The following is a 50547-nucleotide window of genomic DNA, read 5'->3' on the forward strand; positions in this document are numbered from 1 at the left end:
TGGCGACCCGAAGAACATACTCATGATTAATTCTTTTTTTTGCCTTGGCCCCGTCCAGATCGACCATATGAATCCATTCCGCTCCCTCTTCGACAAACTGCTGCGCCATCGCGAACGGAGAATCGCCATAGACGGTTTCCTCATTATAATCGCCCTGCTTCAGTCGAACGCACTTCCCGTCACGCATATCAATTGCTGGATAAATGACAAACTTACTCACTTTTTCTGCCTCCTTGTGCGACTAGCTCACCAAAATTGCGAAGAATGCTCATCCCGACATGGCTGCTTTTTTCCGGATGAAATTGAGTGCCGAGGACGTTGTCCCGTCCGACGACCGCCGGAACGGTTCCGTCATACTCACTCGTCGCAATGAGCACATCGCGGCTTCCTTCCTTGACGACATATGAATGGACAAAATAGACATGGCCTTCTTCGACATTTCTGAGCAGCGGATGGCCCGGCTGCTGAAACGTCAGCTTGTTCCACCCCATATGCGGCACTTTGTAGCTTGCGCCATCAGCCGTCTGCCCGCTGAAGCGCTCCACACGTCCCGGCAGCAGCTTTAGCCCTTCCGTCAGTCCGTGTTCATCACTTTCTTCAAATAAAAGCTGCATGCCAAGACAAATACCAAGCAGCGGCTTGCCAGCCTCGGCCCATTCCCGTAAAAAGGAGCTAAGTCCCATTTGATTCAATGTCGCCATCGCATCAGGAAAAGCCCCGACTCCAGGCAGCAGCAACCCGTCCGTTTTTTGTAAAACATCACTATCATCCGTTAAGACATACGGCAGTTCAAGCCGTTCGAGCGCTTTGCTGACACTATGCAAATTTCCCATTCCGTAATCGACGATGCCAATCATGTTTTATAACAATCCCTTCGTTGACGGGACGCCTTTCACCCGTTCGTCTATACTTGTTGCTTCATCGAGAGCGCGTGCCAATGCTTTGAATACCGCTTCAATCATATGATGCGTATTAAAGCCATAATGCACGATGACATGAAGGTTCATCCGCGCCTCAAGCGCCAGCTTCCACATAAATTCATGGACGAGCTCCGTATCAAATGTCCCTACCTTCTCTTTTGGAAATTCAGCGCGAAACTCCAAATGAGGACGATTGCTTAAATCAACGACAACCTGGGCTAACGTTTCATCCATTGGCACAAAGGCGTTGCCATAACGGCGAATCCCTTTTTTATCGCCGAGCGCTTCCTTGATCGCCTGTCCGAGGACGATGCCGATATCTTCTGTTGTATGATGGTCATCGACATCCGTGTCCCCATTCGCTTCCACCATTAGGTTGTAATGACCATGCTTTGTGAACAAGTCGAGCATATGTGTTAAAAACGGAACCCCCGTCTCAAGCTCAGATTTTCCTTCTCCGTCAATTGTAAAATCGAGCTTGATTTGCGTTTCACCTGTATTGCGTTCAATTTGTGCGCGTCGCTCTGTCATTTGTTTCCCTCCAACCTGATATCAATTGCTCTGGCGTGAGCTTCGAGTCCTTCCAAGCGGGCGAGGGCGGAAATTTTCGAACCGTTCGCCTCCAAGGCTTCTTTACTGTAGGCAATAATACTTGATTTTTTAATGAAATCATCAACATTTAACGGACTGGAAAAGCGCGCCGTGCCGTTCGTCGGCAGGACGTGATTCGGTCCGGCGAAATAGTCTCCGACCGGTTCCGAACTATACGAGCCGACAAATATCGCTCCGGCATGACGGATTTTACCGACAAGGTTCATCGGCTCCTTCGTCAACAGCTCCAAATGCTCAGGCGCAAGCTCATTGACGACATGAATGGCTTCGGCGATGTCCCGCGCTACATAAATGACGCCGTAATCGCGAATCGAGGCGGCAGCAATGTCTTTCCGTGGCAAAAGCGCCAGCTGTTTTTCGACTTCTACTGAAACTTGTTCCGCCAGCTCGTTTGAGGTCGTCACGAGCACGGCCGAAGCTCGTTCATCATGCTCGGCCTGTGAGAGCAGATCGGCGGCAATATACCCCGGGTCGCCTGTCTCATCCGCCAGTACGACAATTTCGCTCGGGCCGGCGATCATATCGATATCGACCTTGCCGAATACCGCCCGCTTTGCCAAGGCGACGTAAATATTGCCTGGTCCGGTAATTTTATCAACCGGTGTGATGCTTTCCGTTCCGTAGGCAAGCGCAGCGACCGCCTGGGCGCCGCCAACCTTGTAAATTTCCTCCACGCCCAATTCACTTGCGGTTACAAGCACACCGGCCGGCAAGCTTCCATCAGCCTGCGGCGGCGATACCATGACGATCCGTTTCACCCCTGCAACCTGGGCTGGGATGACATTCATCATAATCGAAGACGGATACGCCGCTTTCCCACCCGGCACATAGACGCCAACTGAATCCAGTGCCGTTATTTGCTGGCCGAGAATCGTGCCATCCTCTTTCGTCGTCAGCCATGATTGCCGCAGCTGCCGCTGATGAAAGTCGCGAATGTTGGTCATCGCTTCACGAAGTGCTCCGATCAGTTCCTCATCCATTTGCGCATAAGCCGCTTCCATTTCCGCTTCTGTCACGCGCAGCTGGTCAAGCTCCGCTCCGTCCAGCGTTTTTGTCAGCGTATAAAGCGCGTGATCTCCCTGCTCGATCACTTGCGTAATAATGTTATCGACAGCATCACGCTGCATTTCTGTTCCTGTATCCAAATCGCGTCTGAGGCTGACCGATGCCTCGACCTTGACCATTCTCATTCCTCTTCCTCCTCAATTAAGCGGGATAGGCGCTCGACCATTTGATCAATCCGTTCATCCTCCATCCGGTAGCTGACCGGATTCACAATTAAACGCGAGGTGATCGGGACAATCGTTTCCAGTTCGACGAGACCGTTCTCTCTTAATGTTTGCCCTGTCGAAACAATATCGACAATCCGGTCAGCAAGACCAATTAACGGGGCCAGCTCAATTGAGCCGTTAAGCTTAATAATCTCCACCTGCTCACCCTGCTCCTTGAAGTACTGCGTCGCTAAATTCGGATATTTGGACGCAACCTTTGGATTGATATCCGACTTTTCATAGCCTGGAAGCCCGGCAACAGCTAAATAGCAGGCGCTGATTCCAAGATCAAGCACTTCGTAGACGTCGCGCTCTTCCTCGATCATGACGTCTTTCCCGGCAACACCGACATCGGCGACGCCGTGCTCGACATAAGTCGGGACGTCCATTGGCTTCGCCAGAATGAAGCGGAGCTTTTCTTCCGGTACATCGACGATCAGCTTGCGCGAATCATCGAACTCGGCCGGGAGATTGTAGCCCGCTTTCCGCAGCAAGTCCACCGCTTCTTCAAAAATCCGCCCTTTCGGCATTGCTACCGTTAACCATTCTGACATGTCACGCCTCTCCTCTCTTTGCCTTTCCAATATAATAGAGCACATCAGCAAACTGCTCAGACATCCGGTCGACATCGACGACGCCGGCTATATCCTGCAGAATGACCGCTTCGCCCATCTCCCGTAATCGCGCCGCCTCCTGAAAAGCCTCGGCCCGTCTTTCCTTGCTGAACATAATACATGTTTGCTTTGGCTTTGGCGCAGTTTTTCCGATTGCTTCGACCAGCAAGTCCAGTCTCAGACCAAATCCGGTCGCCTGCCCCGGCCGCTTAAACTTGCCAAGCAGCTCATCATATCGTCCGCCACTGCAAAGCGGGACACCGAGCTTGCTGCCATAGCCTTCAAAAACCGCTCCCGTATAATAGCTCATATGCAGGACGAGGTTTAAATCAAGCTTGACGAAATCCTCAATGCCGTAGCTTTCCAGAACATTCCACAATTCCTCCAGCTCGGCCAATGCCGACATTCCCTGCTCGGTCGAAATTAACTCTTTCGCTGAGTCAAGTGTATCTTTGCCGCCGCGCAGCTTCAGCAAACCGAGAAGCCGACGCTGGTCAATCGACGATAATGGCAGGTTTTTCACATGCTCACGAAAGCCGACATAATTTTTTTCATACAGAAATCTGCGTAACGTATCGGCCCGTTCAGCATTGCCGACAATATCAAGCAAAAGAGCGTTCACATAGCCAATATGCCCGATCGCTACCTTAAAATGTGACAAGCCGGCCCGCTTTAACGAAGCGATCATTAGCGCAATGACTTCTCCGTCAGCGCTGACTGTGCCATCGCCGATCAGCTCTACTCCAAGCTGTTCAAATTCGGCAGGCTTCCCGCCCTCATGCTGCTGGGCACGGTAAACATTTGATTGATAGGCGAGGCGCAATGGGTAGGCGGCCTGCTTTAAGCTTGAGGCGACCAGTCTGGCAATCGGCGCAGTCATATCCGGCCGAAGGACCAGCGTATTGCCCTGCTGATCAAGCAGTTTAAAAAGCTGCTGATCCAAAATCGCCGAAGCGACACCAACGGTCTCATAATATTCCAACGTCGGCGTCTCAATCAGTTGATAGCCCCATGCTTCCATTTCTGCTTCCAGCTGCGTCCGTATTTGCTTTTTCGTCTCATACATTTCAGGTAACGTATCCCGCATTCCTAGCGGCTTTTCAAACATAAACGGCTTTGACATTACTGAACCCCCATTTCACTTTCTTTACGTCTATCATTATATTTTACTTTAGTTCGCTAATATGCTACCAAGATAAAGCATATTCATAGTGTACTCTTCTCCTCGTAGCCCGTCAACAAAAAATCTCCCCCAATTTTATCACATTTCAGTCAATTTCCCCTCTTTTCCTCGAAAGAAGAAACGACTATCTCGGCAAATGAAAAAAAGGAGTGCGTCAAAAGGATTTGTTTCCTTTTGGCACACCCCGCTAAGGCAGTGAAGTCTGGATTATTAGGCCTTTTTTTCGAGCATTGTCATCACTGTTTCGAGCAATACATTGACGCCCTTTTCACAATCTTCCCATGTTGTCAGCTCCTCCTCACAATGGCTTTTCCCATTCTTACTGCGAACAAAAACCATCGCTGACGGGATGTAGCTGGCGAGAAATTGCGCGTCGTGACCGGCTCCGCTCACCATTCGCTTGTACGGATAGTCGAGCGACTTGACTGATTGCTCAAGCTGATTGCATATTTCCTCATCAAACCAGACGGTATCCCGGCTCCATAGCTTCGTTACGCTGACTTCGCAGCCTTCATGATCTTCCATTGTCGCAATTCCCTGTACGATCTCCTCGACCCGGCGAATCTCCTCTGCATCCTTATGCCTTGCTTCCAGCGTAAATACAACCTTATTCGGGATGACCGTATGAATATTCGGCCAAACATTCATCCTCCCCATCGTATAGACGAGCTCCGGATCAAGTTGATTTAATTGCTGCCGCGCCTTTGTAATGAAATGATTTGCTGCAAAAAGAGCATCCTTTCTCATCCCCATCGGCGTCGTCCCGGCATGATCTGATTCTCCGCTCACTTCAATTTCATAGCAGACCATCCCTAAGACACATTCCACCACCCCGACCGGCAGTCCCTCGCTTTCAAGTACAGGCCCCTGTTCAATATGAAGCTCGAGAAAAGCCGCCGCTTCCCTGAGCCGGTTTCTTTCATCACCGGCATAGCCGATTTCATCGAGCGCTTCTCTAAAGGTAACGCCGTCCGTGTCCCGCTTTTCCATCATCGCCGCTTTATCAAATTTACCGGAAAGAACCCCGGATGCCATCATCGACGGTTCAAAGCGCGCCCCCTCTTCATTGGTCATATTGACAATTGTAATTGGAACTTGCGGCTTCACCTGATGGTCAACTAACGTCCGAACGATTTCCAAACCGGCTAACACACCAAGCACGCCGTCAAAGCGACCACCCTTTTTCACCGAATCAAGATGGGAACCGATCACAATCGGCGGTTTATCCTCGACTCCGGCAAGCGTCGCATAAATGTTTCCCATGTCATCAACTTTGACCTCCATGCCCAGCTCCTTACAGCATGAAACAAAATGATCGCGCGCCAGTCGATCCTCTTCAGATAACGCCAACCGGGTCACTCCATTTCCTTCCGTCCTCCCAAAATCGGCAAACTGCTCTAACGACTTTCGTAACCGCTCTCCGTTGATGACCAGCTTTTGCTTCCTCATTTCCTTTCACTCCTCGGTATCTTTTTTAGCAGAATGATATTATTAAATCATTAACTTGTATATTAATATCATTATTACATAAAATATTTAATTTGACTATTAATAATTTACTATTCTGAATTATTATTGGTTTCTTAGACCGGGCTTTAACCTAAAAGCAAAGCCCATACCGAAGAGATCTGCCTCTTCGGTATGGGCTGGCGTGACTTGCAGACTATTATTGCTGGGGCAGCTTGACAGCGAGAACATCGACACTTTCAATCGTTGGCGGCTGTGTGAAGAAATCGGGGGCGTTTCTCATCAATTCTTCGGCAACAAGTCCCGATAAATGCCTTTGTCGTCCCGCATCATCGGGAAAGGCGTTAAAGATCCCGTATGTCGTCGGTCCGAGGCGCAAGGCGAACCATGCCACCGTTTCTTCTTCGCTTTGAATAATCGGCAGACTTCCACGCAGAAACGTTTCAATCTCGCCCTCCTTTTCAGGCTTGGCTTCCAACCGTACATACAATCCGACATTCACCATACTTCCGTCCTCCTTTTCGTATCACATGCAGCATGCTACCTTCTCTTACGCTTATACCCCGCTCGTTTGATCTGCTAAACCTTTTTACTTTGTTCGCGCAACCATTCCGCCGCGTCAGCTTCCGAAAGAACCTCGATACCGTGCCGCCGCAATAAGGCGGTCGTCACCCCGCTGCCAGCGATACGCCGATCGCGGAATTGTCCGTCATAAATCAGCGCGCTGCCGCAGGAAGGACTGCTTTCTTTCAGAATCACCGCTTTCGCCCGCAGCTCTTTCACGACACGGAATGTCCTTTGTGCGCCTGCAATGTATTGGGCCGTCACATCCCGGCCTGATTTCTCAACTACCTTCGCCCGCCCGTCAAGAACATCATTCCCGTCTCCGCCGACAATTTCCGCCGGATCGCGTGGAGTGTCAAAGCCTCCAAGAAGCTCCGGACAAAGGGCCAGCGCCTTCTTTTCACTGACTAATCTTCTAATCTCTTCATGTAAGCTGTCCGTCCCATTATAACGAACCGGCTGCCCCGCCAAACATGAACTCACAACAATCATCCAACCCCACCTCCCATTAAACAAACGTTTACTTAAAAGAAAAACACGCTCTTCGTTTTTCTATTTTGAAGCAATGTGCGGATCCGCCACGATCTTTTAAAGTCCGGTGTGAGTGGCGAGAAAAGCCATTGCCAATAGGTCAACCGCTAGCTTTGTCTCAAGCTCTGCCTAGCACAAAACCACTGCCCTTTCCAAAAACCGCAACAGAAAAAGGCTGCCCCTTAGGCATACTTTGCCTGTGGTGCAACCTTTATGCGCTTATGATGCGCTGTCAGCACGCTCACTGAGCCACTGCTCGTATTCTTCTTTCGTTTGCGAGCTTTCGAGCCGTGATTCTTCTTCCCCATTTTCAAAGTGAATCACGGTCGGCGTCACGTTAATGCCAAAGTCCGCCCACGCCTCTTCAAATTCAAGCACGTTAAGCAGTTCAAGATTTACGCCTATTTCTTCCGCTGTCGGAACAAGCACAGGGCTCGTCTGTTGACAAGCCGGACAAGTCGGCGAATAGAAATAAATCGTTTTGTCTTCCCCATTCTCAAGGCTGGCCTGCAGCTCGTCCGGCAAAATGATATTTTGATACAGCGGGTCATCGAGCTGCTTTATCGTACTCGGGTCAAGGCGTTCTTTTCCAAATGGATTTCCTTCTGACGCCTGCTGCGATTTCATTGAAGTGACGATAGCCAAAGCGGCGAATAAAACGACAACAATTCCGCCGTAAACCAAAAGCTTCTTCATTTACTTTCCTCTCCTCTTCACTAACATAACCATACAAATCGTGATTCCCACAAAAGCGGTTAAGGCAAGAAATGGAATCGTAATAAAACCGGCATAATTAATATACTCCATTGCACACGGGACAAGGCCGCAGGAATCGGTCTGGCCCAACGCATCAACCTTTTGCAGCAAATAATGATAAATCGAGAAGCCCATGCCAATCACGGCCAACGGCAGCACATAAAAAGCAGCAGCGGTCTCTTTTCTAATCAGCGCAACCCCGAGAATAATCGGGATGGGGTACATAAAAATCCGCTGAGTCCAGCACAATTCACATGGTATATAGCCAACAATCTCAGAAAAATACAAACTGCCAAGCGTGGCAATCAAAGACAAAAGCCAAGCGATCATCAGCAGCTGCTCATTTTGTTTACTCATCTCTCTTCCCCACTTTATCTCCAGCGTCCACGTTCATTTTACACAGCCCCACTTACAAAAGTAAAGTTATATGATTACCATTCTTCCTCCGGCTGACTTGTCACGCTGCGAATCACTCTCATCGGGTTGCCGCCAACAAAAGTGCCTGGAGCCACATCTTTATGAACGAGCGTTCCCGCCGAGACGATTGCGCCGCTGCCGATGGTCACGCCGGGCAGGATCGTTGTATTTGCCCCGATCATCACCTCATCACCGATCACCACATCACCGAGGCGATACTCTTTAATGAGATACTCATGGGCCAAAATCGTCGTATTGTAGCCGATAATCGTGTTGCGCCCGATTGAAATCTTCTCGGGAAACATAATATCCATCATCACCATTAACGCGACCGCTGTTTCCTCACCGACTTTCATCTTCAAAAATGTTCGATAGAGCCAGTTTTTCAGACGAGGCCAGGGCGTATAACGAGCCAGCTGGATAATGATGAAATTTTTCATGACTTTCCAAAAAGGAACCGTTTTGTAAATATGCCAGAGTGAATTCGCCGTTTCAACAGGAAAACGCTCTGTTTTTCTGCTCATGATTCGTCCGCTCCAATGATCGCCAGCAGATCGCGCATATTCGATAAAATATAGTCAGGCTGATAAGAGCGAATGTTTTCCTCTCCTTTAATCGACCAGCCGACGATCGCCGTTGGAATGCCGAGGTTCTTACCGGCCTGCACGTCATAGTGGCTGTCACCGATCATCATCGCCGTTTCCTTGCTTGCGCCAAGGGCGGCTAACGCTTTTTCCAAAGGCTCGGGATCCGGCTTCGCTTTTGTCACATCATCGAGACCGATGACGACGTCAAAAAATTGGTCAAGCCCTGTCAGCTTCAGTCCCATCAAAGCAGTCTTTCTAATTTTCGTCGTCACGATCGCCAGCTTATAGCCTTGCTCGTGAAGGCGTTCGACCGTTTCATACACGCCTTCGTATTCCTCGACCAGTTCATCATGCTTTTCATGATTGAAGGCGCGGTACGTCGCAATCATCTCATCAACCCGCTCGGCATCAACTTTGCGGAAGCTGTCAATTAAAGGGGGACCGATAAAGTCAATCGCATGCTCGCGTGTATATTCGCCTGGCTTATATTTGTCAAGCGTATGAAGAAATGAAGCGATAATCAGTTCATTTGTATTAATTAACGTGCCGTCTAAATCAAAGAGTAGTGTCTCAATATTCATAGCTCGTTTCCTTTCTCTCCAGCTTTTGTTTTTTCTCAACCCGGTCCCAAATGACGGAAATCGCCAGCGTCAGCAAAATCGCGGTAACGATGCGGATAATCAAGAGCGGCCATACTGGAATACCGAGCGGAATGAAGATTAATGTATCTTCAACGACGGCATGACAGGCGACAAGAAAGATGACGATCAAATACATATCTTTTTTGGAAATCCCGTCTTCTTTAGCGGCTTGAATGATCACGCCGGCTCCGAATGCCAAGCCGATCGTCAGGCCGGAGACTAATGTTGTTGACGTATTTTCCTGCACGCGCAGCAGCTTCGTTAACGGCCTCATCGCTTTCGCCATCACTTTAATCCAGTTTCGCTCCTTCATCACCTGAATCACAACCATTAACGGGATGACGATTAGCGCAAGCTGAAAAATCCCGAGCGCCGCGCTTGTGACGCCGTCCCAGCCAATCGCCAGCCAGCTGTTGAGCTCCGGCTGCTGAGCAGCGGATACAAAGCCGTATTGGGCCATTTCCTGGCCGCCCTGCCAGAAAAGATTGATGACAAACGCAGCGACGATTGCCAGCCCGATGCGCACGGCAAGGATGACCGACATCCGCACCCCGACTTTGGCGGCTACTGCCGACTCTACGAGCAAATTATGCGAGAATGAAAGCATCACAGCAAGAATGAAGACTTCCTTGACGGTTAAGTCCATCGTCAAAATCGCGCCGATTCCAGCGTATAAATTCAAAATATTCCCCAGGACAAGCGGAATCGCCGCCTCGCCCGGCAAGCCGATCCAGCCCATTACCGGCGCCAGTAGTCGCGCGATCCAATCAAGAACCGGCGTATGGCCTAAAATCGTCACGATCAGCGTAATCGGGAATATAATCTTGCCTAATGTCCAAGTCGTTTCCAACCCGACGCGCAAGCCTCTCTTTACTACACCCATTTGTCTCTCCTCCACTCTTTTCTCTCCAGTTATTTCTTTTTCTTTTTTGAGCGTCCTTTCCGCTGCTGCTTAGGTGGAAGAGCCGGATCGTGATAGCGCGGAGTGTCCGCCTGTTTCCGGCGATAAATCCAAAGAATGACCGCACCGACGATCAGGACGACCGAAATAACCTGAGCGGTTCTGAGCACGCCGCCAATCAGCAAATAGTCTAACCGGATTCCTTCGATCACAAAGCGGCCGACTGAATACCAGATGACGTACGTGAAAAAGATTTCCCCTTGAAGCAGGTTGAGACGCCGTAAATATAAAAGCAGGACAACGCCCGCCAGACTCCACAATGATTCATAAAGAAAGGTTGGATGATAATAAGTACCATCAATATACATTTGATTAATAATAAACTCCGGCAACAGCAGGCCTTCAAGAAATTCTCTCGTGACGGGGCCGCCGTACACCTCCTGGTTCATAAAGTTTCCCCAGCGGCCAATGGCCTGCCCGAGCAGAATGCTAGGTGCCGCAACATCAGCGAGCTGCCAAAAGGAGAGGTTGTGTTTTTTTGTGAAGAAATAAGCTGTCAGCACCCCGCCGATCAGCGCTCCGTGAATCGCAATTCCGCCTTCCCATATATAGAAAACGCGAATCGGATCGTCGGCAAACTGCTCCCAGCGGAAGATGACATAATAAATCCGGGCCGAAATAATCGAAATCGGAATCGCATAAAGAAGCAGATCGGCGAATGTTTCCTTCGGCATTCCCCGCTTAACGGATTCCCTCGCTGCCAGTAAATAGCCAAGCAGGACGCCGACACCGATAATCACCCCGTACCAGTAAATCCGAATCGGACCTAATTCAAGAAAAATCCTACTTAATGGTTCAATTGTTTCCTCCATCTTGCCACCTCATTTTATTTAAATTCATCATGATCGCCGGCCTCAATAACGCCCGTTAACCGTTCGGAAAACTCCTGTGCCGCATCAAAGCCAAGCCGCTTCAAACGGAAATTCATCGCCGCGACTTCAATAATAACGGCTAAGTTTCGTCCAGGACGGACAGGCACCGTCAGCTTCGTCACTTCAGTATCGATAATCCTCATTTTTTCTTCTTCAAGCCCCAAGCGGTCATAGGCTTTGTTCTGATCCCACAGCTCGAGATGAATACAGAGGGTGATCCGCTTATAAGGCCGTACCGCCCCTGCGCCGAACAACGTCATGACATTAATAATACCGAGTCCTCTAATTTCAAGCAAATGCTTGATCAAATCCGGAGAACGCCCGACCAATGTCCCTTCATTCTCCTGGCGAATCTCGACTGAATCATCAGCGACGAGACGATGCCCCCTTCTGACTAAATCAAGGGCGGTTTCGCTTTTTCCGACGCCGCTATTTCCAGTAATCAGGACGCCGATTCCATAAATATCGACTAACACACCGTGAACCGCCGTCATCGGCGCCAGCTTACTTTCAAGATAGGTTGTAATAATACTACTTAATCGCGTTGTCGGCATGCTGGAACGCAAAATCGGCACACCAAACTCCTCGGCTGCCTGGAGCAGCTCTTTCGGCGCTTCCAAATCACGGGAAATGACAATCCCCGGTGTGTCATATGTACAGAGCTTTTCCATCCGGTTCTCTTTTTCTTGATCGCTCAACTGCTTAAAGAAGCCAAGCTCCGTCCGTCCAAGCAATTGAAGACGTCTTGCCGGATAGTAGGTGAAGTACCCGGCCATCTCAATTCCCGGCCGTGAAATATCGCTCGTCGTAATCGGGCGATAAATCCCTTCTTCACCAGCTAAAAGCTCGAATTGAAAATCCTCCAGTAAATTATTTGCGGTTACCTTATCCACTGCTAGTTCCCTCGCTTTCACGTAAGCTTCCTAACCGTTTTCCTATCTTATACATCCTATATATTAGCACAAAACCTGACAGAAATCCGAAAAGTCCATTGGTCTAAAAAGCAAAGAGCCTGGACCAAAAGGTTCGTTGTCCCTTTTGGCCCAGGCCTTCAACTTGGCATGTAAGCTGAAACGGAAAGCAGGAATAGGTGAGCTGCCACGTTGTCGTCCCTATCCTTTTTGGATCGGCTTCACGACGAATGACTGGATTAACGCGATCAGAACAGCCGCTATAATAGCCGTCCCCAAGCCGCTAATCGAAAAGGCATCGCCCATCAAAGCAGCGGTTAACAACAAGGTGAATGCGCTGATTACGAATAAAAACAAACCGAGTGTCAAAATCGTAATCGGCAGCGTAAGCACAATGAGGATCGGCTTGACAATCGCATTAACAATTGACAAGAGAAAACTGGCGATAATCGCTGCTGTAAAACCGGAAAGCTCAAAGCCGTCGAACAGATAGGAGATCCCAATTAAAATAACAGCATTGAGTAACAGACCGGCTAACCACCTCACGCCTGATTCACGTCCTCGTCATTCGGGATGATCGCGGCGGCAATCACATAGCCGATCACCATTGGAAAACCAACCGTCACAATTAATAAAAACACAGCGATCAGCCGGATAATCGTCGCGTCAATCGAGAAATATTCCGCCAATCCCCCGCAGACACCGGCAATTTTCCGGTCGTACTGCGATCGATAAAGTCGCTTTTTCACTTTCCTCACCTCATTCGTATAAATCCTTCACATGAATGGATCCTGTATTTGTCAGCGCATTGATTTTGACACGCGGAGAAGAGTCCTGATTGCCGATAAAGCTTAATGTTTTCTGGGCAAACTCTTTTTTCTCCTCCAGCACTTCATAGTCTGCAAGCCCAACGGCGAAGCTGCCAACATTCGTTTTTAGCTTTCCTTCGACCCGAAGCTTCTTCGGCACGAACAAATGAACGCTGCCGGTCGTCGCCTTCAAATCCGCGTAGCCTGATTCAGTCAGCCCTGCCATTTCATACGTGATCGAGCCGTTGACGGTTTCCGCGTCGAGATCTTGAATCGTACCGGCTAAGGTGATGCCTCCGTTAATTGTTTTTACATCAATGACATCAATCGTCGTATCCTTATATTCAATTGCCCCATTAACCGTTTCGGCGATCACCTTTTTCGCCTGGACCTGTTCAAAGGAAATCGCGCCATTCATCGCATTGACATCCAATGTGTCAGCGTCGATTCCCTTTCCATTTATTTGACCGTTAAACGTATACAGCTTAATATGGTCGAAGGTTGTCCGCGGCACATAGACAGTCGCCTGCACCTTCATCGATTTTGTTTTCGTATGGAACATCAGCTTATTTTCATTCACCCGGAACGTTGACTGCTGTAAGAAAAAGCGTCGTGCCTCTTCGCTGTCCTTCACCCGGTAAACCTTTGCCTGGCACTCAATCCGCACATCGGGTTCATCCCATGGCTGGAAAGACAATGAACCGTTCTCCAGCGAAATATCGAGCGCTGTCGGCGAGCTTTCGCGATGCTGAAAAATGTGGTCAATCTCAATCGCCGGCCCAAAGTTGAAGTCCAGATCAACATCCTTAATCTTCTGAATCGTGCTTTCGATAAAGGAAGTGAACATATTGGCGGCAGAAGTCGTCGTCTGACGGGCCCGCTTCCGGTAGCTCTCTCCTTCATCCCAGTTCACTTTCGTCGAGACACCCGTCTCCTGCTGCTCCTTCTCTCCCTTATCAATGGCTTCCAACAGCTTGAGACCTTCTTCTGCTGTAATCTTTCCATCCTCAATCATTTTCAAAATCATTTTACGTTCTTCCATGATTCGACTCACTCCTTAATTGGTGAAATCAGACAGCTATCAGTAACATCCCACTCTACCATTGTTATACGGACGAAAAAGGCAACAGGTTTCAACAACCGGGCAAAACTTTACATAGTTTCTTCATTGTTCGACATACCCGTCTGGCAGCCATCAAAAACAACTTCTTACAAGTCACTCTAGTTTATACTACTGTTGACTCTGTAATTCCTTTTCTTTTATCCGCTCTTCCATTCTTGCGCGGTCACGCTCAAGAATCGGCTTCAAATAGCGCCCTGTATAAGAACCCTCGACCTCAGCCACCTGTTCCGGTGTCCCCTCAGCGACAATTTGCCCTCCTTTATCGCCGCCTTCCGGTCCGAGGTCGATGATATGATCAACCGTTTTAATCACATCCAGATTGTGCTCAATCACAAGCACCGTATCGCCGTTATCCACGAGACGCTGCAACACCTTCAACAGCCGGTCAATATCATCGACGTGCAGTCCCGTCGTCGGCTCATCGAGAATATAAATCGTCCGTCCCGTTGCCCGCTTATGAAGCTGGGAAGCGAGTTTAACCCGCTGGGCTTCCCCGCCGGAGAGCGTCGTCGCCGGCTGACCAAGGCGGACGTAGCCAAGTCCGACATCGACGAGCGTCTGGATTTTTCGCTTGATCTTCGGAATGTTGGCGAAAAACTCGACGGCCTCCTCGACGGTCATTTCCAGGACATCGGCAATCGTTTTTCCTTTATACTTGATTTCCAATGTTTCGCGATTATAGCGTTTGCCGCCGCATACTTCACAAGGAACATAGACATCCGGTAAAAAGTGCATTTCGATTTTAATAATCCCGTCGCCGCGGCACGCTTCACAGCGGCCACCTTTCACATTGAAACTGAAGCGGCCTTTTTTGTAGCCGCGTACCTTCGCTTCGTTCGTCATCGCGAACACATCGCGAATATCGTCAAATACGCTTGTATACGTCGCCGGATTGGAGCGCGGCGTCCGCCCGATCGGCGACTGGTCAATATCAATCACCTTGTCGATTTCCTCAAGGCCGACAATCTCCTTGTGCTCACCAGGCTTATCCTTCGCACGGTGCAGCTTTTGCGCCAACGATTTATAGACAATCTCATTAATTAACGTGCTCTTGCCCGAGCCGGAAACACCGGTAACGGCGATAAACTGACCAAGGGGAAAAGAGACCGTTACATTTTGCAAATTGTTTGCACTTGCTTTTTTCACCGTGAAGCTCCGGCCATTCGACGGTCGGCGTGAAGCTGGAACGGGAATGAATTTCTTCCCCGACAAATATTGTCCCGTTAATGACTGATCATTTTCCTGAATTTCAGCCGGCGTTCCTGCAGCTGTAATGTAACCGCCGTGAATCCCGGCTCCCGGCCCAATGTCAATAATATAATCGGCGGCCATCATCGTATCTTCATCATGCTCGACGACGATCAGCGTATTGCCGAGGTCACGCATATGCTCAAGCGTTTTAATCAGGCGGTCATTATCACGCTGGTGCAAGCCGATGGACGGCTCATCAAGAATATAAAGCACGCCCATTAAAGAGGAACCGATTTGCGTCGCGAGGCGGATCCGTTGCGCTTCGCCGCCTGATAATGTTCCCGCCGCCCGTCCGAGAGACAAATAATCAAGACCGACATTCACGAGAAAGCCAAGCCGGTCATTAATTTCCTTTAAAATAAGACGGGCAATTGCCGTTTCTTTTTCAGTCAGCTCGAGGCTCTCGAAGAAGCGCATCGCATCCTTTACAGAGAGCGAAGAGACTTGACCGATATGCTTCCCGCCGATAAACACTGCCAAAGCTTCGCGCTTTAAACGATACCCTTTACAAGTCGGACAGTGTTTCTGCGTCATATAGGCTTCCATCTGCTCGCGAATATAATCAGAGCTTGTTTCGTGATAGCGCCGGGCAATATTTGGAATCACGCCTTCAAAAACGATCATATTCTCACGCACTTGTCCAAATTCATTTTCATAGCGGAAATAAATCTTCTCCTTGCCGCTGCCGTATAAAATTTTTTCAAATTGCGCCTCGGGAATCTGCTCAACCGGAGTATCAAGGTCAATCCCGTAGTGCTCGGCAACCGCCGCAAGCAGCTGTGGATAATATTGCGAGCTTGTCGGCTCCCACGCGGCAATCGCATGCTCACGCAACGTCTTAGTCCGATCCGGTACAACAAGCTCTGGATCAACTTCCAGCTTCACACCAAGTCCGTCACATGAAGGACAAGCGCCAAACGGGCTGTTAAATGAAAACATCCGCGGTTGAAGCTCCGGTATCGAAAACCCGCATTCCGGGCAGGCGTGATGCTGACTAAATAACAGTTCTTCGTCATCAATCACATCAACGAGCACCCGGCCATCAGCCAAAGCGAGGGCGGCCTCCAATGAGTCGGCAAGCCGGGTTTCGATTCCTTCTTTAATCACGATCCGGTCAATGACAACTTCAATGCTGTGTTTTTTATTTTTTTCCAATTCAATATCTTCGGCAATCTCACGCATTTCTCCGTCAACCCGGACCCGGACATAGCCCTGCTTCTTCATTTCCTCCAACACTTTGACATGGGTTCCCTTCCGGCCGGACACGAGCGGAGCGAGAATTTGCATCTTCGTCCGTTCAGGGTATTCAATCAGACGATCAACCATTTGCTGAATCGTTTGCGAAGAAATCTCAATCCCGTGCTTCGGACAAACCGGACGCCCAATCCGCGCATACAGCAGACGCAAATAATCAAAAATCTCCGTCACTGTGCCAACAGTTGAACGCGGGTTACGGCTTGTTGTTTTCTGGTCAATCGAAATGGCCGGAGACAAGCCTTCAATCGCATCGACATCCGGCTTATCCATCTGGCCCAAAAACTGGCGCGCGTACGCCGAGAGCGACTCGACATACCGTCTCTGCCCTTCGGCGTAAATCGTATCAAAAGCCAAAGAGGACTTTCCTGAGCCCGACAGTCCTGTCAATACGACAAGTTTATCCCGCGGAATGGTCACATCAATGTTTTTTAAATTATGAGAGCGTGCTCCTTTTACGACGATCTTTTCTAATGCCAAGGTCCTCACCCTTCCGCTTTCAATTCAAGAACAAGGTCACGAAGCTCAGCCGCCCGTTCAAAATTAAGATTACGCGCTGCTTCTTTCATTTCCTGTTCCATTCGTTCGATCATTGCTTTTCTGTCTTTTTTGCTTAATGAGGCTGCAGCTGGTGCGCCATAGCTTTTTGCTTCTGCATCCTCCGCGACCATTGTCGCCTGAATCACATCCGGGATGCTCTTCTGAATCGTTTTCGGCGTAATGCCGTGCTTGCGATTATGCTCTTCCTGAATGGTCCGGCGTCTCGCCGTCTCATCGATGGCAATCCGCATCGAATTCGTGATTTTATCGGCATACATGATGACATGACCGTTTTCATTTCGCGCCGCCCGTCCAATCGTTTGAATGAGGGAACGCTCGGCCCGGAGAAAGCCTTCCTTGTCCGCGTCAAGAATCGCGACGAGTGATACTTCAGGAATATCAAGCCCTTCCCGCAACAGGTTAATTCCGACCAGCACGTCAAACGAGCCGAGCCGGAGCTGACGAATAATTTCAATCCGCTCAAGCGTCTTCACTTCCGAGTGAAGATAGCGAACCCGGATGCCGATTTCTTTCAAATAATCGGTTAAGTCTTCCGACATTTTCTTTGTTAACGTTGTCACAAGCACCCGTTCATTACGCGCCGTGCGCAAGTGAATTTCCTCAATCAAATCATCTATTTGTCCTTCGATCGGTCTGACATCAATCGTCGGATCAAGCAATCCTGTCGGCCGGATGATCTGCTCGACCATTTTCGGTGTATGCTCCAGCTCGTAAGGACCCGGAGTCGCCGAGACATAAACAGCCTGATGGACTTTCGCTTCAAACTCTTCAAACCGGAGCGGACGATTATCCAGGGCGGAAGGCAGGCGGAAGCCGTGATCGACTAAAACCTGTTTCCTCGCCCTGTCTCCGTTAAACATCCCGCGCACCTGTGGCAAGGTGACATGAGACTCGTCGGCGATAAGGAGAAAGTCGTCAGGAAAGAAATCGAGCAACGTGTACGGCGTTGCACCGGCTTCACGCAATGTAAGATGGCGGGAGTAATTCTCAATCCCTGAGCAAAAACCCATTTCACTCATCATCTCAAGATCATAGCGCGTACGCTGTTCAAGCCGCTGTGCCTCCAGTAGCTTCCCTTGGTCCTTCAGCTCCTTCAGTCTTTCCTCCAGCTCGACTTCGATATTGGCGATTGCTTTTTTCAGCTTTTCTTCCCGCGTAACGAAGTGGGAAGCCGGGAAAATCGCGACATGATTACGCTCTCCCTTAATCTCGCCCGTCAGAGCATCGACTTCGGTCATCCGGTCAATTTCATCACCAAAAAACTCGACCCGGATGCACTGTTCATCGCGAGAGGCGGGAAAGATCTCAACAACATCGCCGCGAACGCGGAAAGTTCCGCGGACGAAGTTGATGTCATTTCGATCATATTGGATATCGACGAGATTACGCAAAAGCTCATTGCGGTCCATCTCCATTCCGACGCGGAGAGAGACGACGAGATCACGATATTCTTCCGGCGACCCTAACCCGTAAATGCACGAGACACTGGCGATAATAATCACATCTCTCCGCTCAAATAAGGCGCTTGTCGCCGAGTGACGCAGCTTATCAATTTCATCATTGATGCTGGCATCCTTTTCTATAAACGTATCAGAGCTTGGCACATAGGCCTCCGGCTGATAGTAATCGTAATAACTGACAAAGTATTCAACTGCATTATTCGGGAAGAATTCTTTAAACTCACTGTAAAGCTGCCCGGCAAGTGTTTTATTATGAGCCATCACAAGCGTTGGTTTATTCACTGCCTGGATCACATTCGACATCGTAAACGTCTTCCCTGTCCCCGTCGCACCGAGTAAAGTTTGATGCCTTTCGCCTCTTTGCAGCCCTTCAACGATTTCCGCAATCGCCCGGGGCTGATCACCCTGCGGCTCATACGGGGACACAAGTTCAAACGATCGCTCCAACGATATAACCTCCTCCGAATCTCTATCTTCTCAGCATAGCACTGTTGCCGAATCTTTAAACAATATCGTTATTTTCCTTTCCTTTTCCTCTTAAAAGAAAACAGATTCCTCTATGAGAACAAACATAATTATACCATAGCCACTTTAAAAAAACACAAACAAAGCGAACGAATGTGCTTATTTTTTTGTCAGGATTTTCAAATAGAAGCTGCTGAAAAAGTGAAAATCATACTTTTTCTGCAGCTTCATTATGAGTGGGTGGCGGGTGAAGCCATGAAGCGAGGAGTCTTTACGCCATCCGCGTAACATTCTTACCTATTAAAATAGCCTAAAACAAAAGGGAACTAACACCCTTTTGTTTTAGGCTTGCTTCTACATTCCTTGTATTCGTTTCAACCTTTTTTTCGCTACGGCAAAGCCCCCGGCAAATGACAGCAGTGTCAGAATCATGATTGGCCACGGCTGGGCATGGCTGTCAAGGACGACAAAGAGCACCATAAAAGTCACGATACAAGCTCCCAGCAAACTAAACGTTATCCGGGTCACCACAACCATTAAGAGAAACGGGGCGAAAAGTGCCAGTCCTACATCGATCATTCGTTTGTCCTACCCCTTTACCTCTTACTCAGTTCGTTTACACGATCCGCTTTCTATCGTACCATACTTCGCCTTCTTTTACCTCTCACTAAGACTTTCATTCGGCAGGATTAACACTTCCACCCTGCGGTTTCTCTCTCTGCCCTCCGGCGTATCATTCGAGGCAACCGGCTGGTATTCACTATAGCCGGTGGCGCTTAACAGGCTTGGATCAAGCTCTTCATTCTCAAGCAGGATTTTCGTGAAATTCAACGCTCTATCAGCACTTAAATCCCAATTGGACCGGTACTCTGCATTTTGAATCGGCACGTTATCCGTATGACCGGCGACGACAATGCGGCGCGGTGGATCTGAAATAAGCAAATCTGAAATTTGCTCGACCACATTGAGCGCATCCTCACGAATTTCCGCGCTGCCGGAATGAAACAGAGCCTGATCAAGAATCGTCAACAGCAGACCGTCCGCCGACAAGCTCGTTTGCAGCTCCGAGCTGAGGTCGTTTTCTTCTATGTACAGATCAATTTGTCGCTTCAGCTCTTCCAGTTCCCGCCGTTCCGTTGACACAGCCCGACCTTCTTCTCCGGAAACCCCCTGCCTTACTTCTTCCATCCCGGAGTTAACAGGTGACGGGACAGGCTGCTCCAGCAAGCCTCTTCCTCCTTGAAAGGTTTCATTGAACGTAATCATCATCTGTTCATACCTTTCCGCATCAACCGAACTGACAGCAAATAAGACGATGAAAAGAGCGAGAAGCAATGTCAGCATGTCCGCATACGGAATCAGCCACGTCTCATCAATATGCTCTTCATGATGCTTTTTTCGCCTTTTAGCCATTTACACTCTCCCCCTGGTTGACTGCTTCTCCCCGTTTTGCTTTTTCATCCAATGACAAGTACACGAGCAGCTTGTCTTCCAAAGCACGTGGCGAAATCCCGGCCTGAATAGAGAGAACACCTTCAATCATCAAACTTTTCTGCGTTAACTCCAGCTTCGATTTACGCTTTAATTTATTCGCAAATGGATGCCAAAGCACATAGCCCGTAAAAATACCGAACAGCGTAGCGACAAATGCCGCCGAAATCGCGTAGCCGAGCGCCTCAATATCATTCAAATCACCGAGAGCAGCAATTAAGCCCATCACGGCGCCGAGAACACCGAGAGTCGGCGCATACGTCCCTGCCTGAGTGAAAATCGCCGCCCCCGAGGCATGACGCTCTTCCATCACTTCAAGCTCGACCTCCATCGTATCGCGAATGAAATCCGGGTCCAACCCATCAACCACCATCTTCATTCCCTGCTTTAAAAACGGTTCCTCAATTTGCTCAATTTCATTTTCCAGGGCGAGCAGCCCTTCTTTTCGCGCCATTGCGCTAAGACTCACAAATAGCGTAATCAGTTCAGACGTGTTTGGAATCTGCTGTCTTTGAAAAATCACTTTAAATAGCTTTGGAATCCGCTTTACATCCTCAGACGGAAAACCGATTAAAATCGCCGCCGCCGTCCCAACTAAAATAATCGTTATAGCAGCTGGGTTAATCAGGACCATCAAGCTGGTCCCTTTAAAGACCATACTAATTATCACAGCTGCTACACCAACTATTACGCCTAAAATAGACATCTTATCCATTCGTCACTTCACCCATTCCTTTTTCCTTGCGATTTATTGACCCTACTCCCCCTCACCGAAGTCAAATGTCACCTCCGCGTTCAGGTATCTCCCCATCAGTTGTACCAGTGACTTCTCTCCTATCAGAAAAGTTTCACTTTTTCTATTAACATACCATCATTTTCAAAGAAAAACAAAAGGTTCCGAGGTTTTTCAACATAATTCTTTGCCACAATAGTGCTTAAGTCTCTAAATTTATCCAAATTTCGACTCGTTGAGGGGAGGACTTTGTCAAAAAAAGAAAAAAAGCAGCTCTTCCTTTCTGTTTGATTTCCACAGAAAAAGAAGGGCTGCTTCGGTGAGGCCACTGAAAATCGTCCGTTTTCATAACTCGAAGAACGCGCCTTAAATAATAGAATCCTGAAGCTGGATGTCGTCTTTTACGAGCAGGACACCGAGCTGGTGGTGTCCGCCATCATAGATCGCGCCTTGGGCAAAGCGAAGCTCTCCTTCGTGGGTAAGAATCTCCAGCTTACAAAAAGCCGAGTTTTGCTGGAGAGCCTCATAAAAGTTCTCATCGGTTGAAACCGGCTGTCCGTTTACTTTTACAATGATTTCTCCAATTTCAAGATTCATTTTCTCAGCCGGGCTGCCAGGAAGAACGCCAAGAACGACACAGCCTTTTTCTTTCGCCGAGAAGAAATCAGGCTGTTTTTCGTCCTTTTCCTTTGCCAGAAGCCAGATCAGCTCACGCCCGGCGATGACCGCAGCACCAAGCACAACCGCCACATACGGGCTGTAGTAGCTCGCCGCTGCAAGACCGCCTAAAATGAGACCGAAAAAGAATAGCCGGTTGCCGTGCTGCCTAATTGGAATATGCGGCAATGTCGCCTTTATCCGCTGTTGAAAGCCGAATAAAAGTGGAAGAAGAACAGGTTGCCAGCCTCCATCGCCGATTTGCAGCACAGGCCAATAAGAAAAGGAAGGGAGAAGTCCATCAGGGATAAAAAAGAGAACCGGTACGACCCAAAGCCGCTTTGCCTCATGGAAACCGACCCATTTCCCCCGCTTGCTTCTTCGTAGCTTCGGCGAAGAAAAGCGCGCTCCATTCGTCCGAATCAGAATCCCTTCTGCTATAACAAATAAGGACGCTAAGCCGGCTAGAGCGAAAAGAGGAATGAGCGTAATTCGTTCATAAACGCCGGCAAGCATCGAACTTTCGCCGAGCCACGGTTCCATCCCGTAGAAAAGAAGGCACAGGCCGAGCACGAAAGCCGGGCTGATCCAGCGCAGTTGGCAAGTCAATGCGGTGAGTACGTATAGAGCCGCCACCAAAAGCAGCCATTCGATCGTCACGACAACGCCGACTAAGCCGGTAATGAGGGAAAGCGCGCCTCCCATAAGCAAAGCTGGAAGTAATGGGATTGTCCAATCCGCACGTTTCGAATAGACGCGCGTATGAAAAGATTCGCGTTCCCGCTTCACCCTGCCAGCAGATATGAAAGCAATGATGATAAAACCAAGATATAAAAGTGGGTTAGCTAGAAACGAAAGGATGAGCCAACCCAAGCTGCTCATTATGTCCATCATAGTCGGTTCTCCTTCAGCCTTCTGAATCGTAAATAAGAAACCAGCTGTATCGTTTTTCACACCAAAAAAGTTGCTCCATCTTTTAAAAGCCTAGAGAGGAGTAAGGTTCTCCTCTCTAGGCGAGTAGTGAACCAGCCATTGTCAATTCTTCGAAGGCTTTTATTATATCTCCTTCTTATTTCGACAAAGACTGTCTGTCTTCCTTTAATAGCCGATAAGTCATTTGCACGATTATCGTGAAGTGCCAGCCTGCTCCAGCACTAATTCAATTGCTGTTTGGAGCTGGCGATCATTTTCACGCTCCCGTACATTTTCTAAAATCTGCTGCTGCAGCAAATCGGCTGTTTCTTTCGTTAAATCACCCGTCGCTTCCAGCTCATGCGTCTGTTGAAAAGCGAGGACTGCCTGCTTTGTCTGCCCATCAAAATAGCCGTCCGTTCGCCCAGTTTCAAAGCCTAGCCCTTTCAGCATGATCTGGGCGCTCTTGATTTGCTCATTCATCATATCCGCAGTCAACGGTTCTTCCAGCGTCAAAGGAGTTGTATAAAAATAGTCCGGCTGTCGCACTTCAACAGTAGGCTTAACCCCTTCGCCGTTAATATCATTTCCATCACTTGTCAGCCATCTGAATAAAGAAAGCTTCAGCTCACTGCCATCTCCTAAACGGATCGTCTGCTGAACCGTTCCTTTTCCAAAGGTTGTTTCTCCGACAACGTCATAACCGCCCCCTTCAATTAAGGCCGCCGCCAGAATTTCTGATGCCGAGGCAGAAGCGCCATCCGTAATCCCGACAATCGGATATGGCTTCGGTTCCTTGAGAGAAGACACATAGCGAACTTTCTCCCCATTACGGTTTTCAATTTGCACAATCGGCTGTTCATTCGGAATGACCAAGTCACCAATTTCTTCGACCGCATCCAAGTAACCGCCTGGATTCCCGCGTACATCAATCAGCAGTCCATCGATTCCTTCCGCTTCAAGACTGCTTAAACTTTCCTTAAAGCGTTCCGCTGTATCCTCGGAAAAAGAAGTGATTTCAAGCAGACCGACTTTCTTTCCGTTCTGTTCAATGATTTCCGAGCGGACTGTTTCAATAGGAATTTCATCACGTTCAACCGGCACCTCGATCAGTTCACTTGAACCGGCCCGTTCAATCGTCAGCCGAACCGTCGTCCCCTGCTCACCGCGGATTTTTAATACAGCCTCATACAAGGAAAGACCTTCAATTGACTCACCGTCAATTTCAATAATCTTGTCATTTGGCTGCAATCCGGCCCGTTCAGCCGGAGATTCCCGGAATGGCGCGACAATCGTCACCTTTCCGTCTGTCATGCTCACTTCGGCGCCAATTCCTTCAAAATGAGAACCGAGTGACTCAACAAATTGATTGGCTGTCTCCTGATCCATATAGACAGAGTAAGGATCTTCAAGCGTCCGCAGCATCCCTTCAATTGCACCCTCGATTAATTGCTGATCACTTACTTCCTCGACATACTGTTCCTGAATAATTGTCAGCGCCTTTTCAAATTTCTCAAGCAGTTCTTTGTCTGTTAGCTCAACAGAACTAGCTGCTTCCTCACTGCCACCGGTTGGCGAGACCGCATTTGACATTCCACCTTGATCAGACAGAAAGAAAAAGAGATACGCCCCCAGGGCCACTAAAGCAACACATACAATCAACGACTGTTTTCTTTTCACCTTCACCAACTCCCATTCCGTTTCAAAAACCGCTTCTCCTCAGCTCTTGAAAACAAAAAGCACCACACCACTAAACGTGTAATGCCTATTTTCCACACCAACGTTACATCCTGCCTGCTGTCTATCATTACCTTATGTCCAGCTTGTACCAGTTATGTTTTTTCAACATCATCATTTTAACAAAGATAGAGGATAAGTTCAAAGAACTGCCAATCATTTCTAAAGAAATGGGGCAGCCTGTCGACAAAGTCTCGTAAAAGCGAGACGGTCGACAGGCTTTTTGGGTATAAGTATTTGTCACGATCCGGAGCTTCAAATCTGCTCCCGGGATGGGGTTCACTTCAATAGCCCGAGGAGGCTCACCAGCTTCCCACGGAAAGCGAAGTCTGTTTCAGGAGCGACGGATTCCCCTCTTTTCATTTGTTCGGATAGTCATATAGAAAATACGTTTGACCTAGCCTCGTTTTGTCACAGCCTTTAAGCAATGAGCGGAACCGCCACGATCTTTTAAAGGCCGTTGTGAGTGGGTTTCTCACAACGGCCTTGTGGCGTGTGAAGCCATTGCCAGTAGGTCCAAAGCTAGTTTTGTCTCAAGCTCAACTACCGATATGAAGAAGCAATCCTTGTCGCTAAAAAAGAGAGGTGCCCAAGGTTTTTTCCTTTGAACACCTCTCCCCTTCTTATTTTTCTTGGCTTAATTCGGAATATAGTTTAACGGATTGACCGCGTTGGACTTCGCTCCATTCCAGCCGCCTTCATGAACTTCAAAGTGTAAATGAGCGCCGAACGAGCGTCCCGTATTCCCCATAATTCCAATCGTTTGCCCTTTTGAGACACTTTGTCCGCTCGACACATTCAAGCGCTCCATATGGGCGTACAATGTCGTAATCAGCTGTCCCTCGACGTAATGTGCGATGATCACAGTATTTCCATAGCCATTCATATAGCTTGCACTTACGACTGTTCCATCCTGAACGGCAACAATCGGCACATCTCCGGTACGACCGTTCTTACCGATGTCAATTCCGTAGTGCATCCGTCCTCCAAAAGAACTACGTGGGCCAAATGTTGATGTGATGCTTCCCGTTGCCGGCCGCATAAAACCGGAGTTCGTCACCGCCGGCGTACTGTGCATTTGACCACCACCGCCTCCACTTCGAGACGCAGCAGCTGCGGCCGCTGCGGCCTGACGCTGGCGTTCCTCATACTCAGCGAGTTCTTTTTTCAACGCCGCCTCTTGGGCGCGGAGAATTTCATCGGCATTCTCCAATTCACCAAGATCGTCATGCAGCTCATCTTCGCGCTGCTGCAGACGGTTCATCAGATCATCCTTTTGCTGACGCTGCGACTCAAGCTCGGCCATCATCTGCTCAAGCTCGGCTAAATGCCCTTCAAGTGTTTGCAGCTCCTGCTCCACTTGCAGCTTCGCCTCTTCAAGCCGGTTCTGATCCTCAATATGAGCTTCAATAATGTTACGATCCTGCTGCGCGATGACAGACAGAGCATTCACCCGGTCGAGAAAATCACCAAAGCTCTTTGCTCCAAGAATGACTTCCAGGTAGTTAATCGAGCCACCGCTCTGATACATCGCGCGCGCTCTGTCTTTCAGCAGAACGTCTCTTTCGGCAATTCGTTCCTCCAGCTCAGCAATCTCCGCACGAAGGGCCTCAATATGGGCGCGTACTTCTTCGATCTCGCTTCGTTTGTCACGAATGTTTTGACTCGTTGTCGCCACTTCATGATCAATCTTTCGGATTTCGTCATTCAGTTGCTGCATTTCAGTCTCAAGCTTTTGGATTTCCGCTTCTGTCTTCTTCGCCTCTTCCTGTTTCTCCTGACGCTCACGCTGAACATCGGAAATCTTACCTTCGATTTCCGAGTTAGCCAACGCCTTGTGATCAAATAAGCCCGCGCCTAAAGAACCAGTAACCAGCAACAATGCAACTGCAACTAAACCCAACCTTTGCTTCATTCAGCCGTTCCTCCTCATTTCCTGTAAAACTTTTCTTCTTAATCACCGAGCCTCTATACTTTCAAAAACTTCCGCACAGATACGATACTTCCCCAAACACCGATAAAAGCTCCGATTCCGATAAGCAACGCTGCGATCTGCCATATGTATGGGAACACAGGTAACAGGGAGAAGAACATGAGTTCAAAACGCTCCCCAAAGTTTGACAGGACGTATGAATAGCCGAAGCCAATCAACAAAATCGGAATCAAAGATCCAACGACTCCTAAAAGCATTCCTTCTATAAAAAATGGCCAGCGGATGAACCCATTGGTTGCCCCGACAAGTTTCATAATCTGAATTTCTCGTTTTCTAGCCACAATTGTCAGTTTAATAGTATTGGCAATTAAAAACATTGCCGTAAACATCATCGCCAACACGAGCACAAGACCAACTGTGCGAAATAAATCGGTGAAGGCAAACAAGCGCTCCACGACCTCTTTCCCGAAGTCAATCCGTTCCACATAAGGCATCTGTTCAAGCAGCCCCGCAACCTGTTCTGTCAACTGCGGACTGCTGGCCTCGACAATGAACACATCATTCAGCGGATTTTCCGAACGAATCGATTCAAAGACCTGGCCCCGTTCATCGAGACTGTCAATCAACTGATTGAGTCCTTCATCTTTTCCTAAAAACGTCACCTCGGCCACATCCGGTGTTGTTTCAATTTGAGCTCGAAGCTCATCCTGCTGTTCCGGTGTTGCCGTCAGCTCAATATAAACCCGTATCTCAACATCGTCCTCAATAACAGAAGCAAAATGATTGACGTTCATAATCAGAAGCAAAAACGCCCCGACAACAAACAGCATGACGGCGACCGCACTTATCGAAGCGAACGTCATCCAACCATTTCGTCCTAAGTTCTTACTGCCTTCCCGAACATGGCGTCCGAGAGTTCTAAGCTTCATAGCCGTAGGTCCCCCTTATTTCATCCCTAACCACGCGCCCGCCTTCGATTGCGACAACTCGTTTCTTGATCGTGTTGACAATGTCCTTATTATGAGTTGCCATAATAACCGTCGTGCCGCGATGGTTAATATCGTCTAAGATGTCCATAATTCCCCAAGCTGTATCTGGATCAAGATTTCCCGTCGGCTCGTCCGCGATCAGAACATCAGGCTGATTGACAATCGCTCTGGCAATCGCCACCCGCTGCTGCTCTCCACCTGATAGTTCACTTGGCAAAAACCGCGCCTTGTTTTTCAACTGCACGATATCAAGCACATCCATCACCTTGCGTTTGATCATATCCGGCGCTTCCTCAATCACTTCAAGCGCAAACGCCACATTTTCATACACGCTCAAGCTCGTCAGCAGTTTGAAATCCTGAAACACCACCCCTATTTTCCGGCGCAGTAACGGGATATGCTTTTCTTTAATCGTTGACAAGCTCGTTTTATCGATAATAATTTCGCCCTTCGTCGCTTTCTCTTCACGGTACATCAGACGGATAAATGTCGATTTTCCGGCGCCGCTCGGTCCTACGACATAGACAAACTCACCTTTTTTAATTTTTATATTAATCCCATTAATCGCCTTTACATTATTGGAATAGGTCTTCCATACATCCTTCATTTCAATCATACTGTTCACTTCCCCGCTTACCGTCATTTCACAAGTCACTGCTTGTCCATTACGAATGCTGTAGAAAAAGCACTGCTTTCCCCTTATCCTGTCGGTTCGCCTATCCATTATACCATTTATTAAAAATTATGGAGAACCAATTTTATTACAATTATATTTCAGTCGAAAAAAGCCCTGAAAAAGATTCGCTTTCTCTTTTTCAGGGCTTTTGCTTTATTGAGTTTTAATCCATTGAGCGATGTTATTCGCATCTTCTTCCGGGAGATTTTGCGCTGGCATTGTGCCTTGTCCATTTAAAATGACATGTTCAATTTCTTCCGCTGAGAGTTCCGTTCCAGCCAAAGCAGGACCGACTCCCCCTTCCAGGTTCCCTCCGTGACAGCCGATACAGCTTGCTTCATATGTCGTGCGAGCTGCTTCAGCATCAAAATCACCTGCCGCTTCTTCTCCTTCGCCGGCCGCATCCTCAGCCGGGGCTTCATCAACTGGAGCTTCATCAGCCGGGGCTGGCTCTTCTCCTCCGCCTCCACAAGCTGTCAAAGCAAAAACAGCACCTAGCACAAGTAGAAATTTCTTCATCTCTTTCCCTCCATTGATTCGTTTTGCAGGAGTTTCCTCCAAGCACATTATAGCCGATTTCTTTTTTGTTAGGCGTGCTTAAACCCTTCTCCAAGCACCTCCGTGGCGTTCGTAACGATGACAAACGCTTGCGGGTCAACAGCTTGAACGATATGTTTCAATTTTGTGACCTCACTCTGATGGACAACACACATTAAGACGGGTCTCTCTTCTTCCGTATAACCGCCATAGCCGCTTAGCTTTGTTACTCCACGATCAACATCCCGCAGGATGCTTTTTCGCAGTTCTTCCTGATGATTGGAGATGATTAAAGCTACCTTTGCATATCCTACCCCCATTTGCACTAAATCAATCGTCTTTCCCGTCACAAATAAAGCAATTAACGCATATAGCGCCAGCTCCAGACCGAAAACGATCGCCGATGTCAAGACGATCAGGCCATCTAAAATAAAGACGCACGCCCCAAGGGAAACGCCGGTGAATTTTTGAATAATTTGCGCGGCGAGATCCGTGCCGCCTGTGCTAGCGCTCGCCCGAAAGACGATTCCCAGTCCGAGGCCCACTCCCATTCCGCCAAATAACGCACCGAGCAGCGCATCCTCAAAGCCGACTGACCATTCCCGCGTTAAAAACACAACAAATGGGAGAAACAATGTGCCGACCAATGTTTTGATTCCATATTTGAATCCGCCAAGCAGCAACACCCCGAGAATGAAGAGAGGAATGTTGAAAGCCCATTGGGTAAACGCCGGCTCAATCCCGAATGTCGCATTGACAATCGTACTAATGCCGCTGACCCCGCCCGAGGCGATTTTGTTCGGCAGTAAAAATAAATTAAACGCGATCGCGACAATCGCCGACCCTGTCAGGATGTATGTATAATCGACCAATAATTGCAGCCTGTGATTGAGAGGCCCTCTCCGTTTACGGGACGTTATCATCCGCTTCACTCCTTTTTACTATCATATCCAAACCATTGGGTAGTATAGCATCAGCTCTCACGGAAGTAAACGCGACTCCATTAGCGCGGTGACGAACTAAGAAGGCTGGCACGACTATTGTGCAAAAATGTAAAGAAAAAGATGAAATGATATCATAATCAATGAAGGCTTATAGGAAAACGATACAGCTGGAAAAGACGTAAAAAAAGGAGGATCAAGAATGAAATCATGGGAGGAGATGGCTCAACATATTACTTCGATCCCGCAGGAACGAAAGCTGGAGATTGAAGTAGCGGCCTATTTCGCTGAATCGATTGTCGCGCGGCGCAAACAATTGAAGCTAACGCAAGCGGAATTAGGAGCTAAAGTAAATATGAGTCAATCGCAAATCGCCCAGGTGGAGAATTCTACTACCGTTCCAAGACTAGATACTTTAATCGCTATTGCCAATGCACTCGGTTTACAAGTAACACTGGTCGAAAAAGAACAAGCTGCTACGACAGTTACGTTCTAAAAATTCACTCGTGGAAAAGATTTTTTATCTGAACCACTTTAAACTTTGCTTTTCCCGCATCTTACGAAAGGTCTATGTATTCTTTGTGAGTGCGTGGATTGAAATCTTTCCTAATACCTTCAATCAGAGCCGGCGGTTGTTGTTCCCACTCTTTGTGAGAGGCAGGGATCGAAATGTGAAGGATACTTGGCGACACTTTCTAAAACAGAATAAAAAAGGGACGACAGCATTTCCGTCGTCCCTTTTTATGTTGAATACCTGCGACTCGTTTACGTTTGAGGTGCTGCCCCACCCCATCTACTCCTGCTCCACCCCGCCGATGGCCTGGCGCAAATAGGCGTCGATGAAGCCGTCAAGATCGCCGTCCATCACGCTTGTCGTATTGCCGACTTCGTAATTGGTGCGATGATCCTTGACCATGCTGTATGGATGAAAGACATAGGAGCGGATTTGGCTTCCCCAGCCGATTTCTTTTTGTTCGCCACGGATTTCGGCAAGTTCCTGCTGCTGCTCTTCGATTTTGAGCTGGTACAGCTTCGCTTTCATCATTTTCATCGCTTGTTCCCTGTTTTTAATTTGGGAGCGTTCGCTTTGGCAAGTGACGACTGTGTTTGTCGGCAAGTGGGTGATCCGCACAGCCGAATCAGTCGTATTGATATGCTGACCGCCGGCCCCACTGGCGCGGTACGTGTCGATTTTCAAATCTTCCGGTGAGAGGTCGATGTCGACACTATCATCCAGCTCAGGCATCACTTCGCACGAAACGAACGACGTATGCCGGCGCCCCGACGAATCAAACGGCGAAATCCGCACTAACCGATGGACGCCTTTTTCCGCTTTTAAATAACCGTACGCATTGTGGCCTTTAATCAGCAGCGTGACGCTCTTCACCCCGGCCTCATCGCCCGGCAAATAATCCATCGTCTCCACCTTGAACCCTTTTCGCTCTGCCCAGCGCGTGTACATCCGCAAAAGCATCGAAGCCCAGTCCTGTGACTCAGTTCCCCCGGCACCGGGATGGAGCTCAAGAATCGCATTGTTCTTATCATACGGCTCACTTAGCAAGAGCTGAAGCTCAAACTGGTTCAGTGCTTCACTTAAGCTGGTGACCCCCTGCTCCAGATCCTGTTTCAAATCTTCATCGGCTTCTTCCTTCACCAGCTCATATGAGACCTCTAAATCCTCGTATTCCGATTCTAAAGCCAAAAAGCCATTGACCTGCTCCTTTAACGCATTGGAATCGTTAATGATCGCCTGAGCCGCCTCCTGATCATTCCAAAAATCAGGATCAGTCATCTTCTCTTCTAATTCGGCAATGCGTTCCTGCTTCTCATCGAGGTCAAAGAGACCCCCTAAAATTTGATAATCGCTTTGCCATTGCTGTCAGCGTTTGCTTAATCTCTACTAATTCCATCCTGCACCTCTACCTCGTTATTTTATATGGCTGCTTATGCGCCGCAGCAGTTTTTGTACTTTTTGCCGCTGCCGCATGGACACGGATCATTCCGCCCGACGGTGACCCCTTTTCTGATCGGCTGGCGCTTCTTCGGCTGCTGCTCTGTGCTTTGATGAACAGCCTGCCCTTCAGCGACCTTTTGGCGCTCAAGATTTTGCTGTACCTGGGCTTTCATCACATACATCGATACTTCTTCCTCAATCGACGCAATCATCTGCTCGAACATTTCAAATCCTTCAAAACGATACTCACGCAACGGATCGTTCTGACCATATGCACGAAGATGAATTCCTTGGCGGAGCTGATCCATTTGGTCAATATGGTTCATCCACTTCCGGTCAACCGTCCGCAGCATAATGACCTTCTCGAATTCACGCATGTATTCCGGCGTAAATTCCTCTTCCTTCTGATTATAATTGGCGAGCACCTTCTCGGTAATCAGCTCGATCATCTCTTCAGGATCGAGACCGCGCAGCTCCTGCTCTGTCAAATCATTTTCGTTCAAAAGCTGGGCCTTCATATAATTGACGATCGCACCAAGATCCCAGTCCTCCGGCACTTCACTTTCCGGCGTATGGAGGCGCACGGTGCGCTCAATGACAGACTTGATCATCGATTCGACAATTTCACGAAGATTATCCGATTCAAGGACCTCAACGCGCTGCTTGTAAATGATTTCGCGCTGTTCACGCATGACATCATCATATTGCAAAATTTGCTTCCGCGCGTCAAAGTTATTGCCTTCCACGCGTTTTTGCGCTGTTTCAACCGCACGGGAAACGAGCTTGCTTTCAATCGGCTGGTCATCTTCCATCCCGAGCTTTTCCATCATCGCTCTCATGTTATCAGAGCCGAAGCGACGCATCAGCTCATCTTCCATCGATAAATAAAACTGGGAAGAACCCGGATCACCTTGACGGCCGGCACGACCGCGGAGCTGATTGTCGATCCGCCGGCTTTCATGCCGTTCCGTTCCGAGCACATGGAGACCGCCAAGCTCGATTACCCCTTCACCCAGCTTAATATCGGTACCACGGCCGGCCATGTTCGTCGCAATCGTGACGGCGCCTTTTTGCCCAGCATTCTCAATGATCTCGGCCTCCCTCTGATGGTTTTTCGCATTGAGGACGTGGTGCGGAATCCGCCTTTTCTTTAACAGACTTGAGACAAGTTCAGATGTCTCGACACTTACCGTACCGACAAGAACAGGTTGTCCTTTTTTATGTTTTTCTTCAATTTCATTAACGACTGCTTTAAACTTCGCTTCCATCGTTTTAAAAATTAAATCAGGACGATCATCACGGGCAATCGGTTTGTTCGTCGGAATCGCCATGACGTCCATTCCATAAATGTTGCGGAATTCCTCTTCCTCCGTTTTCGCCGTACCCGTCATCCCGGCAAGCTTCTGATACATCCTGAAATAGTTCTGGAATGTAATGGAGGCAAGCGTCATGCTCTCACGCTGAATCGGCAGGCCTTCCTTCGCTTCAATCGCCTGATGCAGCCCGTCGCTGTAACGCCGCCCCTTCATTAAACGTCCAGTGAAAGAGTCAACGATCACGACCTCGCCGTCCTCGACGACATAATCGGTATCACGCGCCATCACGACGTGCGCCTTTAATGACTGAGTCAGATGGTGGTTTAGCTGTACATGCTGTTGATCATATAAATTATCAATGCCAAAAGCACGCTCGGCTTTATTAACCCCTTCCTCAGTCAGCTGCACACTTTTCGTCTTTTCATCGAGCGTATAGTCCTCTTCCTTTTTTAACGTCCGGATAAAAGAATTTGCCTGCTGGTAAAGCTGGGTCGAACGCTCAACCGAGCCGGAGATAATTAACGGTGTCCGCGCTTCATCAATTAAAATCGAGTCAACCTCATCAATTAACGCAAAATGGAGCGGACGCTGAACCATTTGTTCTTTGTAGAGCACCATGTTATCACGCAAGTAATCAAACCCAAGCTCATTATTTGTACTATAGGTGACATCAGCACGGTACGCTTCCTGCTTCTCTTCCTTCGACAGTCCGGATTCATTTAGTCCGACCGTTAACCCGAGGAAACGATAAAGCTCACCCATAATTTCGCAGTCACGGCGAGCCAAATAATCATTCACAGTCACGACATGAACGCCTTTTTCCGTTAAGGCATTCAAATAAACAGGCATCGTACCGACAAGGGTTTTCCCTTCCCCGGTTTTCATTTCGGCAATATTTCCCTGGTGAAGGGCAATCGCCCCAAGAAGTTGCACCGGATACGGTGTCATATGCAAGACGCGTGTCGCCGCTTCGCGTACGACCGCAAACGCTTCTACTAATAAGTCATCAAGTGATTCTCCTTGCTGATGACGTTGCTTGAATTCTTCTGTTTTCTGGCGAAGACCATCATCTGACAGCTTTTTCATCTCAGGCGCCAACGCTTCAATTTGTTCAACGATTTTTTCGTTCTTTTTTAATTGACGTTGACTTGGATCGCCGATTACTTTCTTTAATAGACCTAACATCGAATTCGTCCTCTCTTCTTTCAGCCCACCCGACAAGCGGGCATGAAGCATTTTCACACTACGATAATTTTAGCAGGTAAAATCGGAGCTTACAAGGACTTCCCCTTCTCGCGTCCGGCGATGGAAGGCCGTTCTTCCCGCACCAATAAGTTCCTTTGTCCGTCAAGTTTTTCTGAAATAAGTATTCGCCCAGATCGTCCCCGCTGCATACACTGGGCATGAGGAGGGATGACATGGCGATTTTAAACTGGGGCGTTGATTCAGCGGCCCGTGTGACAGAGGATTTCTATCAATGTGTAGTCCAGGAATTCGGTCAGCCCGATTTCTGGGGACGATACTTATCAGATATTGCAGGAATGAGCGATGGGTTAACGGTGGATGAAGCTCATTTCATCCGCGATAAAGGAATGAAGCTTTTGCCGATTTACAACAATTTTTCAGCAGCAGTCGGCGAACGGGCCGGTTCTGTCGCGGCGCGTAACGCGATTTTCAAGGCGCGCAGCTTAGGCTTGGCGGAAGGCAGCTTTATCTTTGCCAATGTGGAAAAATTTTTTGACGTTGATGCCGCATGGCTCGCCGCCTGGGTCGAGACCTTCTATGAAAGCCCGTTCCGTCCCGGCTTTTATGCCGACCCGGATGAAGGACCTTTTAATGAAGCTTTTTGTCAGGCGGTGGAAGCAACCCCGCTCGTCGGCGAGCAGGCTGTCATCTGGAGCGCCGAGCCTGGGCCCGGCGTCACGACGAAGCGGCGCTTTCCACCTTATGCGCCAAGCGGGCCTGATTGTGAAGCAAATGTCTGGGCCTGGCAATACGGCCGCGACGCAAGCTCCTGCCCGATTGACACGGTTCTCATGCAGCAGCAGCTCTATGAAACATTGGGCTAAGAAAAGCCTCGCGAAGCCGACGCTTTTCCTTGAGGCAACCTAAAAAAGAGATGTTTCAAAAGGGATCCTCATCCAGCTTTTGAAACATCTCGTGATTTTCTTATGCTTCCGGCTCAATCAAACCGTACTTTCCATCTTTTCGGCGGTATACGATATTTGTATTGCCATTGACGGCATCTGAGAAGACGAAAAAGTTATGTCCGAGCATATCCATTTGCAAAATCGCTTCTTCCGCGTCCATCGGCTTTAAATTAAACCGCTTCGTACGCACGACCTCTAATTCATCTGAAACCGGTTCTTCCTCTTCAAGCGGCTCAAGATCATTTTTAAACATATACTTCAAGCTGCCTTCTTGACGAAACTTCCGGTTCACTTTCGTCTTATGCTTACGAATCTGACGTTCTAACTTTTCCACCACATTGTCTATCGCCGCATACATGTCTGTATGAACTTCCTCTGCCCGTAATAGCAACTGAGGCATCGGGATCGTAATTTCCATTATATGTTGATTGTTTAACACTTGCATTCTTACGTTGACATCCGCTACAGGCGTTGTATCAAAATAACGCTCTAATTTGCCGATTTTTTTCTCAACATAGTCTCGTAAAGCTGGAGTTACTTCAATGTTTTCACCACGAATATTGTATTTCATTAAGAACTCCTCCTTTTCTATGTACTTATTTCTATATACCCCATTATAAACCCTTCTTAAACATATTATGTAGCTCAGATTAAATTTGTTGATTTTCCGTAAAGATATCCGCTTTCGTTATCCTTCAAATGAAAAACCCGCTTCTTCCTATTTAAGAAAGAAGCGGGTTTGAATAGTTATAGCTATGATTCATTTTCCTACCCAGGAATGTGAATTAAAGCTTAACAACGTTCGCAGCTTGAGGTCCGCGAGCACCTTCAACAATTTCAAATTCAACATCTTGACCTTCGTCTAAAGACTTGAATCCTTCAGCATTGATAGCAGAGAAGTGAACGAATACGTCGTCCCCATCTTCGCGCTCGATAAAACCGAAACCTTTTTCTGCGTTAAACCATTTTACTTTTCCTTGCATGCTTTCACATTCCCTTCGTAACTAAAATACTGTGGATAATTTCCACACTTTTACTATAGCAGTGCTTATAATCAATGTCAAACGCTTATCCTGTCGAACTTTCAGGAGAAATTGAAATATTTTGACGAATGGATTAAAAAAATTGAAAACGCTTCACTTTCCGCCTTGAATATCCTACTTTCTTATCAAAAATGATTATTTTTTGGAATAATCTAAATTTTTCCTTGTTTTCTGACATTTTTCCCATTAGAATGGTAATAAAGGTTTACATATATAGACAAATTTGCAATATGCAATAGAGTTTAGGATGGCCCCTTCCACTAGTCCATGCTCATAATACTTACCCTTTCCTCACCCATATTAGCATGGCTGGTTTTATAATGTGTGAAGCCCCTCGTTCCCCATGAGGGCTTTTTTCCCCGCCTTCACGCATAATAAGAAAAAGGCACACTCTCTTTGGCGCCAGAAAGCAGGAGGGGTGCCTTTTTGGATTTCGTAGCTTTTGCCTACTATAATCATTCGTAAAAGTTTGGTAAAGTAAGAGAGATGATGGAATAAGAAGGGAGGCCACTGGAATGATAGCTTGGAAAAGAGTATGTATCGGGGTTTCTGCTGTTCTGCTCTTGACAGCGTGCGGCGAACCGGCCGATACTGATTCCGATGCCCCGGCGAATCCCGAGCAGGAGATACATGAAGAGGAAGAGGAAACCGCTCTTTCTGTTGAAGAGGTTCTGCTTCGGTCGGTTGATGTGATGACGGCAGTTAAGAGCATCAGCTCCGAATTGCAAATGCAGCAGACGATGCAATTCCCCGACGGAGAAACCTTTACTTCTGACTCAGAAATGGTCATGGACTTCATTCAGAAACCGTTAGCCACTTACCAGAAGATGATTGTGGACGTGCCTGAAATGGGGGAAATTGAAACCGAAATGTATCTCGTGGACAATGAAATTTACTTCCGTGATGCGATGGAAAATGCCTGGTTTACATATCCCGACGAATTAGCGCAAAACGTATCAGAGCTGCAAACAAGAAAAATCGAGCCAACCGAGCAGCTTGAACTGTTACTGAAATACGCCGATCATCTCACCATAGAAGAGGAAGCGAAGCATTACCGCATCCATGTCGAAGGAGCGGCCTCGGCTTTACCGAGCTTCGCCGAGGAATTAAACGGCCTGGTCAATGAAGAATTTGCCAATACGCTTGATTCAATGGCTAACCTGGCTACAATTGAAGCGCTTGATTACACGCTTCTTATTGATAAAGAAACGTTCTACCAGACACAAATGGACATGTCAATGGACTTCTCCCTTACATTGGAAGGAGAAGCTCTCCCCATGCAAACAACAACTTCGGCCAGCTTCAGCCGCTTCAATGAAATAGAAAGCATCGACATTCCAGCCGAAGTGCTCGATGCCGCCGAAGAATTCAACCTCGAATACACAGAATTTGAGGAAGTGGGATAGAGCTTAAGCAAAACGGTTGTTTTTTCCTTTTTTGCTTAAGCTCAAAGCAGTGTGCGAGTTCAGCGCATGGTTTTAAACTCCGATACCGAGTTCGGGATGGGATTTGCGCAGAACGGAGCCACTGCCTTGTTTTTTTATGCTTCAAAACAGGCTTCTTTCAGCCAGCCGCGTAACGCGCCTGTTTCGAACAGAATCCCCAGGCCAACACCGGGCCTGGGGATTTGATTTTTACTCTCTTACAGCCGCTTCTCTCGCCGCCAATCAGGATGAGAAAAACCGTTTCATCCTGATTTTCAAACCTGGCGGCGGCTCCGCTCCTGTTTCGAACAGAATCCCCAGGCCAACACCGGGCCTGGGGATTCTGTTCTTACACTCCACGTTTATCGAAGAAAATCCCGTCTGAGCCGGGGCCTTCGTATGGGTTTTCGTATTTTCGGTTGGTTGCTTTTTTCGTTTGTAGCTCGGTTAGATTCATGCGAATCTCCTGTTTTAGCTGCTCCAGCCGATTCATTAAACGTTTATTTAATTTAATCAGTTCGGCGCCAAGCTTCTGCTCTGCTTCATTTAAGCTCGACCGGTCGACCTGCGCGATCAGCTTCTCTCGTTCGTCCAGCCTTTGATCAAGCTCGGCTAAAAAGGCTTCGCGCTCCTCATCTTTTTTCGGAAAAGGGTCGTTCACAAAGGAAAAAAGTGCCTCTGTCTGGAGATATAACGTCTTGATGACAGACATTAGGCTTGACCACCCGCACCGTGACGCTGCTGACGGTCAGCCGCAATAACCTGCTTCCACGTATCGCGAAACTCGATTACAAGCTCCTCCGCTTCTTCCAACATGACAACATCGTTTTTAATATTGGCTTCGACCATACGATTGAGAATGAAATCATACATTCTCATCATATTCTGACCTAGTTCGGAGTCTGTCTTTAACGTTACCATCAACTCACGGATAATGTTCTGGGCCTTTGTCATCGCTTCATTGCGCTTCTCAATCTCTTGCGCTTCCATTGCCTGTTTCGCCTGCTTGATAAACTTTAAGCAGCCGTTATAAAGCATTAATGTCAGCTCGCCAGGAGATGCAGTCTTCATTGCGTTTTGTTTGTAAGCAGCTTGCATATGTGTTGCAGCCATCATGTCACCCTTCCTTTTGGCTCATACTCTAAGACTATTATACTATAAATAATTGCCGATAACAGTCTATTGATGCAAATAATTCCTTATTATTGTCCCTGATTTCCATATAGCTGGGCAAAGAGCGATTCTGCCTGCTGGTTCGCTCGTTGAACCGCTGCTTCCATGGCGTTAAATTGCCGCCAGTAACGCTCTTCCACCTGCTGCAGGCGACGTTCAAAATTTGAAATCCGGTCATTAATATCATTCAAATTACGTCCAAGCGTAAACTGATGGTTCTGTACTAACCCGCGGAAACCACCGGCACGCTCGGCCAACGAGGAAATCGCCCCATCGAGCGTGTCACGTACACGTCTGGCAATCCCTTTTTCTTCAAAGCTGTCTCCGTCCGCCGCAAACAGCTGGAAAACCCCTTCTGCGTCGCTTTCAATCGCAGCACGAAGCTTGTCTTCATCAATTTCCAGCTTTCCTCTGGCCATATAATCATTGGTCGTCGTAATCCCGATCGCCGACAAATGGTTAAATTGGGTAGCCAGCTCCCCCGAAACCGAGCTGTACATATCGACACGCATTTGATCAAACGGCGTGCGCAATGCCTGATCATTACGAAGCAAACCGCTGCGGGCACGCTCTTCCCACTGTTCGATTTCCTTCTCGGACAGCGCTTCTTTTTCTTCATCCGTCAATGGCTTATAATCACGATAGCGCTCCTCCGTCATCTTGCCATTTACAAAATCAATCAGCTCATTGTATTCATCGATAAAGCCTTTGATCGTATCAAACACTTTATCCGTATCGGTTGAAACGCCAAGCGTAATTTCTTCATCAGGCGCTGTATCTTTTAACGTAATCGTCATTCCGGAAACAGTAAACGTGTTGGAGCGTCGTTCCGTTTCTAAGCCATTGAGTTCAAATACTGCATTTTGCGCGCCGCTCTCCTGTGTACCATCCAGCTTTAGAGCACTAGCAAAAAAACCAGTAAAAGTCATCTCATCTCCGTTTTCGTTAAACACCCCCGTCTCCGTCCGGGTCATGTTTACTTTATCAGAATGCTCGTCGTAAAACCCATTTACTCCGACTTGAGAACGACTAAGTTCGGTAAAGACGGTATTTAATGACTGATTTGCTGTAAAGACAAATTTATCGCGTACTTCTTCACCTTTTTCATTATAGGCAGAAATCCCTGCAGTAGCATAGCTTTGCGCATAGGTGACTGAAACATCCGTCTGCTCTTCATTAAACCTGATCTGCCCTGTATCAAGGTTGACAAACACCTTACCTTCTTGTCCATCGCCCCATTCTTCAGGGTCAGTAATAATATCTGCACCAGAATATGTTGTAGAACCAGCTGTAATGGAAAGAGAAGCTGCATCAAGCCCGCCCTTTTGAACCTGAAAAGTCGCTCTTCCTGTTTCCAGAGTGAATTCCTCAGTTTCATTATCTGTCATATAAACTGTTTGCACGGTCGTTCCAGCAGCTAAAGGCTCCTCAAACCGTAAAGTTCCACTCTCTGCATCAAGCAGCACAGAATTCTCATTTAGGTCCTCTCCATTAAGCACAACATCATAGACCTTTCCATTGACTTTAACAACCATATCCTCTGGGTTTACAATATTTTCTTTCCCTAGGTCAACCGTATCAGAGGCTGTGGACTGACGAACATTCTCACGATGGACAATCCCTGACTGCCACTCAAACTTTGCTTCTCCTTCTGCCGCTTCACCTGCAAACGTTTGTGAGCCTAATGTGGCTGTCGGGTTAACCTTAGACTCACCTCCAGAAATTTTATCTGTACTGTTATAAGACGCTGCTTTTGCCAGTTGTTGGATGTTACTAATTCGCAACGAAACATTTCCCGGATTCGCTGCGGCGGTCGCGGTTACTTTGCTTTCGTTTGAGCTGGTGACGATTTTCGCCAGCATGTTCGATTGACGGATAACCGAGTCAAACGTGTTGTTTCGGAATGTATCGAGCTTTCGGTTGATTTCACGGTAGTCCTCCATTTTCCATTGGATCGTCTGGCGGTCCTGCATCATTTTGTTAACCGGCATCCGTTCCGCTCTCATTAGATCCTTTACGATCTGTTCAATATCCATTCCTGTTGCCATACCTGAAATTCTCACTGTTTCGCTCTCCTTTCCATACTTCTTTCTTTATTAAACTCGTTCATCAACAATTAGGCCGGCCTGTTTCAGCATGGAGGCGACCATATCAAGGAACTTCTCCGGCGGGATTTCTTTCACGATTTCATCAGTCTCCCTATTCACCACCTGGACATAAGTCCGGTTCAAATCTTCATGTATGTTAAATTTCAATGCTGTCATATTCGTTTCCAGAAGCTGATTCATGCTGTCCGCCTGCTTTTGAAGCCGATCTTTTGTGACCTCTTCCTTAAACTGTTCTTTCGCAAATGCAATTCCTTTTTCAATGATCGTGGAAGGTGATTCCTTTGAAGCTGAATCACTTTTACTTGACTGAAAGACATTCGACAACCCTTGAGATGAAGCACTTTTCACGTCCATACGTGGCACCTCCGCAGATTCTGTTATCTTTTATATCGGCGGGTGTACCACATTCGTTTAGCAGTGATTCACCATTTCTCCATAAAAAAGACCTCCAAAGGTTGACATCCCCCTTTGAAGGTCGCTTTGCTATAATTTCAGATCAATTGAACCACCAAGATGCGGCTGGGCGGCATGCTGGATCGCAGCGGCATCGGCCGAACCCATCAGCTTCTGCAACGCCTCTCCCTGCTGCTCCGCATTACCGAGCGCCTTCTTCATCACCGCCATGCTGGCCTGCTGCTGTACTTGTCCTTGACTCATCGCCATAGACAGTAAAGCAATATCCATTGTAACACCTCCTTTTGTTCAATAATCAGGACGCTGAAAAGAACCAAATTCCAGCATCTGTTTCAGGCGCCGCACGCTCAACCCGGTTTCCCGTGCAATGTCCATAACAGAAAGTGTCGGCTGCTTCTTCAGCAGCTCCTTCACCTGATTAATCTCCAGGCGAAACTGCTTGTAACAGGCATGACAAAAAGGAAGCGTCCACTCCTCCTTGACATGTCCACACTCAGGACAAAAGCGCTCCTCCATCCAGGCGCCCCTCCTATTCATTCTATCTATTTTAAGAAACTAAAAACGGAGAGAACAATTGCTCCAGCCCACTCTTCACTTGCTTCACTTTCGGCAGGGCGGTGAACTGAATCACCTCTTTTACCCGTCCGTATTCCTGCTCTTCGTAGCCGGTCAGGATCATTTCCAAGCTTTGGCGCAGCTTGATCAGCTCACCTTTTTCCGCGTCGCTCTTTAATTCAGTAAATACAGGGAAAAGCGACCGCTCCAGCACAGCATAAGCCGTCATGACATCTTCAAATAAAGGGAGGGACTGCTCAACACGCCCTTCATGCAATTGTGTCGCAATATGAGCCAACCCTTCCTCCATTGTTTCCATGACAGCCAGTGCCTGCTTCATTACATCGATATAGCGCTCCATCCGATCACCCATTTCATCAAAGTTCCTCTTCCATTATATCGGCAATCGATCCCCTTTTGTTTAATGAGCGGCTATTAATGCACATAATCAGGAGAAAGCTGTTTCTGCAACGCTTTCACTTCCTGCTGGCATTCCGTAATTTCCCGGTTAAGCAGATTTGCCTCTTCCTCCGATAAATCGGCTTCCAACGCATATTCTGCGATTTTTTTCATCGCGCGCAGTTTCATCTCTATTTCTTCCAATAACCAGGTTTGGCGCTTACTCCATTCCAACTGTTCTTTCAAAAAACTTAGTTGTTCTTCATTTCGTTTATTCATACTCGCCTCCCTTGTAATAAACTCCCCTTATTACTATATACCCGTTTAGAAACGGTCTCTATCAATGCGTAAAATGAGAAAAAGGTCGTCTAAAGGGAAATGGGAGCCCTTTTTCAGACGACCTCTTTCTTCATTGAACATTCCTTTACGTCTACTGAAGCAAGCGCAACACCATTTGCGCCTGCTGATTGGCCTGGGCCATCATCGCCAGCGAGACTTGGGCAAGAAGCGACCGCTTCGTATATTCCATCATCTCTTTGGCAATGTCAACATCGCGAATGCGTGATTCAGCGGCCTGCAGATTCTCCGCCGTATTCGTCAAATTGGAAATCGTATGCTCAAGCCGATTTTGATAGGCGCCGATTCGGGAACGCTCTGATGAAACTTGACGCAAGGCGCTCTCCAGCCTCCCGATCACCGCTTCCGCTTTTTCATGCGTCGACACGTCCAGGGCATCTTCTTCATCCAGCCCGAGAGCACCCGCCCGCATATCGTTAAACTCGATCTGCATGCTTTGACCGCTATTGGCGCCAATTTGCAAAGAAAGTGAGACCTTCTCGCCATCACCAGAGCCATCAAGCAGCTTTCTCGTATTGAACTCCGTCGAGTTCCCAATCGAATCAATCGCCTCACGCAGCTGTTGAAGCTCTTTTGCAATCGCCTCGCGCTCACTGTCTGTGTTCGTGTCATTTGCCGCCTGCACAGCCAGCTCCCGCATCCGTTGCAAAATCGCCTGTGTCTCGGCAAGCGCCCCCTCCGCTGTTTGCAAAACGGAAATTCCGTCGCGCGCATTCCGGGCCGCCTGCTCCAAGCCACGGATTTGCGCGCGCATTTTTTCTGAAATGGCCAGACCCGCCGGATCATCGGCCACCCGATTGATCCGCTGACCTGAAGAAAGGCGCTCCATTGAACGCTGCAGCAAAAAGCTGTTTTGCTGATAATGACGATAGGCGGTTAACGCCATTCCATTGTGGCGAATAATCATCGTTCGGATTCTCCTTTCAACAGGCCTGACACCTCTTTTTTGTATGTATCGGCTTTTTCCCGTTCGCTTTTTACAAAAAGGAGAATTTTAGATTAAAAAAATAGGCTATCGTAAAAGGGTCTCGTTCCCTTTAAGATAGCCTAACTAAAAAATGTCCGTTCACTCCTTTATTTTTTTCACTCCTCTCCTCTATACAGCTTATGTCTTTCGTTTAATCCCTCTTGCAGCACTTCATTTCTTTCCGACAGGCCGGTCGACACGGCTTCGTTTCTGATTTGCAGCGACGTGCTTGTCATGTAATTTCGCAAAGCAAGAGCGCGGCTGTTCGCGGCATTGCGCAGCTGCAGCATATTCATATCAAGCTCATCCTCTAATTGCCGAGAGAGCGTAACCATTCTTTCTTGTTCTGTTCTCGTCAGTTCGGTCATCTCCATCTGCAGTTCCCTCGACTCTCCGACTATCTCTTGCTGCCTCACTCTACTTTCGGAGAGATTTTCATTTTGCCACTCGCGCCATTCGCTAATCAGCTCATTTCGACGTTGGCGGAGAATTTCTTTTAATTGATTTGCTGAATCCGCTGAAAAATATTCACCACCACCCGCCTCGGCTATCTCCATTAGCGCTTCCTGCTCTTCATTCGCCACATCAAAACCGATAATGTTCACAACTGCGTTTATCTCACTTTCATGCAACTCTCTCGCCGCCTGAACCGGATCACCTTCACATGTTTCTTCTCCGTCACTGACAATATAAATAATACTTTCAATTTGTTCCCCGCCCGCGGCCAACAAATCTTCTTTCGCCGCTTCAATCGAAGCGGCGATCGGGGTAAATCCGGTTGGCGCAAACTGATCGAGCGCCTCTAAAAATGCGTCTTCTTCAAACGGACTGAATGGATACATCAGCTCCGTACCCGCGCAAGACTCCGCATACCCTTCCGCTGTATTATCTCCTTTATGGCCGTATACACGCAGGGAAACATGCGTGTTGTCCGGCATCTGCGCCAGAAAATCTTCCACCGCTTCCTTCGCCAATTCCATTTTCACAGCGCCATCGACCGTTCCCGTCATACTTCTGCTCGAATCAAACAGCACCTGAACATTCGCTTGCGGTATACGCGCTTCCCCCTCTTCAACATCCAGCTCCATTTCACCAGGGCGGTCTGTCACGTCCAGCCTCGTAATTTCAACTTGATCAAAATAATCCTGATACTGTCGATAATCCTCCGCCACTAAATCGAGGAGAACATAAAAAAGCTCTTCCCCCTCAATCCCTTCTTCTACCGCAGCCTTCAAAGCGTCCAGCACGATTTCCTCGTCATACTGGTCGCCATGATACATACCCGGCTCAGCCCGCATGAGCATGTCTGGCTCAGAATGCTGGAAACGTTCAACATTCGCCGCAACCGGCACAGGCTCCAACTCCCTTTCCTCTTCAGCCGTTGCTTTGACCAATTCCCCTTCCGTATCCGCTTCGCCTTCCACCTCATCATTTGCCGAACAGCCAAGTAAAAGTGCCAAACTAAAAAGCGGCAGCAACCACCCTTTCCACCTCAGTATCCTCTCCATCTCCTCATCCTCCCGTTCCCATCCTTTACAACCAAATCCTAATTTACCACCACCTCCACAACTATTCAAACTATTATTACATTTCTGCCTACTGTCCGAGAAAATTGAATAATGAGCACTAGGGATAATGTTCCACTCACCCTGTCGAACTAGGAAAATAGACCAGACCTCCCGATCTTTTTTCACCCTTGAGCACGAGAAAAAAGACCCTGGCATCGCCAGAGTCTTTTGAAAAGAAAATGCTATTATCCAAGTAATTGAAGAACCGCTTGCGGCGCTTGGTTCGCTTGCGCAAGCATCGCTTGAGAAGCTTGAGCCAAGATGTTGTTCTTCGTCATGTTCATAATCTCACGCGCCATATCCACGTCACGAATACGAGATTCAGCAGCTTGCAGGTTCTCTGCAGAGTTGTTCAAGTTAGAAATTGTATGCTCTAGACGATTTTGAGTTGCCCCAAGCATAGAGCGTTCTGCTGATACACGTTCAATTGCATCATTTATAATTGTAACTGCAGCTGCAGCTGATTCGTGGCTCTCCATGGATAAACCACGTTCCACTCCTGCAGCATTCGTACCGTCTGTCACATCATTACCAGATGTGAAAGTTGCTTGAACATAAAATTTATCTGCATCTAAGCCTTCTGCAACAGCATCATCACCAGTAATCATTGTGCCAGCCTCAATTAATGACTCATGACCTCTAGAAATCTCAACCCATTGAGTTGCAGCTCCAGTCGAACTGACTCCAAGAGATTCTGAACGCATATCATTAATTGCTAGTTTAAGTGCCTGGTTTTGATTCGCACCAATTTGGAAAGATAGTGAACGATCTTCAAATTGGGCAGCTGTAGTTTCCTCTGGAGTAACTGTCACTGTTGTCGTAGCTGTTTCTAATGAGAATGTCCCTTCGATAGCAGTAGCGTCATTGGCATCTAAGTCAAATGAGACTCCATTTGAGCTATATGAAATTGCTGTGGTTCCATCCCAAGAAAGTGTGTTTGATGAAATAGAATTACCGTCAACATCTCGGAAATCAACCAAAAGCTCACCACCAGCACTATCCCACGCCACATGGACTTGTGCAACATCTGCAAGTAATTCCGCAGAATCACCATTAACTTCAAAGTTAGTCAAAGCTGCACCAGTTTCTGTAGTAGGGTCAGCAATTGTATTCGTTGTCCAGTCTTGCGCTTCGGCAATGGTGTTAACTCCCCCAGTAACATCACCACTTGCATTGTCAACTTTATTTAAATCAATTGTAACAGATTCACCTTCTGCCCAATTTTCAACATCTTCACCTGTAAACGAGAATGAAATTCCATGGTTATCAAATGTATATGTGTCATTCTCAGCATCGTAGGCAAGTGCTTCAGCATTAATTACTAAAGTTTCTGCAGCGCTATCTTGACCCGCAAAAGATAGTGTGAAACCGTCAGCTGTTCTTGTAATTGATAGTTCATTTGTTTCGTCAGTATTTAAAGTTGACCAATCAAACCCGTTCGCCGCAGGTCCTGTAAAAGAAATATCAAAATCAACTTGAGAATCAGCATCAGACCAAGACACCGGCTCTTCGCCAACAATAACAGTTTGAGTAATTGCCTTCGTTACATCTACTGTAATTGCATCTGTTGTTGATTCAGGAGCTACTTCATATGAAGAAGACAAGTCACCATTTAATAGTCTGCGAGTGTTGAACTCAGTTGTGTTACCGATACGGTTGATTTCAGAGGTTAGCTGATTGATTTCCTTCTGAATTTCGTTACGGTCAACTTCAACATTTGTATCGTTTGAGGCTTGAGTCGCAAGTTCACGCATACGTTGAAGGATGTTTTGTGTTTCTTGAAGAGCACCTTCAGCTGTTTGGATCATAGAGATACCATCTTGAGAGTTACGAGATGCTTGATCCAAGCCGCGGATTTGTGCACGCATTTTTTCAGAGATTGCTAGACCTGCAGCGTCATCTCCTGCACGGTTAATGCGAAGACCTGAAGATAGTTTTTCCATTGCCTTTTGTGCGCCGCCTTGGTTGATACCCATTTGACGGTACGTGTTTAAAGCTGGGATGTTGTTGTTAATAATCATAATATACTTCCTCCTTGAAGTGTCGCCCACGTCCTTGTAGGCCAGATAGATTAGTCAGCAACTCCTTCTGGTTTGGTCGGCCGCCCGAGCCAAAAGGATGCTTACACTCGTTATATCGACAGGTTGGCTCTAATGTTAAATGGTTTTTCGGATTTTTTTATCTTTTTTTGTCTGATTTATGTCTGGATAACAGTTGGCGGTTATGTAGGAGGTTTTTCTTACGTACAAAACTCCCCATTTTCGATTCGACAGAAGACTAAACGGGGAGTTTTATGATTAGTTTTTCAATTGGGCGATGTCGCGTTTGTTTGACAGGGTTTCTTGAAAGAGGAGGTCAATGTCGGTTTTGTGGCGGTAACTGGCTAGCTCCAGCTTGTCCGTTCGTTCTTTCATTTCGAGGCGCAGGGCAACGATGTCTTCCGAGTTTTTCGCCGTCATCTTGATCAGTTGCTCGAATTTAACATTTGTGCGCTGTTCACTTTCCTCAATTGCCTGTTTGAAGGAACGCTCCTGTTCATCAAAGCGCTTGTCGAGATTTTGAAGCTGCTTGTTCATTTGCTTGACTAACGTGAAAAGTTCGCTTTCCATTTGCTTTCACCTCCTTTAGGTTAAGTCTATATCGAATGTCTGTTCCTGTAAAGGCGAACAGGCATCATTGGGAAGAATGTTAACTGAACAGGGACACCACGGCCTGCTAACAGGGGATTGATTGGAATAAATCTATCACTTCTTCCCAAACCATCTATCCCATAACTCATGGAATAATTGATTGTAATTATAGGTTACATAACTTAAAAATAATGTAGTAAAAACCGTCATTAATCTGGGCTCTCCAGCTAGATAGATTTCTAATGGAATCATATAGAAAACACTCGTAATAATAAAGCTGATTCCCAATGCTTCAATATACAATCTTACTTTTTGAAGGTTCATCGTTTCCCTCTTTATTTAAGAATTTATCTAATCAGAAAACTCGTTTCAACAGCGACTCTCCAGTTTCTCATCAATAATAGGAAGATTGGATTTCCCTGTTTAGCCGGGCGAGCTCGCGTTTGATCAACAGATTTTTTTGGAAGGAGCGATCGAAGTTCCTTGTGTGTCTTTCCGTTGCTTCTCTTACTTTGCGGCTCGCGATCGCGATTTCCTCAGAGAGCTGCTGGAGAAGCTGCTCCTGTCGGTCAAATTGGGCATTTATCCGTTGCTCACTCTCCTCAATTGCCTGTTTGATCGTTTGTTTGAAGGAACGCTCCTGTTCATCAAAGCGTGTGTCGAAATTTTGTACCTTTAGGTCTATACTCTGGACATGTCCTACCAGTCTCTCCAGCCGCTTGTTCATTTGCTTCAATAACGTGAGAACTTCGCTTTCACATTCCATTGGCTTTCACCCTTTCATCAAAAGTCTAGGCTGAAGGCTTGTCCTTGTAAAGGCGAACAGGCGTCACTGGGACAAATCGTGAGCGGACAGGGCAAAACAGTTCGGTAATAGGTCAAACGCGAAGGCAGAAACAGGGAAACTTGCGAAAAAACTAGCTTTGACCTATAGGCTGGGCAAAAGATAAAAAAACAACCATTTTATACGGAAATTAGATTCTGGCCGAAATTCAAGGATGGCTCTGCACCGCCTATACTCCCTTCTTGGAGAAGCTATCGAGAGGAACTAGATTCCGTTATTCTTCTATTTTAACGCTCATCTGTACAACAATAGGAACGAGATTCCGTTACTAGGCAAAAACAAGCGGTTCAACCACCTTGTAACCGACAATAGCGGAATGAGGTTCCCTATACACCAACGATAAGGGCCCTGGAAGCGAAATAACGGAATGACGTTCCTTCTGCCCCTCTCAATTGTTCGGGTGTTCCTTTAAGAAACCTTTCAAGCCGTCGATCGAGACGGTTTTGGCGGCTTCGCTGTTTTCGGTTTGGATCGCGACATAAATCTCTTTTCGGTGGATGTCGACATGTCTCGGCGCCTGGATACCGAGTTTGACCTGGTCGCCATCAATCGCCAGGATGGTGATTTCGATGTCATCGCCGATTTGAATCGCTTCCTTTAGCTTGCGTGAGAGCACGAGCATTTACTTCGCCCCCTTTGCCGCAGCGAAAATCGCATGCTTCGTCTGGTAGTTCGTTTCGTTCATTAAAATTTGCTTGCCTTTTTGCTTGGCGGCGTTGATGACAACAGGCCCTTGAAGATTGGCGGTCGTTTCTGCGAACGGCTCGCGAATCGTCAGCATGACAAAAATCGCGACATCCTCCTGCTTCACGATCTCGAGCTGTTCAATCGTCGAATCGGTGAGCTTCACTTCATACTGGGCGACATAGTCAAACGGATTAACGACAATAAAAGCGACATTGGCGCTTTTCGTCGACTGCAGCACATAAAACGGTGTATTCTCTTCAAAAGGGAGGAGGACAAAAGAAGTTTCCTCTTCGAAAGCGGGAAGACCTTTTTCAAATGTAATGAAGCGGTCTTCGGCGACCTCCACAATCCCTTGATATTTCGTTTCAATTTTCATACTCCCCCACACCTCACAATATATTCTTCCATGATTGTAGCATGGACTTGCCTGAAAAGGTTGACCTTTTCCTTTTTCAAACAAGCTAAAGGTATAGCTAGATCTATTAAGAAAGCCGCACAGAGGCTTTTTTGTTTAGTAGTCAGGGTTTACTCTTCAACCTCGCTACCGGGACGGGGGCACGCTTTCCGCAGGCGGGCGTTGACCTAACCAGTTGCGCCGGTGGATTTCAACCTACCCTTCCCTCCTGCAGGAGTCGGCCCTCCCATCCCGTCCTCTTTTTCTAATGGGTTACCGTGAGTACAGCTCCAATCCAAGTATGTGACAAAACTGTCCAGTGCTTTCCCAATGCACCAAAAACAAAGACCATAAGAAGCTGGTCTTACGCCACATCTGGCAGGACGCGTTGGTCTAAGCTGAAGGGGCTCGAAAAAAATTCCATGCAGACGATGCTTGCTTTTGCTGCCATAAATCTGAAAAAACTGGCGACATGGCACTGGAGGAACACCAAATGCAAAAACGGCTTTCCTTACGCGTAGCACGCGAAGCCATTGACCCCTCGAATCATCTCGAAAATTTTATCCTTGCTTATCTGAGTCAATTTCATAATTTGAACCCTTAGTCTCGCAAGGTTTTCAAGGCACGAAAAAAGGAGTACCTCCCCAAAAGTCGAATGAGTTAAGTGACGAAACAAAACTACAGACTGGAGGAAGACTCCCTATGCCTATTATACGACAAGAAAGCCT

At 47.6% G+C, this 50547-nt stretch carries 53 protein-coding genes and 1 pseudogene (1 of these 54 running past the window's edge); 4 read left to right on the forward strand and 50 right to left on the reverse strand.

Annotated elements, in window-relative coordinates; genetic code table 11:
* The 31 genes from hisA to M3202_RS11110 form a co-directional block, all read right to left on the reverse strand.
* Window positions 1-220: the beginning of a 1-(5-phosphoribosyl)-5-[(5-phosphoribosylamino)methylideneamino]imidazole-4-carboxamide isomerase gene (hisA, locus tag M3202_RS10960; RefSeq protein ID WP_251223379.1), read on the reverse strand. It extends 515 nt beyond the left edge of the window; only the first 220 of its 735 coding nucleotides appear in the window; its start codon is at window positions 218-220; its stop codon lies beyond the left edge, outside the window.
* The gene (gene hisH / locus M3202_RS10965; protein WP_251223380.1) at window positions 213-857 is read right to left on the reverse strand and encodes an imidazole glycerol phosphate synthase subunit HisH; all 645 of its coding nucleotides are present in this window, start codon (window positions 855-857) and stop codon (window positions 213-215) included. Before hisH ends, hisA begins: the two co-directional genes overlap by 8 nt.
* 3 nt (window positions 858-860) lie before the next feature.
* On the reverse strand, window positions 861-1451 hold the full coding sequence (gene hisB, locus M3202_RS10970; RefSeq protein WP_251223381.1) for an imidazoleglycerol-phosphate dehydratase HisB: 591 nt from the start codon (window positions 1449-1451) through the stop codon (window positions 861-863).
* Window positions 1448-2722 (reverse strand): histidinol dehydrogenase, encoded by a 1275-nt coding sequence (gene hisD, locus M3202_RS10975; RefSeq protein WP_251223382.1) that lies wholly within the window; start codon window positions 2720-2722, stop codon window positions 1448-1450. The genes hisB and hisD overlap by 4 nt, the downstream gene beginning before the upstream one ends.
* The gene (hisG, locus tag M3202_RS10980) at window positions 2719-3357 is read right to left on the reverse strand and encodes an ATP phosphoribosyltransferase (RefSeq protein WP_251223383.1); all 639 of its coding nucleotides are present in this window, start codon (window positions 3355-3357) and stop codon (window positions 2719-2721) included. The genes hisD and hisG overlap by 4 nt, the downstream gene beginning before the upstream one ends.
* 1 nt (window position 3358) lies before the next feature.
* Window positions 3359-4540 (reverse strand): ATP phosphoribosyltransferase regulatory subunit, encoded by a 1182-nt coding sequence (locus M3202_RS10985; protein WP_251223384.1) that lies wholly within the window; start codon window positions 4538-4540, stop codon window positions 3359-3361.
* A 270-nt stretch (window positions 4541-4810) separates the two neighbouring features.
* Window positions 4811-6049 carry a Zn-dependent hydrolase gene (locus M3202_RS10990; RefSeq protein ID WP_251223385.1) on the reverse strand — a complete coding sequence of 413 codons (1239 nt, stop codon included), beginning with the start codon at window positions 6047-6049 and terminating at the stop codon, window positions 4811-4813.
* 217 nt (window positions 6050-6266) lie between these two features.
* On the reverse strand, window positions 6267-6572 hold the full coding sequence (locus M3202_RS10995) for a putative quinol monooxygenase (RefSeq protein WP_251223386.1): 306 nt from the start codon (window positions 6570-6572) through the stop codon (window positions 6267-6269).
* Window positions 6573-6646: 74 nt separating this feature from the next.
* A complete protein-coding gene (locus tag M3202_RS11000; protein WP_251223387.1) occupies window positions 6647-7123 on the reverse strand; it encodes a 2-thiouracil desulfurase family protein in 477 nt (158 codons plus the stop codon).
* A gap of 258 nt (window positions 7124-7381) precedes the next feature.
* Window positions 7382-7858 (reverse strand): thioredoxin family protein, encoded by a 477-nt coding sequence (locus M3202_RS11005; protein WP_251223388.1) that lies wholly within the window; start codon window positions 7856-7858, stop codon window positions 7382-7384.
* Window positions 7859-8275: a disulfide oxidoreductase gene (locus M3202_RS11010; protein ID WP_251223389.1), complete on the reverse strand. Its 417-nt coding sequence runs from the start codon at window positions 8273-8275 to the stop codon at window positions 7859-7861.
* A 74-nt stretch (window positions 8276-8349) separates the two neighbouring features.
* Window positions 8350-8859, reverse strand: a complete 510-nt coding sequence (locus tag M3202_RS11015) for an acyltransferase (RefSeq protein ID WP_251223390.1) — start codon at window positions 8857-8859, stop codon at window positions 8350-8352.
* Complete coding sequence (gene ppaX, locus M3202_RS11020; protein ID WP_251223391.1) at window positions 8856-9503, reverse strand: pyrophosphatase PpaX; 648 nt, start codon at window positions 9501-9503, stop codon at window positions 8856-8858. Before ppaX ends, M3202_RS11015 begins: the two co-directional genes overlap by 4 nt.
* Entirely contained in the window at window positions 9493-10446 is a 954-nt protein-coding gene (locus M3202_RS11025; protein ID WP_251223392.1) for a nucleoside recognition domain-containing protein, read from the reverse strand. The genes ppaX and M3202_RS11025 overlap by 11 nt, the downstream gene beginning before the upstream one ends.
* Before the next feature lie 29 nt (window positions 10447-10475).
* On the reverse strand, window positions 10476-11336 hold the full coding sequence (gene lgt, locus M3202_RS11030; protein WP_251223393.1) for a prolipoprotein diacylglyceryl transferase: 861 nt from the start codon (window positions 11334-11336) through the stop codon (window positions 10476-10478).
* Window positions 11337-11350: 14 nt separating this feature from the next.
* Window positions 11351-12289 (reverse strand): HPr(Ser) kinase/phosphatase, encoded by a 939-nt coding sequence (gene hprK / locus M3202_RS11035; protein WP_251223434.1) that lies wholly within the window; start codon window positions 12287-12289, stop codon window positions 11351-11353.
* A 219-nt stretch (window positions 12290-12508) separates the two neighbouring features.
* Entirely contained in the window at window positions 12509-12853 is a 345-nt protein-coding gene (locus M3202_RS11040) for a phage holin family protein (RefSeq protein ID WP_251223394.1), read from the reverse strand.
* Window positions 12850-13056 carry a PspC domain-containing protein gene (locus M3202_RS11045; RefSeq protein WP_251223395.1) on the reverse strand — a complete coding sequence of 69 codons (207 nt, stop codon included), beginning with the start codon at window positions 13054-13056 and terminating at the stop codon, window positions 12850-12852. The genes M3202_RS11040 and M3202_RS11045 overlap by 4 nt, the downstream gene beginning before the upstream one ends.
* 10 nt (window positions 13057-13066) lie before the next feature.
* Window positions 13067-14158, reverse strand: coding sequence for a DUF4097 family beta strand repeat-containing protein (locus M3202_RS11050; RefSeq protein ID WP_251223396.1), 1092 nt, complete (start codon window positions 14156-14158; stop codon window positions 13067-13069).
* Between the two features lie 189 nt (window positions 14159-14347).
* Window positions 14348-17224, reverse strand: a complete 2877-nt coding sequence (uvrA, locus tag M3202_RS11055) for an excinuclease ABC subunit UvrA (RefSeq protein WP_251223397.1) — start codon at window positions 17222-17224, stop codon at window positions 14348-14350.
* Between the two features lie 5 nt (window positions 17225-17229).
* Window positions 17230-19212, reverse strand: a complete 1983-nt coding sequence (uvrB, locus tag M3202_RS11060; protein ID WP_251223398.1) for an excinuclease ABC subunit UvrB — start codon at window positions 19210-19212, stop codon at window positions 17230-17232.
* A gap of 372 nt (window positions 19213-19584) precedes the next feature.
* Entirely contained in the window at window positions 19585-19809 is a 225-nt protein-coding gene (locus M3202_RS11065; protein WP_251223399.1) for a DUF2198 family protein, read from the reverse strand.
* Window positions 19810-19887: 78 nt separating this feature from the next.
* Window positions 19888-20643 (reverse strand): flagellar motor protein MotB, encoded by a 756-nt coding sequence (motB, locus tag M3202_RS11070; RefSeq protein ID WP_251223400.1) that lies wholly within the window; start codon window positions 20641-20643, stop codon window positions 19888-19890.
* Window positions 20636-21436: a flagellar motor stator protein MotA gene (motA, locus tag M3202_RS11075; RefSeq protein ID WP_251223401.1), complete on the reverse strand. Its 801-nt coding sequence runs from the start codon at window positions 21434-21436 to the stop codon at window positions 20636-20638. Before motA ends, motB begins: the two co-directional genes overlap by 8 nt.
* Window positions 21437-21820: 384 nt before the next feature.
* Window positions 21821-23005: a PDZ domain-containing protein gene (locus M3202_RS11080; protein WP_251223402.1), complete on the reverse strand. Its 1185-nt coding sequence runs from the start codon at window positions 23003-23005 to the stop codon at window positions 21821-21823.
* Window positions 23006-23236: 231 nt separating this feature from the next.
* Window positions 23237-24709: a S41 family peptidase gene (locus M3202_RS11085; protein ID WP_390189131.1), complete on the reverse strand. Its 1473-nt coding sequence runs from the start codon at window positions 24707-24709 to the stop codon at window positions 23237-23239.
* 688 nt (window positions 24710-25397) lie between these two features.
* A complete protein-coding gene (locus M3202_RS11090) occupies window positions 25398-26675 on the reverse strand; it encodes a murein hydrolase activator EnvC family protein (RefSeq protein ID WP_251223404.1) in 1278 nt (425 codons plus the stop codon).
* Between the two features lie 53 nt (window positions 26676-26728).
* A complete protein-coding gene (gene ftsX / locus M3202_RS11095; RefSeq protein WP_251223405.1) occupies window positions 26729-27622 on the reverse strand; it encodes a permease-like cell division protein FtsX in 894 nt (297 codons plus the stop codon).
* Entirely contained in the window at window positions 27612-28298 is a 687-nt protein-coding gene (gene ftsE, locus M3202_RS11100) for a cell division ATP-binding protein FtsE (RefSeq protein ID WP_251223406.1), read from the reverse strand. Before ftsE ends, ftsX begins: the two co-directional genes overlap by 11 nt.
* Window positions 28299-28511: 213 nt before the next feature.
* Window positions 28512-28877 carry a c-type cytochrome gene (locus tag M3202_RS11105; RefSeq protein WP_251223407.1) on the reverse strand — a complete coding sequence of 122 codons (366 nt, stop codon included), beginning with the start codon at window positions 28875-28877 and terminating at the stop codon, window positions 28512-28514.
* 68 nt (window positions 28878-28945) lie between these two features.
* Entirely contained in the window at window positions 28946-29818 is an 873-nt protein-coding gene (locus tag M3202_RS11110; RefSeq protein WP_251223408.1) for a YitT family protein, read from the reverse strand.
* Between the two features lie 220 nt (window positions 29819-30038).
* On the opposite strand from M3202_RS11110, the gene M3202_RS11115 reads away from it, so the two are divergent.
* On the forward strand, window positions 30039-30332 hold the full coding sequence (locus M3202_RS11115) for a helix-turn-helix domain-containing protein (protein ID WP_251223409.1): 294 nt from the start codon (window positions 30039-30041) through the stop codon (window positions 30330-30332).
* A gap of 297 nt (window positions 30333-30629) precedes the next feature.
* Here the strand turns inward: M3202_RS11115 and prfB are convergent.
* Window positions 30630-31746 (reverse strand): peptide chain release factor 2 gene (prfB, locus tag M3202_RS11120; protein ID WP_251223410.1). Its coding sequence is split into 2 segments (ribosomal slippage): window positions 30630-31673 and window positions 31675-31746, totalling 1116 coding nucleotides; the frame shifts between segments, so codons are not numbered across the junction.
* Window positions 31747-31780: 34 nt separating this feature from the next.
* Entirely contained in the window at window positions 31781-34291 is a 2511-nt protein-coding gene (gene secA / locus M3202_RS11125) for a preprotein translocase subunit SecA (RefSeq protein ID WP_251223411.1), read from the reverse strand.
* 233 nt (window positions 34292-34524) lie between these two features.
* On the opposite strand from secA, the gene M3202_RS11130 reads away from it, so the two are divergent.
* Window positions 34525-35175, forward strand: a complete 651-nt coding sequence (locus tag M3202_RS11130) for a glycoside hydrolase domain-containing protein (RefSeq protein WP_251223412.1) — start codon at window positions 34525-34527, stop codon at window positions 35173-35175.
* A 100-nt stretch (window positions 35176-35275) separates the two neighbouring features.
* Here M3202_RS11130 and hpf read toward each other — a convergent pair whose 3' ends face one another.
* Window positions 35276-35827, reverse strand: a complete 552-nt coding sequence (gene hpf, locus M3202_RS11135; RefSeq protein ID WP_251223413.1) for a ribosome hibernation-promoting factor, HPF/YfiA family — start codon at window positions 35825-35827, stop codon at window positions 35276-35278.
* Window positions 35828-36041: 214 nt separating this feature from the next.
* Window positions 36042-36239 (reverse strand): cold shock domain-containing protein, encoded by a 198-nt coding sequence (locus M3202_RS11140; RefSeq protein ID WP_035345405.1) that lies wholly within the window; start codon window positions 36237-36239, stop codon window positions 36042-36044.
* Window positions 36240-36814: 575 nt separating this feature from the next.
* On the opposite strand from M3202_RS11140, the gene M3202_RS11145 reads away from it, so the two are divergent.
* Entirely contained in the window at window positions 36815-37705 is an 891-nt protein-coding gene (locus tag M3202_RS11145; RefSeq protein ID WP_251223414.1) for a DUF6612 family protein, read from the forward strand.
* A gap of 367 nt (window positions 37706-38072) precedes the next feature.
* Here M3202_RS11145 and fliT read toward each other — a convergent pair whose 3' ends face one another.
* The 15 genes from fliT to fliW all read right to left on the reverse strand — a co-directional run bounded on the left by fliT (window position 38073) and on the right by fliW (window position 49801).
* On the reverse strand, window positions 38073-38435 hold the full coding sequence (fliT, locus tag M3202_RS11150) for a flagellar protein FliT (protein ID WP_251223415.1): 363 nt from the start codon (window positions 38433-38435) through the stop codon (window positions 38073-38075).
* On the reverse strand, window positions 38435-38836 hold the full coding sequence (gene fliS / locus M3202_RS11155) for a flagellar export chaperone FliS (RefSeq protein WP_251223435.1): 402 nt from the start codon (window positions 38834-38836) through the stop codon (window positions 38435-38437). The genes fliT and fliS overlap by 1 nt, the downstream gene beginning before the upstream one ends.
* 89 nt (window positions 38837-38925) lie before the next feature.
* Window positions 38926-40959, reverse strand: a complete 2034-nt coding sequence (gene fliD, locus M3202_RS11160) for a flagellar filament capping protein FliD (protein ID WP_251223416.1) — start codon at window positions 40957-40959, stop codon at window positions 38926-38928.
* Between the two features lie 33 nt (window positions 40960-40992).
* Window positions 40993-41358, reverse strand: a complete 366-nt coding sequence (locus M3202_RS11165; RefSeq protein ID WP_251223417.1) for a flagellar protein FlaG — start codon at window positions 41356-41358, stop codon at window positions 40993-40995.
* A gap of 129 nt (window positions 41359-41487) precedes the next feature.
* Window positions 41488-41688: a YjfB family protein gene (locus M3202_RS11170; RefSeq protein ID WP_251223418.1), complete on the reverse strand. Its 201-nt coding sequence runs from the start codon at window positions 41686-41688 to the stop codon at window positions 41488-41490.
* An 18-nt stretch (window positions 41689-41706) separates the two neighbouring features.
* Entirely contained in the window at window positions 41707-41934 is a 228-nt protein-coding gene (locus M3202_RS11175) for a hypothetical protein (RefSeq protein ID WP_251223419.1), read from the reverse strand.
* 31 nt (window positions 41935-41965) lie between these two features.
* Entirely contained in the window at window positions 41966-42346 is a 381-nt protein-coding gene (locus M3202_RS11180) for a DUF8042 domain-containing protein (protein ID WP_251223420.1), read from the reverse strand.
* A 62-nt stretch (window positions 42347-42408) separates the two neighbouring features.
* Entirely contained in the window at window positions 42409-42651 is a 243-nt protein-coding gene (locus tag M3202_RS11185; RefSeq protein ID WP_251223421.1) for a hypothetical protein, read from the reverse strand.
* Window positions 42652-42802: 151 nt separating this feature from the next.
* Window positions 42803-43636: a flagellin N-terminal helical domain-containing protein gene (locus tag M3202_RS11190; protein ID WP_251223422.1), complete on the reverse strand. Its 834-nt coding sequence runs from the start codon at window positions 43634-43636 to the stop codon at window positions 42803-42805.
* Between the two features lie 176 nt (window positions 43637-43812).
* Entirely contained in the window at window positions 43813-45204 is a 1392-nt protein-coding gene (locus M3202_RS11195) for a VWA domain-containing protein (protein ID WP_251223423.1), read from the reverse strand.
* 245 nt (window positions 45205-45449) lie between these two features.
* The gene (locus M3202_RS22360; RefSeq protein WP_285890409.1) at window positions 45450-47285 is read right to left on the reverse strand and encodes a flagellin N-terminal helical domain-containing protein; all 1836 of its coding nucleotides are present in this window, start codon (window positions 47283-47285) and stop codon (window positions 45450-45452) included.
* 276 nt (window positions 47286-47561) lie between these two features.
* Complete coding sequence (locus tag M3202_RS11210; protein WP_251223424.1) at window positions 47562-47873, reverse strand: hypothetical protein; 312 nt, start codon at window positions 47871-47873, stop codon at window positions 47562-47564.
* 415 nt (window positions 47874-48288) lie between these two features.
* Entirely contained in the window at window positions 48289-48660 is a 372-nt protein-coding gene (locus M3202_RS11215) for a hypothetical protein (protein WP_251223425.1), read from the reverse strand.
* Window positions 48661-49126: 466 nt separating this feature from the next.
* A complete protein-coding gene (csrA, locus tag M3202_RS11220) occupies window positions 49127-49360 on the reverse strand; it encodes a carbon storage regulator CsrA (RefSeq protein WP_251223426.1) in 234 nt (77 codons plus the stop codon).
* Window positions 49361-49801: a flagellar assembly protein FliW gene (gene fliW / locus M3202_RS11225; protein WP_251223427.1), complete on the reverse strand. Its 441-nt coding sequence runs from the start codon at window positions 49799-49801 to the stop codon at window positions 49361-49363.
* Between the two features lie 250 nt (window positions 49802-50051).
* Here fliW and M3202_RS11230 point away from each other — a divergent pair.
* A pseudogene (locus tag M3202_RS11230) lies at window positions 50052-50340 on the forward strand (hypothetical protein); the annotation flags it as partial.
* Window positions 50341-50547: the final 207 nt, after the last annotated feature.

It is taken from the genome of Halalkalibacter oceani (assembly GCF_023715605.1).
Classification (GTDB): Bacteria; Bacillota; Bacilli; order Bacillales; family Bacillaceae_D; genus Halalkalibacter; species Halalkalibacter oceani.

What these genes read in the sequence shown, in the direction of transcription:
- hisH (WP_251223380.1), bottom strand. Translation starts at nt 857, where the DNA reads ATGATTGGCATCGTCGATTACGGAATGGGAAATTTGCATAGTGTCAGC.
- hisB (WP_251223381.1), bottom strand. Translation starts at nt 1,451, where the DNA reads ATGACAGAGCGACGCGCACAAATTGAACGCAATACAGGTGAAACGCAA.
- hisD (WP_251223382.1), bottom strand. Translation starts at nt 2,722, where the DNA reads ATGAGAATGGTCAAGGTCGAGGCATCGGTCAGCCTCAGACGCGATTTG.
- hisG (WP_251223383.1), bottom strand. Translation starts at nt 3,357, where the DNA reads ATGTCAGAATGGTTAACGGTAGCAATGCCGAAAGGGCGGATTTTTGAA.
- M3202_RS10985 (WP_251223384.1), bottom strand. Translation starts at nt 4,540, where the DNA reads ATGTCAAAGCCGTTTATGTTTGAAAAGCCGCTAGGAATGCGGGATACG.
- M3202_RS10990 (WP_251223385.1), bottom strand. Translation starts at nt 6,049, where the DNA reads ATGAGGAAGCAAAAGCTGGTCATCAACGGAGAGCGGTTACGAAAGTCG.
- M3202_RS10995 (WP_251223386.1), bottom strand. Translation starts at nt 6,572, where the DNA reads ATGGTGAATGTCGGATTGTATGTACGGTTGGAAGCCAAGCCTGAAAAG.
- M3202_RS11000 (WP_251223387.1), bottom strand. Translation starts at nt 7,123, where the DNA reads ATGATTGTTGTGAGTTCATGTTTGGCGGGGCAGCCGGTTCGTTATAAT.
- M3202_RS11005 (WP_251223388.1), bottom strand. Translation starts at nt 7,858, where the DNA reads ATGAAGAAGCTTTTGGTTTACGGCGGAATTGTTGTCGTTTTATTCGCC.
- M3202_RS11010 (WP_251223389.1), bottom strand. Translation starts at nt 8,275, where the DNA reads ATGAGTAAACAAAATGAGCAGCTGCTGATGATCGCTTGGCTTTTGTCT.
- M3202_RS11015 (WP_251223390.1), bottom strand. Translation starts at nt 8,859, where the DNA reads ATGAGCAGAAAAACAGAGCGTTTTCCTGTTGAAACGGCGAATTCACTC.
- ppaX (WP_251223391.1), bottom strand. Translation starts at nt 9,503, where the DNA reads ATGAATATTGAGACACTACTCTTTGATTTAGACGGCACGTTAATTAAT.
- M3202_RS11025 (WP_251223392.1), bottom strand. Translation starts at nt 10,446, where the DNA reads ATGGGTGTAGTAAAGAGAGGCTTGCGCGTCGGGTTGGAAACGACTTGG.
- lgt (WP_251223393.1), bottom strand. Translation starts at nt 11,336, where the DNA reads ATGGAGGAAACAATTGAACCATTAAGTAGGATTTTTCTTGAATTAGGT.
- M3202_RS11050 (WP_251223396.1), bottom strand. Translation starts at nt 14,158, where the DNA reads ATGGAAGAACGTAAAATGATTTTGAAAATGATTGAGGATGGAAAGATT.
- M3202_RS11065 (WP_251223399.1), bottom strand. Translation starts at nt 19,809, where the DNA reads ATGATCGATGTAGGACTGGCACTTTTCGCCCCGTTTCTCTTAATGGTT.
- motB (WP_251223400.1), bottom strand. Translation starts at nt 20,643, where the DNA reads ATGGCTAAAAGGCGAAAAAAGCATCATGAAGAGCATATTGATGAGACG.
- motA (WP_251223401.1), bottom strand. Translation starts at nt 21,436, where the DNA reads ATGGATAAGATGTCTATTTTAGGCGTAATAGTTGGTGTAGCAGCTGTG.
- M3202_RS11080 (WP_251223402.1), bottom strand. Translation starts at nt 23,005, where the DNA reads ATGATGGACATAATGAGCAGCTTGGGTTGGCTCATCCTTTCGTTTCTA.
- M3202_RS11090 (WP_251223404.1), bottom strand. Translation starts at nt 26,675, where the DNA reads ATGAAGCAAAGGTTGGGTTTAGTTGCAGTTGCATTGTTGCTGGTTACT.
- ftsX (WP_251223405.1), bottom strand. Translation starts at nt 27,622, where the DNA reads ATGAAGCTTAGAACTCTCGGACGCCATGTTCGGGAAGGCAGTAAGAAC.
- ftsE (WP_251223406.1), bottom strand. Translation starts at nt 28,298, where the DNA reads ATGATTGAAATGAAGGATGTATGGAAGACCTATTCCAATAATGTAAAG.
- M3202_RS11105 (WP_251223407.1), bottom strand. Translation starts at nt 28,877, where the DNA reads ATGAAGAAATTTCTACTTGTGCTAGGTGCTGTTTTTGCTTTGACAGCT.
- M3202_RS11110 (WP_251223408.1), bottom strand. Translation starts at nt 29,818, where the DNA reads ATGATAACGTCCCGTAAACGGAGAGGGCCTCTCAATCACAGGCTGCAA.
- M3202_RS11115 (WP_251223409.1), top strand. Translation starts at nt 30,039, where the DNA reads ATGAAATCATGGGAGGAGATGGCTCAACATATTACTTCGATCCCGCAG.
- secA (WP_251223411.1), bottom strand. Translation starts at nt 34,291, where the DNA reads ATGTTAGGTCTATTAAAGAAAGTAATCGGCGATCCAAGTCAACGTCAA.
- M3202_RS11130 (WP_251223412.1), top strand. Translation starts at nt 34,525, where the DNA reads ATGGCGATTTTAAACTGGGGCGTTGATTCAGCGGCCCGTGTGACAGAG.
- hpf (WP_251223413.1), bottom strand. Translation starts at nt 35,827, where the DNA reads ATGAAATACAATATTCGTGGTGAAAACATTGAAGTAACTCCAGCTTTA.
- M3202_RS11140 (WP_035345405.1), bottom strand. Translation starts at nt 36,239, where the DNA reads ATGCAAGGAAAAGTAAAATGGTTTAACGCAGAAAAAGGTTTCGGTTTT.
- M3202_RS11145 (WP_251223414.1), top strand. Translation starts at nt 36,815, where the DNA reads ATGATAGCTTGGAAAAGAGTATGTATCGGGGTTTCTGCTGTTCTGCTC.
- fliT (WP_251223415.1), bottom strand. Translation starts at nt 38,435, where the DNA reads ATGTCTGTCATCAAGACGTTATATCTCCAGACAGAGGCACTTTTTTCC.
- fliS (WP_251223435.1), bottom strand. Translation starts at nt 38,836, where the DNA reads ATGGCTGCAACACATATGCAAGCTGCTTACAAACAAAACGCAATGAAG.
- M3202_RS11165 (WP_251223417.1), bottom strand. Translation starts at nt 41,358, where the DNA reads ATGGACGTGAAAAGTGCTTCATCTCAAGGGTTGTCGAATGTCTTTCAG.
- M3202_RS11170 (WP_251223418.1), bottom strand. Translation starts at nt 41,688, where the DNA reads ATGGATATTGCTTTACTGTCTATGGCGATGAGTCAAGGACAAGTACAG.
- M3202_RS11175 (WP_251223419.1), bottom strand. Translation starts at nt 41,934, where the DNA reads ATGGAGGAGCGCTTTTGTCCTGAGTGTGGACATGTCAAGGAGGAGTGG.
- M3202_RS11180 (WP_251223420.1), bottom strand. Translation starts at nt 42,346, where the DNA reads ATGGGTGATCGGATGGAGCGCTATATCGATGTAATGAAGCAGGCACTG.
- M3202_RS11185 (WP_251223421.1), bottom strand. Translation starts at nt 42,651, where the DNA reads ATGAATAAACGAAATGAAGAACAACTAAGTTTTTTGAAAGAACAGTTG.
- M3202_RS11190 (WP_251223422.1), bottom strand. Translation starts at nt 43,636, where the DNA reads ATGATTATTCGCCACAATGGAATGGCGTTAACCGCCTATCGTCATTAT.
- M3202_RS11195 (WP_251223423.1), bottom strand. Translation starts at nt 45,204, where the DNA reads ATGGAGAGGATACTGAGGTGGAAAGGGTGGTTGCTGCCGCTTTTTAGT.
- M3202_RS22360 (WP_285890409.1), bottom strand. Translation starts at nt 47,285, where the DNA reads ATGATTATTAACAACAACATCCCAGCTTTAAACACGTACCGTCAAATG.
- M3202_RS11210 (WP_251223424.1), bottom strand. Translation starts at nt 47,873, where the DNA reads ATGGAAAGCGAACTTTTCACGTTAGTCAAGCAAATGAACAAGCAGCTT.
- M3202_RS11215 (WP_251223425.1), bottom strand. Translation starts at nt 48,660, where the DNA reads ATGGAATGTGAAAGCGAAGTTCTCACGTTATTGAAGCAAATGAACAAG.
- csrA (WP_251223426.1), bottom strand. Translation starts at nt 49,360, where the DNA reads ATGCTCGTGCTCTCACGCAAGCTAAAGGAAGCGATTCAAATCGGCGAT.
- fliW (WP_251223427.1), bottom strand. Translation starts at nt 49,801, where the DNA reads ATGAAAATTGAAACGAAATATCAAGGGATTGTGGAGGTCGCCGAAGAC.